51 protein-coding genes and 2 pseudogenes (1 of these 53 cut by a window edge) are annotated in these 57,268 nt (G+C 62.9%); 24 read left to right on the forward strand and 29 right to left on the reverse strand.

Going from position 1 to position 57,268, the window contains the following annotated elements; translation table 11 throughout:
• Positions 1-322: 322 nt before the first annotated feature.
• Entirely contained in the window at positions 323-928 is a 606-nt protein-coding gene (locus tag ASD12_RS16455) for a TetR/AcrR family transcriptional regulator (protein WP_056588068.1), read from the reverse strand.
• A gap of 103 nt (positions 929-1,031) precedes the next feature.
• Between ASD12_RS16455 and ASD12_RS16460 the strand changes: the two genes are divergently transcribed.
• Entirely contained in the window at positions 1,032-1,943 is a 912-nt protein-coding gene (locus ASD12_RS16460; RefSeq protein WP_056588071.1) for an alpha/beta hydrolase, read from the forward strand.
• A 143-nt stretch (positions 1,944-2,086) separates the two neighbouring features.
• Here the strand turns inward: ASD12_RS16460 and ASD12_RS16465 are convergent, their stop codons facing one another.
• The 5 genes from ASD12_RS16465 to ASD12_RS16485 form a co-directional block, all read right to left on the reverse strand.
• Positions 2,087-2,917, reverse strand: coding sequence for a dipeptide ABC transporter ATP-binding protein (locus ASD12_RS16465; RefSeq protein ID WP_056588074.1), 831 nt, complete (start codon positions 2,915-2,917; stop codon positions 2,087-2,089).
• A complete protein-coding gene (locus ASD12_RS16470; protein ID WP_056588077.1) occupies positions 2,914-3,771 on the reverse strand; it encodes an ABC transporter ATP-binding protein in 858 nt (285 codons plus the stop codon). The genes ASD12_RS16465 and ASD12_RS16470 overlap by 4 nt, the downstream gene beginning before the upstream one ends.
• Before the next feature lie 2 nt (positions 3,772-3,773).
• On the reverse strand, positions 3,774-4,628 hold the full coding sequence (locus ASD12_RS16475; RefSeq protein WP_244482870.1) for an ABC transporter permease subunit: 855 nt from the start codon (positions 4,626-4,628) through the stop codon (positions 3,774-3,776).
• Positions 4,629-4,698: 70 nt separating this feature from the next.
• The gene (locus ASD12_RS16480) at positions 4,699-5,706 is read right to left on the reverse strand and encodes an ABC transporter permease subunit (protein WP_056588083.1); all 1,008 of its coding nucleotides are present in this window, start codon (positions 5,704-5,706) and stop codon (positions 4,699-4,701) included.
• A gap of 50 nt (positions 5,707-5,756) precedes the next feature.
• Positions 5,757-7,349, reverse strand: coding sequence for an ABC transporter substrate-binding protein (locus tag ASD12_RS16485; protein ID WP_056588086.1), 1,593 nt, complete (start codon positions 7,347-7,349; stop codon positions 5,757-5,759).
• 456 nt (positions 7,350-7,805) lie between these two features.
• Here ASD12_RS16485 and ASD12_RS16490 point away from each other — a divergent pair, with 456 nt between their 5' ends.
• Together ASD12_RS16490 and ASD12_RS16495 are read left to right on the forward strand one after the other, a co-directional pair.
• The gene (locus ASD12_RS16490; protein WP_056588089.1) at positions 7,806-9,806 is read left to right on the forward strand and encodes a long-chain fatty acid--CoA ligase; all 2,001 of its coding nucleotides are present in this window, start codon (positions 7,806-7,808) and stop codon (positions 9,804-9,806) included.
• Positions 9,803-10,516 (forward strand): methyltransferase, encoded by a 714-nt coding sequence (locus tag ASD12_RS16495; RefSeq protein ID WP_056588092.1) that lies wholly within the window; start codon positions 9,803-9,805, stop codon positions 10,514-10,516. Before ASD12_RS16490 ends, ASD12_RS16495 begins: the two co-directional genes overlap by 4 nt.
• 26 nt (positions 10,517-10,542) lie before the next feature.
• On the opposite strand, the gene ASD12_RS16500 is transcribed toward ASD12_RS16495, so the two are convergent.
• Positions 10,543-11,265: an HAD family hydrolase gene (locus tag ASD12_RS16500; RefSeq protein ID WP_056588096.1), complete on the reverse strand. Its 723-nt coding sequence runs from the start codon at positions 11,263-11,265 to the stop codon at positions 10,543-10,545.
• Between the two features lie 5 nt (positions 11,266-11,270).
• Positions 11,271-12,914: a glucose-6-phosphate isomerase gene (pgi, locus tag ASD12_RS16505; protein ID WP_056588098.1), complete on the reverse strand. Its 1,644-nt coding sequence runs from the start codon at positions 12,912-12,914 to the stop codon at positions 11,271-11,273.
• Positions 12,915-13,191: 277 nt separating this feature from the next.
• Between pgi and ASD12_RS16510 the strand changes: the two genes are divergently transcribed.
• Both ASD12_RS16510 and ASD12_RS16515 read left to right on the forward strand, forming a co-directional pair.
• On the forward strand, positions 13,192-14,685 hold the full coding sequence (locus tag ASD12_RS16510; protein ID WP_056588101.1) for a PLP-dependent aminotransferase family protein: 1,494 nt from the start codon (positions 13,192-13,194) through the stop codon (positions 14,683-14,685).
• Positions 14,686-14,875: 190 nt separating this feature from the next.
• Positions 14,876-16,462 carry a trimethylamine methyltransferase family protein gene (locus ASD12_RS16515; RefSeq protein ID WP_056588104.1) on the forward strand — a complete coding sequence of 529 codons (1,587 nt, stop codon included), beginning with the start codon at positions 14,876-14,878 and terminating at the stop codon, positions 16,460-16,462.
• A 19-nt stretch (positions 16,463-16,481) separates the two neighbouring features.
• Here the strand turns inward: ASD12_RS16515 and ASD12_RS16520 are convergent, their stop codons facing one another.
• The 5 genes from ASD12_RS16520 to ASD12_RS16540 form a co-directional block, all read right to left on the reverse strand.
• Positions 16,482-16,880: a hypothetical protein gene (locus ASD12_RS16520; protein WP_082525479.1), complete on the reverse strand. Its 399-nt coding sequence runs from the start codon at positions 16,878-16,880 to the stop codon at positions 16,482-16,484.
• A gap of 81 nt (positions 16,881-16,961) precedes the next feature.
• On the reverse strand, positions 16,962-17,345 hold the full coding sequence (locus tag ASD12_RS16525) for a VOC family protein (protein ID WP_056588109.1): 384 nt from the start codon (positions 17,343-17,345) through the stop codon (positions 16,962-16,964).
• Positions 17,346-17,372: 27 nt separating this feature from the next.
• The gene (chrA, locus tag ASD12_RS16530) at positions 17,373-18,764 is read right to left on the reverse strand and encodes a chromate transporter (protein ID WP_056588113.1); all 1,392 of its coding nucleotides are present in this window, start codon (positions 18,762-18,764) and stop codon (positions 17,373-17,375) included.
• Complete coding sequence (locus tag ASD12_RS16535; protein WP_056588116.1) at positions 18,761-19,579, reverse strand: chromate resistance protein ChrB domain-containing protein; 819 nt, start codon at positions 19,577-19,579, stop codon at positions 18,761-18,763. Before ASD12_RS16535 ends, chrA begins: the two co-directional genes overlap by 4 nt.
• Before the next feature lie 214 nt (positions 19,580-19,793).
• Positions 19,794-21,599, reverse strand: a complete 1,806-nt coding sequence (locus ASD12_RS16540) for an IlvD/Edd family dehydratase (RefSeq protein WP_056588119.1) — start codon at positions 21,597-21,599, stop codon at positions 19,794-19,796.
• 146 nt (positions 21,600-21,745) lie between these two features.
• Between ASD12_RS16540 and ASD12_RS16545 the strand changes: the two genes are divergently transcribed.
• Positions 21,746-22,195, forward strand: a complete 450-nt coding sequence (locus ASD12_RS16545; RefSeq protein WP_056588123.1) for a carbon monoxide dehydrogenase subunit G — start codon at positions 21,746-21,748, stop codon at positions 22,193-22,195.
• A 31-nt stretch (positions 22,196-22,226) separates the two neighbouring features.
• Here the strand turns inward: ASD12_RS16545 and ASD12_RS16550 are convergent, their stop codons facing one another.
• A complete protein-coding gene (locus tag ASD12_RS16550) occupies positions 22,227-23,396 on the reverse strand; it encodes an Mrp/NBP35 family ATP-binding protein (protein ID WP_056588126.1) in 1,170 nt (389 codons plus the stop codon).
• A gap of 250 nt (positions 23,397-23,646) precedes the next feature.
• On the opposite strand from ASD12_RS16550, the pseudogene ASD12_RS16555 reads away from it, so the two are divergent.
• Positions 23,647-24,023 (forward strand): annotated as a pseudogene (locus ASD12_RS16555) (VOC family protein).
• Positions 24,024-24,034: 11 nt separating this feature from the next.
• Here the strand turns inward: ASD12_RS16555 and ASD12_RS16560 are convergent.
• Together ASD12_RS16560 and ASD12_RS16565 are read right to left on the reverse strand one after the other, a co-directional pair.
• A complete protein-coding gene (locus ASD12_RS16560; protein ID WP_056588127.1) occupies positions 24,035-25,039 on the reverse strand; it encodes an inorganic phosphate transporter in 1,005 nt (334 codons plus the stop codon).
• Positions 25,040-25,042: 3 nt separating this feature from the next.
• Positions 25,043-25,684 carry a DUF47 domain-containing protein gene (locus ASD12_RS16565; protein WP_056588132.1) on the reverse strand — a complete coding sequence of 214 codons (642 nt, stop codon included), beginning with the start codon at positions 25,682-25,684 and terminating at the stop codon, positions 25,043-25,045.
• Between the two features lie 151 nt (positions 25,685-25,835).
• Between ASD12_RS16565 and ASD12_RS16570 the strand changes: the two genes are divergently transcribed.
• The 8 genes from ASD12_RS16570 (at position 25,836) to ASD12_RS16605 (ending at position 34,005) form a co-directional block, all read left to right on the forward strand.
• Entirely contained in the window at positions 25,836-26,735 is a 900-nt protein-coding gene (locus ASD12_RS16570) for a LysR family transcriptional regulator (RefSeq protein ID WP_056588253.1), read from the forward strand.
• A gap of 192 nt (positions 26,736-26,927) precedes the next feature.
• Entirely contained in the window at positions 26,928-27,407 is a 480-nt protein-coding gene (locus ASD12_RS16575) for a formate dehydrogenase subunit gamma (RefSeq protein ID WP_056588135.1), read from the forward strand.
• A complete protein-coding gene (locus ASD12_RS16580) occupies positions 27,404-28,960 on the forward strand; it encodes an NADH-quinone oxidoreductase subunit NuoF (RefSeq protein ID WP_056588138.1) in 1,557 nt (518 codons plus the stop codon). The genes ASD12_RS16575 and ASD12_RS16580 overlap by 4 nt, the downstream gene beginning before the upstream one ends.
• 10 nt (positions 28,961-28,970) lie before the next feature.
• Positions 28,971-31,883, forward strand: coding sequence for a formate dehydrogenase subunit alpha (gene fdhF / locus ASD12_RS16585; protein WP_056588141.1), 2,913 nt, complete (start codon positions 28,971-28,973; stop codon positions 31,881-31,883).
• A gap of 2 nt (positions 31,884-31,885) precedes the next feature.
• The gene (fdhD, locus tag ASD12_RS16590) at positions 31,886-32,716 is read left to right on the forward strand and encodes a formate dehydrogenase accessory sulfurtransferase FdhD (protein WP_056588145.1); all 831 of its coding nucleotides are present in this window, start codon (positions 31,886-31,888) and stop codon (positions 32,714-32,716) included.
• Positions 32,706-33,017, forward strand: coding sequence for a formate dehydrogenase subunit delta (locus ASD12_RS16595; protein WP_056588148.1), 312 nt, complete (start codon positions 32,706-32,708; stop codon positions 33,015-33,017). The genes fdhD and ASD12_RS16595 overlap by 11 nt, the downstream gene beginning before the upstream one ends.
• Positions 33,018-33,320: 303 nt before the next feature.
• Positions 33,321-33,635, forward strand: a complete 315-nt coding sequence (locus ASD12_RS16600; protein WP_280139564.1) for a nuclear transport factor 2 family protein — start codon at positions 33,321-33,323, stop codon at positions 33,633-33,635.
• A 106-nt stretch (positions 33,636-33,741) separates the two neighbouring features.
• Positions 33,742-34,005, forward strand: coding sequence for a hypothetical protein (locus ASD12_RS16605; protein ID WP_244482868.1), 264 nt, complete (start codon positions 33,742-33,744; stop codon positions 34,003-34,005).
• A 137-nt stretch (positions 34,006-34,142) separates the two neighbouring features.
• Here ASD12_RS16605 and ASD12_RS16610 read toward each other — a convergent pair whose 3' ends face one another.
• The 7 genes from ASD12_RS16610 to ASD12_RS16640 form a co-directional block, all read right to left on the reverse strand.
• Positions 34,143-34,628 carry an ester cyclase gene (locus ASD12_RS16610; RefSeq protein WP_056588151.1) on the reverse strand — a complete coding sequence of 162 codons (486 nt, stop codon included), beginning with the start codon at positions 34,626-34,628 and terminating at the stop codon, positions 34,143-34,145.
• A 40-nt stretch (positions 34,629-34,668) separates the two neighbouring features.
• Entirely contained in the window at positions 34,669-36,096 is a 1,428-nt protein-coding gene (locus tag ASD12_RS16615) for a gamma-aminobutyraldehyde dehydrogenase (RefSeq protein WP_056588154.1), read from the reverse strand.
• Between the two features lie 29 nt (positions 36,097-36,125).
• Entirely contained in the window at positions 36,126-36,941 is an 816-nt protein-coding gene (locus tag ASD12_RS16620; protein ID WP_056588157.1) for an ABC transporter permease, read from the reverse strand.
• Positions 36,931-37,881, reverse strand: coding sequence for an ABC transporter permease (locus ASD12_RS16625; RefSeq protein WP_200951008.1), 951 nt, complete (start codon positions 37,879-37,881; stop codon positions 36,931-36,933). The genes ASD12_RS16620 and ASD12_RS16625 overlap by 11 nt, the downstream gene beginning before the upstream one ends.
• Positions 37,882-37,895: 14 nt before the next feature.
• A complete protein-coding gene (locus ASD12_RS16630; RefSeq protein WP_056588162.1) occupies positions 37,896-38,906 on the reverse strand; it encodes an ABC transporter ATP-binding protein in 1,011 nt (336 codons plus the stop codon).
• Between the two features lie 172 nt (positions 38,907-39,078).
• Entirely contained in the window at positions 39,079-40,233 is a 1,155-nt protein-coding gene (locus ASD12_RS16635) for an ABC transporter substrate-binding protein (RefSeq protein WP_056588165.1), read from the reverse strand.
• A gap of 219 nt (positions 40,234-40,452) precedes the next feature.
• Complete coding sequence (locus tag ASD12_RS16640) at positions 40,453-41,364, reverse strand: LysR substrate-binding domain-containing protein (RefSeq protein ID WP_056588166.1); 912 nt, start codon at positions 41,362-41,364, stop codon at positions 40,453-40,455.
• A gap of 144 nt (positions 41,365-41,508) precedes the next feature.
• On the opposite strand from ASD12_RS16640, the gene ASD12_RS35360 reads away from it, so the two are divergent.
• From ASD12_RS35360 to ASD12_RS16650, 4 genes and pseudogenes are all read left to right on the forward strand, one after another.
• Positions 41,509-41,727, forward strand: a complete 219-nt coding sequence (locus ASD12_RS35360) for a hypothetical protein (protein WP_082583322.1) — start codon at positions 41,509-41,511, stop codon at positions 41,725-41,727.
• Positions 41,728-41,857: 130 nt separating this feature from the next.
• Positions 41,858-41,914: pseudogene (locus ASD12_RS35885) on the forward strand (hypothetical protein); the annotation flags it as partial.
• A 328-nt stretch (positions 41,915-42,242) separates the two neighbouring features.
• A complete protein-coding gene (locus tag ASD12_RS16645; protein WP_056588168.1) occupies positions 42,243-42,692 on the forward strand; it encodes an Rrf2 family transcriptional regulator in 450 nt (149 codons plus the stop codon).
• Positions 42,682-43,581 carry an NAD(P)/FAD-dependent oxidoreductase gene (locus ASD12_RS16650; RefSeq protein ID WP_056588170.1) on the forward strand — a complete coding sequence of 300 codons (900 nt, stop codon included), beginning with the start codon at positions 42,682-42,684 and terminating at the stop codon, positions 43,579-43,581. The genes ASD12_RS16645 and ASD12_RS16650 overlap by 11 nt, the downstream gene beginning before the upstream one ends.
• Here the strand turns inward: ASD12_RS16650 and ASD12_RS16655 are convergent.
• Positions 43,578-44,354, reverse strand: a complete 777-nt coding sequence (locus ASD12_RS16655; RefSeq protein WP_056588173.1) for a DeoR/GlpR family DNA-binding transcription regulator — start codon at positions 44,352-44,354, stop codon at positions 43,578-43,580. The genes ASD12_RS16650 and ASD12_RS16655 overlap by 4 nt on opposite strands.
• A 457-nt stretch (positions 44,355-44,811) precedes the next feature.
• Here ASD12_RS16655 and ASD12_RS16660 point away from each other — a divergent pair, with 457 nt between their 5' ends.
• Both ASD12_RS16660 and ASD12_RS16665 read left to right on the forward strand, forming a co-directional pair.
• A complete protein-coding gene (locus tag ASD12_RS16660) occupies positions 44,812-45,699 on the forward strand; it encodes a phosphotransferase family protein (protein WP_056588175.1) in 888 nt (295 codons plus the stop codon).
• Positions 45,696-48,149 (forward strand): FAD-dependent oxidoreductase, encoded by a 2,454-nt coding sequence (locus ASD12_RS16665; RefSeq protein ID WP_056588178.1) that lies wholly within the window; start codon positions 45,696-45,698, stop codon positions 48,147-48,149. The genes ASD12_RS16660 and ASD12_RS16665 overlap by 4 nt, the downstream gene beginning before the upstream one ends.
• Here the strand turns inward: ASD12_RS16665 and ASD12_RS16670 are convergent.
• Positions 48,146-48,778: a class I SAM-dependent methyltransferase gene (locus tag ASD12_RS16670; RefSeq protein WP_056588181.1), complete on the reverse strand. Its 633-nt coding sequence runs from the start codon at positions 48,776-48,778 to the stop codon at positions 48,146-48,148. The two genes, ASD12_RS16665 and ASD12_RS16670, sit on opposite strands and share 4 nt — an antisense overlap.
• A 103-nt stretch (positions 48,779-48,881) precedes the next feature.
• Here ASD12_RS16670 and ASD12_RS16675 point away from each other — a divergent pair, with 103 nt between their 5' ends.
• Positions 48,882-49,784, forward strand: a complete 903-nt coding sequence (locus ASD12_RS16675; RefSeq protein WP_056588186.1) for a phosphotransferase family protein — start codon at positions 48,882-48,884, stop codon at positions 49,782-49,784.
• A gap of 7 nt (positions 49,785-49,791) precedes the next feature.
• Here the strand turns inward: ASD12_RS16675 and ASD12_RS16680 are convergent, their stop codons facing one another.
• Positions 49,792-50,715: a DMT family transporter gene (locus ASD12_RS16680; protein ID WP_056588189.1), complete on the reverse strand. Its 924-nt coding sequence runs from the start codon at positions 50,713-50,715 to the stop codon at positions 49,792-49,794.
• Positions 50,716-50,872: 157 nt separating this feature from the next.
• The gene (locus tag ASD12_RS16685; RefSeq protein WP_056588193.1) at positions 50,873-52,153 is read right to left on the reverse strand and encodes an amidohydrolase family protein; all 1,281 of its coding nucleotides are present in this window, start codon (positions 52,151-52,153) and stop codon (positions 50,873-50,875) included.
• A 169-nt stretch (positions 52,154-52,322) separates the two neighbouring features.
• Between ASD12_RS16685 and ASD12_RS16690 the strand changes: the two genes are divergently transcribed.
• On the forward strand, positions 52,323-54,077 hold the full coding sequence (locus ASD12_RS16690) for an ABC transporter ATP-binding protein (protein WP_056588196.1): 1,755 nt from the start codon (positions 52,323-52,325) through the stop codon (positions 54,075-54,077).
• Positions 54,078-54,234: 157 nt separating this feature from the next.
• Here ASD12_RS16690 and ilvD read toward each other — a convergent pair whose 3' ends face one another.
• Positions 54,235-56,079, reverse strand: coding sequence for a dihydroxy-acid dehydratase (gene ilvD, locus ASD12_RS16695; protein ID WP_056588200.1), 1,845 nt, complete (start codon positions 56,077-56,079; stop codon positions 54,235-54,237).
• 271 nt (positions 56,080-56,350) lie between these two features.
• On the opposite strand from ilvD, the gene ASD12_RS16700 reads away from it, so the two are divergent.
• Entirely contained in the window at positions 56,351-56,818 is a 468-nt protein-coding gene (locus tag ASD12_RS16700; RefSeq protein WP_056588203.1) for a VOC family protein, read from the forward strand.
• A 52-nt stretch (positions 56,819-56,870) separates the two neighbouring features.
• Here the strand turns inward: ASD12_RS16700 and ASD12_RS16705 are convergent, their stop codons facing one another.
• Positions 56,871-57,268, reverse strand: partial view of a peptide chain release factor 3 gene (locus ASD12_RS16705; protein WP_056588205.1) — the final stretch only. Its footprint extends 1,195 nt past the window's final position; only the last 398 of its 1,593 coding nucleotides appear in the window; its start codon lies beyond the right edge, outside the window — the gene reads right to left on this strand; it ends in the stop codon at positions 56,871-56,873.

A 57,268-nucleotide genomic window follows, 5' to 3' on the forward strand; every position in this document is an offset into this window, starting at 1 on the left:
CGCCGACCGCGAAGAGAAGCGAGTGACCCGCGGGGCGACACGGTCCGAAAAAAACGCAACAGGAGCTTGACCTCAACAACCCCAATCAGAGAAGCCTGCTAGAGCGAGATGCAGTCAAGTTGAACCGGCGTGGGCTCCATCTACTTTTGGCCGCATTTGTGCGCCGCCAAGTTATTCCACCTAGCGGGAAAACGCTCCAGGTCAAAACTCGATCGGCTGGCAGCCGCAAATGGCTGGTCAGAAATGGACGTTAGGACCGCGGCAGAAGATGCCATTCGGATATGCATTTCGGAACGGTGGGAACGGGGCCGACAACGAACTGTCAGCATTTATCGGCAGAATGGCTAATGGCCGGCCAGGCTCTCATCGCGACATCAGCGATGCGGTGGAGTTCGTCTGGCTGGGCTCCGCTCGCGGCCTCGACAGCGATCCCGCGCAGGATTGCAACCAGGTATCCTGAGAGGGCAGCTGTATCGGCGTCCTTGCCAACATCACCGTCCATCTGAGCACGTTCGAGACGTTTAGCTATCTGGTTTCTAAGTTGTCCGCGTCGAAGATTTGTCTCCTTGCGGGCCGACACGCTGTCGTCGCTCCCTATCAGGGCACCATGCACCATAAGGCAACCTGGCGGATTTCCCGTGTCGGAGTGGAACGCGCATGCGCCATATATCAGCCCCTCAGCAAGCGCGCGTGCAGTTGGCGCGTCCAAGGCATTCTGGATGAAATGCGACGTCTCGCGGTCATAGCGGTCGAGCACCTTCAGGAATAACTCTTCCTTGTTGCCGAACGCCGCGTAGAGGCTGGGGCGCGTGATGCCTAGCTCTTCTGTAAGGTCAGTCAGCGACGTGCCCTCGTAGCCCTTGCGCCAGAAAAGCCGCATCGCCTGCACGAGTGCTTTCTCGGTATCGAACTCTCTCGGCCTGCCCATAGTCACTCACTCTCTTTATTATACTGACTGGTATATTATCGCTTGACGCGTGAACCGATCCGCCTTTTATATACCAATCGGTAGACAATGGGGAAGTGAAGCGATGTCGAAGCTGTTGATCTTTTGTACTGCGCTGTTGCTGGCCACGCAGGCCGCCAGCGCCAACGTTAAACCGTTTCCGGCCAGCTTCGAGACGCGCGAGGTCAAGACGGACGGTGTGACGATCCACGTGCGCGTAGGCGGTTCCGGTCCTGCGGTACTAATGCTGCACGGGTACGGTGAGACGGGAGACATGTGGGAACCGCTCGCCGTTGAAATGGCAAAGGATCACATGGTCATCGTGCCGGATCTACGTGGCATGGGTCTGTCGTCCCACCCCGAGACTGGCTACGACAAGAAAACTCAGGCTGCCGACATGGAGGCAGTCCTGCGCAGCCTAAATATCCAAAGCATCGATCTCGTCACGCATGACATTGGCAATATGGTGGGTTTTGCCTTTGCTGCGCAGCATCGGGATCAGGTGTCTAAATTTGTGCTGATCGACGCCCCTGTTCCCGGCGTCGGCCCTTGGGAAGAAATACTCAAGAACCCGCTTCTCTGGCATTTCAGGTTCGGTGGACCGGATATGGAGCGGCTCGTGGCAGGTCGGGAGCGGATCTATCTCGACCGATTTTGGAACGAGTTTTCTGCCGATCCATCACATTTCGACGAAGCGTCCCGCGAGCACTATGCCGCTCTCTACGCTTTGCCGGGCGCGATGCACTCCGGCTTCGCGCAGTTCGCAGCCTTCGACCAGGACGCGCTCGATAACAAGGCGTTCCTGGAAACGTCAGGAAAGCTGAAGATGCCCTTGCTGGCGGTCGGAGGAGAAAAGTCGTTCGGTACCCAAATGGCGACGGTGATGCGCTTCGCCGCAGACAACGTTACCGAGAGCGTCATTCCCGGTTCGGGACATTGGATCATGGAGGAGAATCCGGCCGCCACGGTGAAAGTAGTCACTGATTTCCTCAGATAAACGCGATCGGTTTGCTATCCGCTTTCAGGCATCGCGCAAACAGAGTCTGGTGGCCGGCTTGGGCGCAAAGCTGCCGTCCACTTCGCGGCAGACGTAAGTCGTCTTCGGGTAAACTCAGTCGCTCAGAGTAATTGGGTTTTGACTCAGGCGGCCTTCTTCTTCGCCAGTCTCGCCCTGATCGAGGCGACGTCGGCACGCGGCGTCGCGGCGAACAGCGTCCTGGTGTAGCTGTGCTTGGGGTCGGCAAAGACCTCGTCGCGCGAGCCGTATTCGACCGCTTCGCCGAAATACATCACCATCACATCGTCGGCGATGTAGCGCACGACGGACAGGTCATGGCTGATGAAGACATAGGTCAGCTGGAACTCGTCCTGCAGGTCGGCGAGCAGGTTGAGCACCTGCGCCTGCACCGACAGGTCGAGCGCGGAGACCGGCTCGTCCAGCACCAGCAGGCTTGGGTTGAGCATCAGCGCGCGGGCAATGGCGATGCGCTGGCGCTGGCCGCCCGAGAACATATGCGGATAGCGGTTGTAGTGCTCCTGGCCGAGGCCGACCTTCTTCAGCATCTTCATCGCCAGGTCGCGCCGTTCGGCCGCCGACTTGTCGGTGTTGATCAGCAACGGCTCGCCCAGCACGTCGCCGATCTTCTGGCGCGGATTGAGCGACCCATAGGGATTCTGGAAGACAATCTGCACCTTGCGGCGCATCTCCTTCGTCAACCCATTCCTGGCGATGTCGACCTTGTTGCCGTCGATGAACAGCTCGCCCGCAGTCGCCGGATCGATCAACGTGATGATGCGGGCGAGCGTTGACTTGCCGCAGCCGCTTTCGCCGACGATGGCCAGCGTCTTGCCCTTGTCCACCTTGAAGGATACGCCCTTGACCGCATGCACGGTGCGCGGTCCGGTGAACAGGCCGCCGCCAATGTGATAGTCGCGGACGATGTTCTTGCCTTCGAGAACCGTGGTGCTCATGAGGCGGCTCCCGCGGCAGAGGGGGCCGGCTCGAACATCATGTCGGACACGGTCGGCAGCCGGTCGCCGACGGCGTTTTCCGGCAGCGCCGACAACAGCGCACGCGTGTAGTTGCTCTTCGGCGATTCAAACAGCGACAGCACGTCGGCCTCTTCCATCTTGCGGCCCTTGTACTGGACGATGACGCGGTCGGCGGTCTCGGCCACCACGCCCATATTGTGGGTGATCATGATCAGGCCCATGCCGTATTTGGCCTGCAGCGAAACCAGGAGATCGAGGATCTGCTTCTGGATGGTGACGTCGAGCGCCGTGGTCGGCTCGTCGGCGATGAGCAGTTTCGGATTGCAGGCAATGGCGATGGCGATCATGACGCGCTGGCACTGGCCGCCGGACATCTGGTGCGGAAACGAGCTCAGCCTTTCTTCCGGGTCGGCGATGCCGACCAGCTTCATCAATTCGATGGCCCGCGCACGGCGCTGGGCGCGATCCATGCCCATGTGGAAGCGCAGCACCTCTTCGATCTGGAAGCCGACGGTGAAGCACGGGTTGAGGCTGGCGATCGGCTCCTGGAAGATCATCGAGATGTCCTTGCCGACGATCTTGCGGCGTTCGGACGGGCTGAGCTCCAGGAGATCGACGCCGTCGAAGGCCATGCGGTCTGCCTTGACCGTTGCCGTGTTGGGCAACAGGCCCATCACCGCCAGCATCGCCACCGACTTGCCGGAACCGGACTCGCCGACGATCGCCAGCACTTCGCGCGGCTCGATCGACAGGTCGATGCCTTGCACGGCCATGAACGGTCCGGCCGCGGTGTCGAAGGAAACGGTGAGGTTCTTGATCTCGAGCAGAGGCATGCTCACGACCTCTTCAGCTTGGGGTCGAGCGCGTCGCGCAGGCCGTCGCCGATCAAATTGATGGCGAAGACGGTGATCAGGATGGCGAGGCCGGGGAAGGTCACCACCCACCAGGCGCGCAGGATGAACTCGCGCGCTTCGGCCAGCATGGTGCCCCATTCCGGCGTCGGCGGCTGCGCGCCCATGCCGAGGAAGCCGAGGGCGGCCGCCTCGAGAATGGCGTTGGAGAAGGATAGCGTCGCCTGCACGATCAGCGGCGCGATGCAGTTGGGCAGGATGGTGACCAGCATCAGCCTCAGATGGCTGGCGCCGGCGACCTTGGCGGAGACGACGTATTCGCGGGTCTTCTCGGCCATCACGGCGGCACGGGTGAGCCGGGCGAAATGCGGCTGCAGCACGAAGGCGATGGCGATCATGGCGTTGACGAGGCCGGGGCCGAGCACAGCGACCAGCACCAGCGCCAGCAGCAGCGACGGGAAGGCCAGGATGATGTCCATGATGCGCATGATCAGCGTGTCGACCCAGCCGCGGCAGTAACCGGCGAGCAGACCCAGGATGACGCCGGAGATCAGTGCGGTGGTGACGACGACGAAACCGATGGCAAGCGAGAAGCGCGAGCCATAGATCAGCCGCGACAGCATATCGCGACCGACCGCGTCGGTGCCGAGCAGGAACTGCGCGTTGCCGCCCTCCTGCCAGGCTGGTGGTGTCAGGAAGAAGTCGCGGAACTGATCGTCCGGCGAATGCGGCGCCAGCAGCGGTGCGAAGATGGCGATCAGGATCAGCAGCGCAAAGACGAAGAGCCCGATCACCGCGCCCTTGTTGACGGAGAAGTAGTGCCAGAACTCGCCGAACATCTGCAGCCTCGCGTCCTGCTGCTTGACGACGGTCGCGGCTTCGATGGTGGCTGGGCCTTCGTTGCTCATGTCAGTTGGCCCGGATGCGTGGGTTGATGACGGCGTAGAGCACGTCGACGATCAGGTTCACCGACATGACGATCAATGCGATCAAAAGCAACCCGCCCTGCACGGTGAAATAGTCGCGCTTGGAAATGGCGTCGATCATCCATTTGCCGATGCCGGGCCAGGAGAAGATGCTCTCGGTCAGGATGGCGCCGGTCAAAAGCGTGCCGACCTGCAGGCCGATGGTGGTGACGACCGGGATCAGCGCATTGCGGAAGGCATGCAGGCCAACGACCCGGAACGGGGTCAGGCCCTTGGCGCGCGCGGTGCGCACATAGTCTTCGCCGAGCACCTCGAGCATGGCCGAACGCGTCTGCCTGGCGATGACAGCCAGCGGTATGGTGCCGAGCACGATGGTTGGAAGGATGAGGTGCGACAGCGCCGAACGGAAGGCACCCTTCTGTCCGGAGATCAGGGAATCGATGGTCATGAAGCCGGTCACCGGCTTGAAGAAGTAGAGAAGGTCGATGCGGCCGGAAACCGGCGTCCAGTGCAGCGTGCCGGAGAACACGATGATCAGCAGCAGACCCCACCAGAAAATCGGCATGGAATAGCCTGCCAGCGCCGTGCCCATGGTCAGCTGATCGAACCAGGAGCCACGGCGTATGGCGGCGAAGATACCGGCGGCGACACCCAGGAGGACGGCAAAGATCATGGCGCAGATGGCGAGCTCGACCGTTGCCGGAAAGCGCACCAGGAAGTCCTTGAGCACCGGCGTCTTGGTGGAAAACGAGGTGCCGAAATCGCCGCTGAGGATGTTGGTCAAGTAGGTCAAATATTGTTGCCAGATCGGCAGGTCGAAACCGAACTGGTGCATCAGCGCCGTGTGACGTTCGGGCGACAGGCCGCGTTCGCCCGCAAGCACCAGCACCGGATCACCGGGCAGGATGCGCACGAAGCCAAAGGCGAGGATGGTTATCCCGATGAAGGTCGGGATGATGAGGGCGAGCTTGCCGAGGATATAACGCAGCATGGCGGGCGATTGGGGGCGTCACCCTGCGGTGACGTCCCCGTTTCGCAACCTTATTCGGCGATATCGACGCCGTCGAAGCGATGGATACCGAGCGGATCCATCGCAAAGCCGGTGACGGTCTTCTGCATCGGCATGAACACCTTGGAGTGAGCGAGCGTCGCCCAGGGTGCCTGTTCCTTGAAGATGACCTGTGCCTGTTCATAGAGCTTGGTGCGCTCGGCCTGATCCGAAACGGTCTTGGCCTTGTTGATGAGCGCGTCGAAGTCCTTGTTGCACCATTCCGCGCGGTTGTTCGACCCGACGGAAGCGCAGCTCAGGAGCACGCCGAGAAAGTTGTCCGGATCGCCATTGTCGCCGGTCCAGCCGACGATGACGGCGCCGTCGTGATCGACCGCGGAAGCACGCTTGAGGTATTCACCCCAATCGTAGCTGACGATGTTGACGGTGACGCCGACCTTGGCGAAGTCCGCCTGGATCAGTTCGGCGGTGCGGCGCGCGTTCGGCATGTACGGACGCGATACCGGCATGGCCCAGACGTTCATCTTGAGGTCCTTGACGCCGGCCTCTTCAAGCAGCTTCTTGGACGCATCCGGATCGTACGGATCGTCCTTCACTTCCTTGTTGTAGGACCACATGGTCGGCGGGATCGGATTGATCGCCACCTGGCCGGCACCCTGGAAGACGGCGTCGATGATGGCCTTCTTGTTGATGGCCATGTTGAGCGCCTTGCGGACGCGCACGTCGTCGAACGGCTTCTGCTGCGTGTTGTACATCAGCGCGCCGACATTGAGGCCTTCCTGCTCGTCGACCTTCAGGCTCGCTTCAGCCTGCAGGCCGGCGATGTCGGCCGGTGCCGGGTATGACATGATGTTGCATTCGCCAGCCTTGAGCTTCTGCGCGCGCACCGCCGGATCGGTGGTGATGGCGAAGACCAGATCGTCGATCTTCTGCTTGCCGCCCCAATAGTCCGGGTTGGCCTTGTAGCGGATGGCCGCGTCGGTCTGGTAGTCGACGAAGATGAATGGGCCGGTGCCGATCGGCTTCTGGTTGAACAGTTCAGGTGTCTTGTCCGCCTGCAGCTTGTCGGCATATTCCTTGGAGACGACCGAGGCGAAGTCCATGCCCAGCGTCGGAATGAAGGTGATTGCCGGTTCCTTGAGGGTGAACTTCACCGTCAGGTCATCGACCTTCTCGACCTTGGTGATGTTGTCGCCGAACTGGTCATTGTAATACTGGTAGGCAATGCCTGGGATGTACTGGAACCACGGGCCGTTCTTGTCGACCTGACGTTCGAATGAGAACACCACGTCGTCGGCGTTGAAGTCGCGCGTCGGGGTGAAATAGTCGGTGGCGGCGAACTTGACGCCCTTGCGCAGCTTGAAGACATATTCCTTGCCATCGTCGGAGATCGTCCAGCTTTCAGCCAGGCCCGGCGAGGTCGTTGTTTTGCCGTGATCGAATTCGACAAGGCGGTTGAAGACGGTGCGCGACGACGCGTCGAACGTCTGGCCTGCGGTATACGGCGCCGGGTCGAAACCCTCCGGCGAAGCTTCCGCGCAATAGACCAGAGTTTTCGCGTTGGCCACGCCGCCCAGGACGCTTGCAGCCAGCAACGCGGCTGCAAAAGTCAGTTTCTTCTTCATTGAGCACTCCCTGATGTTCTTCCAAGCCCCTCTATCAGGCTCGCGAAGCGCGCATATAAGCACCGTTTTTCCGGCTTTGGAACACCCCGTTTGCTTACCCCGCGGGAAGCAGGAAAAAAATCCGCGATTTTGCAAAAAGGCAGAAAAAATTAGCAGTTTTTTCCATTCACAAGATTATTAACGACCGCATTTTTTTATTGATCGCCGATCTGTCGATATCGATGCCGCGCGCGCTTTCCGGGCGGCCGAGGGTGCAGCGGGACACCGGTTGGAAGTGTCGGAGGCGGGAAAGATTTTCGACAGCAAATCTTTCGCCGCCTTGCCGCAAGGGCAAGACTTGCACGGTCACCAATGGAGGCAATACATAGAAGACATAGCGGCAGCAGCGGAGGACGTCTCTGTCAACTCAGAGGCGAGCGCAACGCGGACCAACAAGAATTGTCGAGGGAGGAACGGGTGGCAAAAGCATCAAGGACGCCGGTGCCGGTGAAAGCGGGAGCCAAGGCGGCTCCCAAAGCCGCTGCTGCCACGGTCAAGCCGAAAGCGCCAGTTGCCAAAGCCGCTGCGGCCAAGCCGAAGGCGGCCACCGTGCCGGTAAAGGCAAGCGCAAAGCCGGCGGCCAAAGCCCCGGCCAAGGCTGCTGCCGGAAAGACGGCGTCCACGACAAAGCCTGCCGCCGTCAAGCCGGCGGCGAAGGCAGCAGCGACAAAGGCTCCACCGGCAGCGAAGCCTGCCGAGGCTGCCGCCAAACGATTGCCGAAAGCGCTGACGGCGCTGGCGGCGGGCCTGCCGGAAAAGCCGTGGCTCAAGAGCTATCCGAAAAACGTGCCGGCCGAAATCGGTCCCTTGCCCTATAGCTCGATCGGCGATTTCCTGGTTGGCGCCTGCAAGCAATTTTCCGCGCAGCCGGCCTTCACCTGCATGGACAAGTCCATCAGCTACACCGATGTCGAGCGGCTGTCGGCGGCCTTCGGCGCCTACCTGCAATCGAAAGGCCTTCAGAAAGGCGCGCGCGTCGCTCTGATGATGCCGAACGTGCTGCAATATCCGGTAGCGATGATGGCCGTCTTGCGCGCCGGTTATGTCGTGGTGAACATCAATCCGCTCTACACGCCGCGCGAGCTCGAACACCAGCTGAAGGACTCCGGTGCGCAAGCCATCGTCATCCTGGAGAACTTTGCCAACACCTTGGAGGCGGTGATCGCCAGGACGGCGGTCAAGAATGTGGTGGTCGCCGCGATGGGCGACATGCTCGGCGGCCTGAAAGGCACCATCGTCAATTTCGTCGTGCGCCGCGTGAAGAAGATGGTGCCGGCCTGGTCGCTGCCCGGCCATATCAAGTTCAACGCCGCCGTGAAGGCCGGTGCCGGCGCGACCTTCAAGCCGGCCAAGGTGTCAGCCGACGATGTCGCCTTCCTGCAATACACCGGCGGCACCACGGGCGTCTCGAAAGGCGCCACGCTGCTGCACCGCAACGTGCTCGCCAATGTCGTGCAGAACGCGCAGTGGATGGAGGACGCCTATACGTTCAAGCCGAAACCGGCGCACCCCAACTTCATCTGCGCGTTGCCGCTCTATCATATCTTCGCGCTGACGGTGAACGCGTTGATGGGCATGCAGCAGGGCGCTCGCAATGTGCTCATTCCCAACCCGCGCGACATTCCCGGCTTCGTCAAGGAACTGCAGAAATATCCAGTGCACATCTTTCCGGGCCTCAACACGCTGTTCAACGCGCTGCTCAACAATGAGGATTTCCGCAAGCTCGACTTCAAGCCGCTGGTGCTGACGCTGGGCGGCGGCATGGCGGTGCAGAAGGGCGTCGCCGAACGCTGGAAGACGCTGACCGGCTGCCCAGTCACCGAAGGCTACGGCCTCTCGGAAACCTCGCCGGTGGCCACCGCCAACAAATTCACCCCCGGCGATTTCACCGGCACGATCGGCCTGCCGCTGCCCTCGACGGAGATCGCCATCCGCGACGACGACGGCAACAACCTGCCGCTCGGCGAGGTCGGCGAAATCTGCATCCGGGGACCGCAAGTGATGGCGGGCTACTGGAACCGGCCGGATGAAACCGCCAGGGTGATGACCAAGGACGGCTACTTCAAATCCGGCGACATGGGCTTCATGGACGAGCGCGGCTACACCAAGATCGTCGACCGCAAGAAGGATATGATCCTGGTCTCGGGCTTCAACGTCTATCCGAACGAGCTCGAGGAAGTCGTGGCGATGCATCCTGGCGTGCTCGAAGTGGCGGCGATCGGCGTGCCGGACGAGCATTCGGGCGAGGTCCCGAAACTGTTCGTAGTCAAGAAGGATCCGGCGCTGACGGCTGAGACGCTGACCGCCTATTGCCGCGAGAACCTGACCGGCTACAAGCGGCCCAAATACATCGAATTCCGCACCGAGCTGCCGAAGACGCCGGTCGGCAAGATCCTGCGGCGAGCGCTGCGCGAATGACGGCAGCCGACGGCCCGCAGGCCGTACACGCACATTGTCGTCCTGATCCGACAGAATTCATCAGGGCGAACATGCGCCTCGCCCCGGCGCCGTCGCTCCCCGAGATCCGGCTATACACGCCGCATCCGGCCAGCGGCTTGAGGCGGCTTATCGATCCGCGCCAATACGCCGACGATGAGATGGACGATGATGGACCTGAGCCGCAGCCGCCTTACTGGGCCTATGTGTGGGCCGGCGGCGCGGTGCTTGCGCGCCACATCCTGGATCACCCGCAAACGGTGGCCGGTCGCCGCGTGCTCGACCTTGGCGCCGGTTCCGGCCTTGTCGGCATTGCCGCCGCCAAGGCTGGGGCGCGCGAAGTCATCGCCGCCGAGATCGACCGCAACGGCGTTGCCGCTCTCGCTCTCAACGCGGCGGCCAACGGCGTCGCCATCACCGTGATCGGAGACGATATCACCAGGGGTTCACCACTCGCGGTCGACCTCGTGCTTGCCGGCGATGTCTTCTATGGACAGGACGTCGCCGAGCGCGTCATGCCTTTTCTCGAACGCTGCCTGAAAGCCGGCATCGAGGTCCTGGTCGGCGACCCCGGCCGCGCCTATCTGCCACGATCACGGCTGCGCTTGCTCGCCGAATACAAGGTGCCGGATTTCGGCCAGGCGAAAGACAGCGCGCTGGAGCCGAGCGGTGTCTTTCGTTTCGAAGGCTGACGAGGCGCCCGCATCTACCGACGAGATCAGATCGTCTCCTTGACCCGTGCCGAGAGGAAGTCGGGCAGATCGGCGACCGAATCAAGAACAACGTCGGCGATGCCGGCCAGCGATTCGCGGTTGCCGGTGCCGGAGAGCACGCCAACCGCCAGCCCACAGCCGCCGGCCCGCGCCATTTCGAGGTCGTGGCGGTTGTCTCCGACCATGGCAATCTCCGCCGGTCTAAGGCCGGTGAGGTCGCTGAAGGCCAGGATCGTGTCGGGCGCAGGCTTCGGATTGGCCACCGCGTCGTAGCCATAGGCAGCGTCGAACAGCTGGGCCACGCCAAGCGTGACCAGCGTCTTTTCCGCGCCGCTGGTGGAATCGTTGGTGGCGACGCCAAGCCGGTAGGACTTCCTGTGCAACGCTGTCAGCGTGTCGACGATGCCGGGCAGCGCCACCGCCATCGCCGAGCCCTGCATCGAGGTGATCTCGTTGAAGCGGGCAACCGCAAGCATCTGATCCTCTTCGGACAGGCGCGGGAACCACAATTCGACGACGTCGAGATTGGTGCCGGACGCGAAGATGGAATCCGGCTTGAAACGCTTGTTGGCGAAATCGAAGCCGGCAGCCGCCAGCAACCTGTCGGCTTTCCAGCGGTCGCCTTCGGACGCATCCATGGCCATGAAATCGGCAATGCTGAGCCAGGTCGCGTTGAAGTCGACAAGTGTCCCGTCCTTGTCGAACAATATTCCCTTGATGTCTGCCAAGCTTTTCACTCCGAGCCACGCAAATGGTGGATGAATCCCACAAGACCAGCGGTCGATGAATCCCGGTTGGCGGCACTTTCCTTGCCCTCCACGACAGGCAAAAGGCCGGTGGCCAGTTCCTTGCCGAGCTCGACGCCCCATTGGTCGAAGGAGTTGATGTTGAAAAGCGTGCCCTCGACGAAGACGCGGTGCTCGTAGAGCGCGATCAGCCGGCCGAAGGTGCGCGGGTCGAGTTTGCGGTAGAGGATGGTCACCGAGGGCCGGTTGCCGGAGAAGACGCGGTGTGGGGCTATTTTGTCGACCTCGGCCGGCTTCATGCCCTTGGCCAGCATCTGGGCGCGCGCCTCCTCCAGCGTGCGGCCCTTCATCAGCGCTTCCGACTGCGCCAGGCAGTTGGCGAGCAGCAGATCATGCTGGTGCTTGAGATCGGGCTCGTGGCCGACGGCCGCGGCGAGGAACTCGACCGGAATGAAATCGGTGCCCTGGTGCAGCAGCTGGAAGAAGGCATGCTGGCCGTTGGTGCCGGGCTCGCCCCAGACCAGCGGTCCGGTCGGCGTCGCCGCAGCCGTGCCTTCGAGGGTGACGCTCTTGCCGTTCGATTCCATGTCGAGTTGCTGCAGATAGGCAGGCAGCCTGGACAGGCGCTGGTCATAAGGGATGACGGCGCGCGCTGGATACCCGCAGATCACGCGATGCCACCAGCCGACCAGCCCCAGCAGCGCCGGCAGATTCTCCTTTACGGGCGCGGTGCGGAAATGCTCGTCCATCTCGTGCGCACCATCGAGGAAAGCACGAAAATTCCTCGGGCCGATGGCGATCATCACCGGCAAGCCGATCGCGCCCCAGACCGAATAGCGCCCGCCTACCCAGTCCCAGAAACCGAAGACGCGATCCCGCTCAATGCCGAACTTCGCCACCAGGTCGAGCGCGGTCGAGACAGCGGCGAAATGCTTGCCGACCGCTTCCTTGCCGAGCGCCTTCTGCACCCAGTCACGCGCCGTCTGCGCATTGGTCATCGTCTCGACGGTGGTGAAGGTCTTGGAGGCGATGATGAAAAGCGTGGTTTCGGCGGACAGCCCCTTCAGCGTGTCGTGGATATGGGCGCCGTCGATGTTGGAGACGTAATGCGCGCGCGGCCCGTCATGATAGGGCGCCAGCGCCAGTGTCGCCATGGCCGGGCCGAGATCGGAACCGCCGATGCCGATGTTGACGATGTCGGTGATCTTTTTGCCGGTGGCGCCAGCCGCCTTGCCGGAACGCACGGCATCTGCAAAGGCACCCATGGCATCGAGCACGGCAATAACGTCCGCCTTGACGTCCTGGCCATCGACGGTGACGCCCTTGCCGGTCAGGTTGCGCAGTGCCGTGTGCAGCACGGCGCGGTCCTCGGTGACATTGATCTTCTTGCCGGCGAACATGGCGGCGCGGCGGCCTTCGAGATCCGCCGCCTCGGCGAGCTTTTCCAGCAGATCCATGGTGGTCGTGTCGACCGCGCATTTCGACCAGTCGAGCAGAAGGTCACCGTCGGTGGCGGAGAATGTCACGAATCGCTTGGGATCGGCGGCGAAGGCCTGGCGCATGCTGGCGGGCGCCGCGGCGCGATGATCGCGCAACGCGGCGAGCTGATTTTGAAAGGACGATTGATCCACTGCCGAACTCCGAAACCTCGAGCCATCATTACGGACCGGATGTTTCCGGCGCGTGTCGTCGCGACAATCTATTGAGCCGAATTCCACTCGTTTCAATGCGCAGCGATGACGCATGGAGTCACGCAGCTATGCCGCAGCGCAGCATCAAAATGGCGTGAAGGATCACTGGCATAAATCCCAACGATCAGAAAAATTGATTGGCGCAACCCCTTGTGCCACGGTTACGTTCGGCTGGTCCAGCCAAGCGAAAAAGGCTGGCCATCGAGGAACATCTTCCATGCCACAGCGTAACGACACGGCCATATGGTCCGGCCTGTTCCGGATTTCGGCGGAATCGGGCCAGACCCTGCAGGCGCAGATCCGCCAAGCCATCGTGGCCGCCATTCTCGACCGCCAGATCGCCGCTTCGATGCCGCTTCCTTCCTGCCGGATCCTGGCCGAGAAACTCGGCGTTGCGCGCGGAACCGTCGTGCTGGCCTTCCAGCAGCTTGTCGACCAGGGTTTCCTGGTGGCACGCGAGCGGCGTGGCCATTTCGTCAATCCCGATGTGCTGGCGACGCCGGCCAAGCCGCACCAGAAGGCACCCGACCAGGCCAATGAGATCGACTGGAAGGCACGCCGCAAGATCGCCGCCAGCGACATGCCGCCGCCGGCCAAGCACGAGAACTGGATCAAGTCGTCCTACCCCTTCGTCTACGGCCAGTTCGATCCGGCGCTGTTCCCGACCGCCGAGTGGCGCGAGTGCAACCGCATGGCACTTGCCGTGCTCGAGATCCGCAACTGGGCGTCCGACATGGTTGACCGCGACGATCCGTTGCTGATCGAGCAGATCCAGGCGCGGCTGTTGCCGCGGCGCGGGATTTTCGCCAATCCCGACGAGATCATCGTCACGCTGGGTGCCCAGAATGCGCTCTATATGCTGGCGACGCTGCTGATGGCCAAGGGCTCGAAGGTGGCGATGGAGGACCCCGGCTACCCCGACGCCCGCTCGATCTTCCGCCTTGCCGGCGCCGAGATACAGCCGGTGCCGGTCGACCAGTCCGGCATCGTAACCGCTTCTATTCCCAACGATTCCGGTTTCGTCTTCGTCACGCCCAGCCACCATTGCCCGACCATGGTGCCGTTGTCGGCGGAACGGCGGCAGGATCTTCTAGCGCGGGCCAACCGCTACAACCAGATCATCATCGAGGACGGTTATGACAGCCAGCTTCTCGACGAAGCACCGCAGCAGGCGTTGAAGAGCCTCGATCGTTCCGGCCGCGTCGTCTATGTCGGCTCGATGTCGAAGACGCTGGCTCCGGGCCTGCGGCTCGGCTACATCGTCGCTTCCGCTGGCCTAATCTCCGAACTCAGGGCGTTGCGCCGCTTCATGCTGCGTCATCCGCCGGCCAACAACCAGCGCGCCGTCGCGCTGTTCCTGTCGCTCGGCCATCACGAGGCGCTGGTGCGGCGGCTGTCGTCGGCCTTCGACGAGCGGCGCAAGCGGCTGGTCCATGCGATTTCCGCTTTCCTGCCGGAATGGCGCTCGACCGATTCGGCCGGCGGCACGTCGCTGTGGCTCGAAGGGCCGCGCGGCACCGATGCGCGCGGCCTGGCCGAGGCAGCAGCCTCGCGCAGCGTCATCATAGAACCGGGCGACCGTTTCTTCGATCGCACTGAAAAACCTTCGCGTTTCATGCGGCTGGGCATCTCGTCGATCGCGCTGCAGCACATCGAGCCAGGCATCCGCGAACTGGCTACCGCAGCCGGACGCAGGCCCGCGGCTGCCTGATCCATCGCCTTCCCCTTGGACGAGCCGCGCGAGCGTGGCTCCGTCCTTTAGCCCTCTGGCATATGCAACCGGACCGGCTGGCCCCTAGGCTGTGCCAATGCCGGCGGCATAGTCGGGGGCATAAGGGGAAGAAGCAGCCGATGGTGGACCAACCGCCGCGCTCTGCTTCTCAGAAAGGCGGAGTGTCTCCATGTCGGCTCTTGAAAAGCAGGAAGCGGCGGCGGATCAGCGTTCGCGCCGCTCCGGCGGGCGCGAAGCGCGCCGCGCCATGCGGGCAGCCCCATTGGCCGACGACATCAAGCCGGTGCGTGCCGGCCTCGAAGGCGGCAGCTATGGACCGCTGACCCGGAACGACCAGGAACGCATCCACGAAGCGGTGCTGACGCTCCTGGAAACGGTTGGCTTTGCCAATGCCATTCCCTCCTGCATCGAAGCCTTGACCGAGGCCGGCGCCAGCTATGGCGACGATGGCCGCATCTGCTTCCCCCGGGCGCTCGTGCTCGACACGATCAAGAAAGCGGCGCGGCATTTCACCCTGCACGGCCAGGATCCCAAGCACGACATGCTGATCAAGGGCAAGCGCGTGCACTACGGCACGGCGGGTGCCGCCGTGCATCTGGTCGATGTCGAAAAGCGCGAATACCGCGAGTCGCTGCTGCAAGACATCTATGACGCTGCCCGCCTCGTCGAAGGGCTCGACAACATCCATTTCTTCCAGCGGCCGATGGTGCCGCGCGACATTCCCGATCCGCTCGAAATGGACTTCAACACGCTCTATGCCTGCGTGATGGGCACGTCCAAGCATGTCGGCACCTCGTTCACCGTGCGCGAGAACGTGCAGCCGGCGCTCGAAATGCTCTATGCGATCGCCGGCGGCGAGGAGAATTTCCGCGCCCGGCCGTTCGTGTCGAATTCCAACTGCTTCGTCGTGCCGCCGATGAAGTTCGCCGAGGACGCCTGCGGCGTGCTCGAGGCCTGCGTCGAGGGCGGCATCCCGATCCTCCTGCTTTCGGCCGGCCAGGCAGGCGCCACGGCGCCGGCGGCGATTGCCGGTGCCGTGGTGCAGGCAGTGGCCGAAGTGCTGGCCGGTCTGGTCTATGTCAACGCCATCAAGCCGGGCCATCCGGCGATCTTCGGCACCTGGCCTTTCGTTTCGGATCTGCGCACCGGCGCCATGTCTGGCGGTTCGGCCGAGCAGGCAGTGCTGACCGCGGCCTGCGCGCAGATGGCGCAATTCTACGATCTGCCGGGCGGCTCTGCCGCGGGCATGACGGATTCGAAACTGCCCGACATCCAGTCCGGCTACGAAAAGGGCATCACCGATGTGATGGCCGGCCTCGCCGGGCTCAATCTTGTCTATGAGTCGGCCGGCATGCATGCCTCGCTGCTCGGCTTCTGCCTGGAAAGCCTGATCATCGACAACGACATGCTCGGCCACTGCCTGCGCTGCGTGCGCGGCATCGAGGTGACGGACGAGGCGCTGTCGATCGACACCATCGCCGATGTCTGCCTGAAGGGTCCGGGACACTATCTCGGCAATGAACAGACGCTGCGGCTGATGCAGACGGAGTATTTTTATCCCGCCGTCGGCGACCGCTTTTCGCCCAAGGAATGGAACGAAAAGGGCCGACCCGACATCTTGCAGCGGGCAATCATCGAGAAGAAACGCGTGCTTGCCGAGCGCTTTCCGCGCCATGTGCCGAAGCTGATCGACGACAGACTGCGCGCCCGCTTTGGCGAGATGATCAAGCTGACTCGCGGCAGCATGGGCGGATAAGGAACGCTCGCCGGAACAGTTATTCGGCGCTCAGCCCGTAGCGCTCCACGACCTCGGCATTGATCAGTTTGGCGTGCAACGCCATCAGCACGATTTGCGCATCGAAACTGTCGCCGGCCTGCACCGCGGCCTCGATCCGGCGCTCTACGTCCTGACGCTGCTGCAAGCCATGGGAGCTTTCGAAGGTTTCGGGTCCGGCGATGCAATAGCTGAACAGCCGCGCCACCTCTGCATAGGCTGGGGTGGGCGACTCGTCGGACCAGTGATCCTTCATCAGATTGACGATGGTGAGTTTCACCCCCTCCGGCACGAGGGCGGGGTGAAGGTCGGCGCCACGCAATGCAGCGTCGAGCTGTCTCAAGTCGCCCGAGCGGCCGAACATTCCAAGGAAGCCGAGGGAAGAGCGCCGTCCCGCCATGATGTTCCGATCCGTTCGACCCAATTGGTGCGTGTCGCCCAAAAGTGGCACCGGTTTCGAGGCCGCGACATGCAAAAAGTCCTACCTGCGCGCCGACTCGAACAGCTCCACCAGATTACCGGAAGGATCCTGCAACAGGATCTGGCTGCCGCCCATGCCCTTGACGATATCGTTCCTGAAACTTTGACCCGCATGCCTCAGGGCGGCAACGAGAGCTTCCAGGTCCTTGACCTCGATCTGGATGCGGTTCCAGCCGCCGGGCTCAGGCCGACTCCCGTCGGGCATCGGTTGCGATCCGCCGCCCGGTCCCCCCACCGCGTTGAGCAGGAGCCGCAGATTGCCCTTCGCCAGCATGGCAAAGGACGGCGCCGGATGCAGCGCGACGGCGAAGCCGAGATGTCCGCTGTAGAAAGCTATGGCCTCGTCGACGTCATTCACGATGTAGCGGACACTTACAGTTTCCATTGTCTCCTCCCGTACTGTCCCACGCCACTACCAACTTACCGCCAACAGCAAGACACCGGCCAGGGCGGACGCGCCAAGCGTCGGCAGCATGCCGATTTTCAGTTTCAGGATGGCGATCATGGCGACCACGGAAAGCAGCGCTGCGCGCCAGTCGATCGACGAAAGCACCGGCACGTTCATGCCGAGGCCTAGGTTGCGGACCTGATGGAAAATGACGTGCAAGGCAAACCACAGGGCCAGATTCATGATCACCCCGACAACGGCGGCGGTGATCGCGCCCAGCGCGGCCGACAATGCCTTGTTGCCGCGCAGGGCCTCGATATAGGGCGCGCCGAGGAATATCCAGAAGAAGCAGGGCGTGAAGGTCACCCACAGAGTGAGCAACGCCCCCAGCGATCCGGCAAGCAACGGGTCCAGCGACCCGGCGTGGCGGAACGCGGCGATGAAGCCGACGAACTGCAACACCAGGATGAGCGGACCTGGCGTCGTTTCGGCAAGCCCAAGACCATCGACCATTTCACCAGGCGCCAGCCAGCCGAAGGACTGGACGGCTGCCTGTGCGACATAGGCGAGGACAGCATAGGCGCCACCGAAAGTGACGACCGCCATGATACTGAAGAACCGGCCTATCTCGGTCCAGACGCTTGCGGAGCCGGTGAACCACCAGATCGCAAGAACAGGCCCGAGCCAGAGCGGCAGCCAGATGGCGACGGTGCGCGGCGCGTGCCACTTGGTCGGTTTGACGTGGGCGAGCTCGCCACGTTCGAACATCAGGTCGACCGCTCCCTTGAAGTCTGCAACATCGTCCTTGCCACGTGCGGAGCCGGAAAACAGGGCCGGAGCAACGCGGTCTCCCATCCATCCGGTCAGGCCGGCGAGCAGGACGATGAGTGGGAACGGCACATTCAACGCATAGATGGCGATGAAAGCCGCGACCGCGATCGATACCATGACGCGGTTCTTCAGGGCGCGCCGTCCGATCCGGATTACCGCCTCGATGACAATGGCAAGCACCGCCGCCTTCACCCCGAAAAACAGCGCCGCGACGAGCGGCATGTCGCCATAGAGCACGTAGAGGCTGCTCAAGGCGAGCATGACGAGCGCGCCCGGTACGACGAACAGGATGCCTGCGACAAGGCCGCCGATCGTCCTGTGCAGCAGCCAGCCGATATAGATGGCGAGTTGCTGGGCTTCCGGGCCAGGCAGCAGCATGCAGTAGTTTAGCGCATGCAGGAAACGCTGCTCGCCGATCCAGCGCCGATCCTCGACCAGTTCCTTGTGCATCAAGGCGATCTGCCCGGCCGGCCCGCCGAAACTGAGCAGTCCGATCTTCGCCCAGACTTTCGTGGCTTCGGTGAAGGTCGGTGCAGCCGGCGCCTCGACGCTCGTCACCTTATCTGCCGGGACGAGAGCGCTCATATCGGTTTGCTCGCGGCCGGCCAGTTGTGCGTTTCTTCCGTGGCGTCGCGACACCAGCGGAAGAACGCGTCGTAGAGCAGCATGCCCGCTTCCAGTTGTTCCAGATCGTCGCGAAACATACGCGACAGGCCGAGCGAGGCAGCCAGAAAGCCGGCCGCCTGGGGCACCAGGTCGAGGCTTGCGGTGTCGGCCGCGCGCACGATTGCGGCGAGGCGATCGAGCGCCTCGGATTCCAACCCGAACTCCTCGATCATCGTGTCGAAGGTGCAGCGTTCGCCGCGATGGCTCCAGAACACATTGTCGATGTCGAAAGGCACGGCCTGAAAGCGGTCGGCCACGTCAGGCACTTCGGCCGTCTCGACAAACAGGAAGATCGCGTGAGGATCGATGAAACGCCTGATCAGCCAGGGGCAAGCGATGCGGTCGACCTTCGGGCGTGCTCGCGTCACCCAGACGGTGGCGCCCTTTTCATTGCGTGGCGGCACCTTGGCGGTGCGGACCAAAAGTGCCCCGGCATCGCGCCAGGCCTCAAACCCGCCTTCAAGGGATTCGGCGGCAATCCCCTCATGGCGCAGCCATGCGGCTACCCCTTGCGAGAGTTTTCGCCCTTTCTGGCAAACGACCGCCACCGGCTTGCCGGCGAATGCGACGGCCCAGGTCGAAACGGTTTTGAAATCGCGCCGGCACGAGGCCGGCAACAGGCGCGGATCGGCGTCGAAATCGTCATCGATGCGAACATCGATGACCACCGGCGCACCCGGCAGGCCGATCAGACGGGATAGTTGCGATACAGTGATAGCGGTTGTTGACGGCATGGCGTCCACCTCCTGGAAGAGAAGCTTGGACGCGAACGTTGGGCTGACGCCTCACGGGGTCGTCGCGATGCACCCCTTGTGTTGATGGTGGATTTGTTGGGCGCGCTTGTCAAGGATGGTGACCGTTCTCGACCTCCCGGCCGGGGAAGCAACACGCTGAACGGAAAAACGGCCGGCGGCCTGATTGATCAAGCCGCCAGCCGCCGATCCAGAATCAGTGATTGTCCCTGGGGACACCGCTGGTGTGCGCGACATCCTGGTATTTCACCGCCGGCTTCAGAACCATTCCCTCCGAGAACTGCGCGACCATGCCGCGCTGTATCTCCTGCCAGGGCGTCTGGTGCTTGGGATATTGATAGCCGCCATTGTTCTGCAGCTCGGCACGGCGCCGGGTGATCTCGTCGTCGGTGACGAGGATATCGGCCGTGCCCTTGCGCAGGTCGATGCGGACACGGTCGCCGGTCTTGAGCAGTGCTAGTCCACCGCCGATCGCGGCTTCCGGTGAGGCGTTGAGGATCGACGGCGAACCCGACGTGCCCGACTGGCGGCCGTCGCCTATGCAGGCGAGCGCATGGATGCCTTTCTTGATGAGGTAGGCCGGCGGCTGCATGTTGACGACCTCGGCACCGCCGGGATAGCCGATCGGACCGGCGCCGCGCATGAACAGGATGGTGTGTTCGTCGATGCCTTGCGCCGGATCGTCGATGCGGGCGTGGTAATCCTCCGGCCCATCGAAAACCATGGCGTTGCCTTCGAAAGCCTCTGGATCCTTGGGATTGGACAAATAGCGCTCGCGGAATTCCGGCGATATGCCGCTGGTCTTCATGATCGCAGAATCGAACAGATTGCCCCTGAGGTTGATGAAGCCGGCATTGGCCTTCAGCGGCTTGGCGACAGAGCGGATGACGTCGGGGTTTTCGTTGGTGACGCCCTCGCTATTCTCACCGATCGACTTGCCGTTGACGGTGCGTGCGCCGGGATGCGGCAACAGCCCGCCCTTCATCAGTTCGGCAACGACCGCCGGCACGCCGCCGGCACGATGGTAGTCCTCGCCGAGATATTCGCCCGTCGGCTGCAAATTGACCAGCAACGGCACATTGAGGCCGACCGTCTGCCAGTCGTCATTGTCAAGCTTGACTCCAAGGTGGCGGGCGATGGCATTGAGATGGATAGGCGCATTGGTCGAGCCGCCAATGGCCGAATTGACGACGATGGCATTCTCGAAAGCCTCTCTCGTCATGATGTCGGACGGCTTCAAATCCTCATGCACCATCTCGACGATGCGTTTTCCCGTCTCATAGGAAATCTGGCCGCGCTCGCGGTAGGGCGCGGGAATGGCGGCAGAACCCGGCAACTGCATGCCGAGCGCCTCGGCCAGCGAGTTCATCGTGGTGGCGGTGCCCATGGTGTTGCAATAGCCGGTGGACGGCGCCGATGAGGCGACGATGTCCATGAATTCGTCATAGCCGATCTCGCCGGCCGAAAGCCGCTGGCGCGATTCCCAGACGATGGTGCCGGAGCCGGTGCGCTTGCCCTTGTGCCAGCCATTGAGCATCGGGCCGACCGACAGGGCGATCGCCGGGATGTTGACGGTGGCCGCAGCCATCAGCAGGGCCGGCGTGGTCTTGTCGCAACCGATGGTCAGCACGACGCCGTCGAGCGGATAGCCGTAGAGCACCTCGACCAGGCTGAGATAGGCAAGGTTGCGGTCGAGTGCTGCGGTCGGGCGCTTGCCGGTCTCCTGGATCGGATGGCAGGGGAACTCGAAAGGGATGCCGCCCATCGAGACGATGCCTTCGCGGACGCGCTTGGCCAGTTCGATATGATGGCGGTTGCAAGGCGACAGATCGGAGCCGGTCTGGGCGATGCCAATCAGCGGCTTGCCGGACATCAGTTCGGCGCGCGTCAGGCCGTAATTGAGGTAGCGCTCGAGATAGAGCGCCGTCATGCCCGGATTGTCGGGATTGTCGAACCACTCTTGCGAGCGAAATTTTTTCTTAGTGGTGGGGGCGCCGGCCATGGTGGTCTCCGTATTTGTATGACAAATCGATATGACAACGCGCGAGTGCAAGCAAGAGGGCGCGCGGTCGCATCCGGACTTTGGTGCGATAGACATGCACCCAGCCGTGCGTTAGGGCTTCAGGTAGTCTTGTCCGGGAGGTTTTCATGGCTTTGGTGATCGAAGGCGAGGAACGCATTGCCGCACCGCTGCAAAAAGTGTGGGAAGCGCTGAACGATCCCGAGGTCTTGAAGGCGACCATTCCCGGCTGCCAGAGCCTGGAGATGAAGTCGCCGACCGAAATGGCGGCGACCGTGGTGGTGAAGATCGGGCCGATCAAGGCGACGTTCAACGGCGAGGTGACGCTGAAGAACCTGAAGCCGCCGCATTCCTACACCATCCAGGGTGAAGGCAAGGGGGGCATTGCCGGCTTCGCCAAGGGCGGCGCCGACGTGACGCTGACCGAAGATGGACCGGATACCACGGTGTTGAAATATGCCGCCAAGGCCGACGTCGGCGGCAAGATAGCCCAGCTTGGCAGCCGGCTGATCGAATCGACCTCGAAGAAACTGGCCGGACAGTTTTTTTCCAATTTCGGTGAGAAGGTCGGCGGTTAAGCCCTCCCCCTTGAGGGGAGGGATATCCGCGCTACTCGAAGACGATACTCGGCACCGCGGCGGCAGCCGCACCACGCTCTTCATTGACCCGGTCCCAGACCTTCGAAGCGATGTCGCGGTAGATTTTTGCTTCGGGGCCGTCGGGCTTCGAGACGACAACCGGCGTGCCGGCGTCCGAACTTTCGCGAATGCCCATCTCGAGCGGCACCTCACCGAGGAAGGTGACGCCGAGACGCTCGGCCTCGCGGCGGGCGCCGCCATGGCCAAAGATGTCGTAGCGCTTGCCGGTGTCCGGAGCGATGAAATAACTCATGTTCTCGACGATGCCGAGCAACGGCACGTCGACCTTCTTGAACATGTTGAGGCCTTTTCGCGCGTCGATCAGGGCCAGATCCTGCGGCGTCGAGACGATGACGGCACCCGCCAGCGGCACCTGCTGGGCCATGGTCAGCTGCGCGTCGCCGGTGCCGGGCGGCATGTCGACGACGAGCACGTCGAGCCGGCCCCACTCGACCTCGCGCAGCATCTGCGTCAGCGCCGACATCACCATCGGGCCGCGCCAGATCATCGGCGTTTCCTCATCGACGAGGAAGCCCATCGACATTACCTTCAGGCCGAAATTCTCCATCGGCTTCAAGATCTTGCCGTCGACGGTCTGCGGCCTGCCATGAATGTTGAGCAGCCGTGGCATCGATGGGCCGTAGATGTCGGCATCGAGCACGCCGACGCGCAGGCCGTTGGCGGCGAGGCCAAGCGCAATGTTGACGGCGGTGGTCGACTTGCCGACGCCGCCCTTGCCGGAGGCGACCGCGATGATCGCCTCGATGCCGGGTACGCCACGCTTGCCCGAACTGTGTGAAGCGGGAGCATGGGGAGCGGCACGTGGCGCGGCCGCGGGCGGAGCGGGCCTGGGAGCGGGACGCGCCGGAACCGGCGCTTCCATGCCGCCGCCCTTCTTTTCGGCCGTCAGCGCGACGACGGCGCCGGCGACGCCGGGGATCGCCTTGACGACGCGTTCGGCGGCGGCACGCAGCGGTTCCATTTCCTGGGCACGGGCGGCTGGAACGGTAATCGAGAAGAAGACCTTCCCGTCGGCGATGAAAATCTCCGAAACCATGCCGAGGTCGACAATGTTGCCGGTGAAATCCGGCCCGTTGACCGTCTTCAGACGCTCGGTGACGATTTCCTTGGTGACGGACATGGCAGTTTTTCCTTGCGCAGCTTGCGCCTGAGATAATGCAGTTTCCGGACAGAACCAAGCCGTGGAGCAATAGCTGCCTTGGCGTGCCCGGGAAAACGATGGGGCCTGTCGGATTTCATCGGCATCAAACGTCTTCCAGACGATCGAGTGCCGGTGCGGCCAGCAATCAGGCCAGCCGACACTCGTCAAACGATCGAGGAGACCTATTCAACGACCAGCACGGGACCGGCAATCAGAGAAGGAGGCGACCATGCTCGCAAACAGCAACGCAACGGCCAATCTGGCGGTAAAGGACCTGGCAAGGGCCAAGGCCTTCTATGAGGGAACACTTGGCCTGAAACAGGTGCACGATGAGGGCGGCGAACTGATCGTGTACAAAAGCGGCGATACCACCCTCAACATCTATCGTTCCCAATTTGCCGGAACCAACAAGGCAACGGCGGTGACCTGGATGGTTGGCGACGAGATCGGCACATCGTCAAGGCGCTGAAGTCGAAGGGCGTCGCCTTCGAGCACTATGAGATGCCCGGCCTGACGCTGGAGGGCGACGTCCACGTCGGTTACGACATGAAGGTCGCCTGGTTCAAGGATCCCGACGGCAACATCCTGAACCTTGTGGACAGGTAGATTTCTTCACCTCACCTCGCCAGGCCAATCGCGAGGTAGGTAAGCGCCGAAATCACGGCGGTGGCCGGCAAGGTGACAATCCAGGCAATGACGATGTTGCTCGCAATGCCCCAGCGCACGGCCGAGACGCGGCGGGCGGCGCCGACGCCGATGATTGCGCCGGTGATGGTGTGCGTGGTCGAAACGGGAACGCCGAGCCAGGTGGCTGCAAACAGGGTGATGGCCCCGCCGGTCTCGGCGCAAAAACCCTGCATCGGGTTCAGCCGGGTGATTTTCGAGCCCATGGTGTGGACGATGCGCCAGCCGCCGAACAAGGTGCCGAGCGCCAGCGCCGACTGACAGGTGAGGACGACCCAGAGCGGCACATAGAAAGTTGCGCCGAGCATGCCTTGCGAATAGAGCAGCACGGCGATGATGCCCATCGTCTTCTGGGCGTCATTGCCGCCGTGCCCAAGCGAATAGAGCGAGGCGGAAAAGAACTGCATGACGCGGAAGGTGCTGTCGACCGCAAACGGCGTCTGGCGCACGAAGAGCCAGGAAACGGCAAGGATCAGGACGAGCGCCAGGACAAAACCGGTCGCCGGCGACACGACGATCGCCGCAACCGTCTTGCCGAGCCCTGTCCAGACGATGGCGCCCATGCCTCCCTTGGCCACACCGGCGCCGACCAGGCCGCCGATCAACGCATGCGAGCTGCTCGACGGGATGCCGGCGATCCAGGTCACGATGTTCCAGACGATGGCGCCGACAAGGGCTGCAAAGATCACCGCCGGGGTGACGATGCTGACGTCGACGATGCCCTTGCCCACTGTCTCGGCGACGTGGAGACCGAAGAACATGAAGGCGATGAAATTGAAGAAAGCCGCCCATAGCACCGCATATTGCGGCCTCAGCACGCGAGTGGAGACTATAGTGGCGATGGAGTTGGCTGCGTCGTGCAGGCCGTTGAGAAAATCGAAGAACAGCGCGACGGCGACGAGGCCGACCAGCACGGGAAAGGCAATGGTGGCTTCCATCACCTAAACATTCTCAATGACGATGCCGCTGATCTCGTTGGCGACGTCCTCGAAGCGGTCGACCACTTTTTCCAGTTGGCCGTAGATCTCGCTGCCGATGATGTAGGCCATCGGTTCGCTGCGGCCGTGCTTCCTGAAGAGATCCTTCAGTCCTTGCTCGTGCAGATCGTCGGCCCGGCTTTCGACGCGCATCACCTCTTCGGCGATGGCGTTGAGGCGCACCGTATGGGTGCCGACCTTGGCGAGCAGCGGGATCGCCTCGGCGACCAGCTTGGCGGCGGCGACGATGACGCCGCCCATTTCCTGCATCAGCGGGTCGAATTCCTTCTTTTCGAACAGCTTCACCGTCTTGACGGTCTTATGCATCATGTCGATGGCATCGTCCATCGACTGGATCAAATCCTTGATGTCGCCGCGATCGAAAGGCGTGATGAAGGAGCGGCGCACCGCCAGCAGGACTTCCGCGGTAATATGGTCGGCCTCGTCTTCGAGATCGATGATTTTCTGGCACCAGCGATCGATGTCCTTGCCCTGGAGAAGCTGCTCCAGTGCCTCGGCGCCACCGACCACGGCGCGGGAATGTCGTTCGAACAACTCGAAGAAGCGATCTTCGCGCGGCAGAAGCTTGCGGAACCAGCCCAGCATGGTCGACCTCCCAGTTTCATCCACATAGCGCCGCATTCAGCCGTGGGGAACAGGTAGCCGGCTTAAAGATGTGGATGCAGGCCAATTGCGCATGGCGCTTGCGGTAAAGCGCGATTTCCCCGACCCTGCGCCGAACGACCGGAAAGATCGCATGATCGACAAGCTGGAATTCTTCATTGCGCTCGCCAGGGAGGAGCATTTCGGCCGGGCAGCGGAAGTGTGCGGTGTCACCCAGCCGACGCTGTCGGCCGGCATCAAGCAGTTGGAGGGTCAGCTTGGCGTCATGCTGGTTCTGCGCGGCTCGCGCTTCCAGGGGCTGACGCCGGAGGGAAAACAGGTGCTGATATGGGCGCGGCGCATCGTTGGTGACACCCGCGCCATGCGCGAAGAGATGCGCGCGGCGCGGCATGGCCTTTCCGGCCGCATCCGCATCGCCGCCATTCCGACGGCGCTGGCCATGCTGCCGCGGCTGACGACGCCGTTCCGCGAAAAACACCCCGGCGTCACCTTCTCGGTGCTGTCGCGGACCTCGATCGAAGTGCTGTCGCTGCTCGGCAATTTCGACATCGATGCCGGCATCACCTATCTCGACAACGAGCCGCTGGGGCGAGTGACCAGCGTGCCGCTCTATGACGAGCGCTATCAACTGATCACAGCGATGGGAAATCCCTATTCCGATCGCGACAAAGTGACATGGGCGGAGCTCTCAAGCCTGCCGCTGTGTCTGTTGACGCCGGACATGCAGAACCGCCGCATCATCGACCAACATCTGGCCGAAGCCGGCGTGCAGGTGCGGCCGACGCTGGAATCCAATTCAATGATCGTGCTGTTTTCCCACATCCGCACTGGCAAATGGTCGTCGATCATGCCGCTCAACCTCGCGGAAACATTTGGTTTTTCCGAACCTATACGAGCCATTCCGATCGTCGAACCGGATGCCAGCCACACGGTCGGCCTGGTGGCGGCGCCGCGCGAACCGCACACGCCGCTGGTCTCGGCGCTGCTGGACGAGGCGATGGCGCTGGCAGACGATTTCCACGCCCATCGTTGAGCTAGAAAAGGATGACTGACGACCAGCGATAGAAGACTTCTATCGTTCAACGAAACCGCTTTATTGATTTCGGAGGTTTCCTCTGATTTCTTAAGCACTTAGCGATAAAGCGGCACAGGTATGTCGTTGCTCCAAAACCACTTAGTGTTTTTGGGCGATACGCATGGACCGCTACGATAGGGAGGGCGCTGCATGCCAATGCAGCCTGCAAGTACCGAGATCACGTCGCGGACGGCCGCGATCATCCAGGAGCTGAAAGGCCTAGAAGGCCCACTGCTGCCGATCCTTCACGGCATCCAGGAAGAATTCGGCCATGTGCCGCACGATGCGCTGCCTGTCATCGCCGAGGCCCTGAACATTTCCAGGGCCGAGGTGCACGGCGTCGTCACCTTTTACCATGATTACCGCAGCCATCCGGCCGGCCGGCATGTGCTGAAGCTCTGCCAGGCGGAATCCTGCCAGTCGATGGGTTCGGACGCGGTCGCCGCCAAACTGAAGCAGTTGCTGGGCATCGACTTCCATGAGACGACCCGCGACGGTTCGGTCACGCTGGAGCCGGTCTATTGTCTCGGCCTGTGCGCCTGCTCGCCCGCCGCAATGCTCGATGGCCAGGTGATCGGGCGGCTCGATGACGAGAAGCTCGACGAGATCGTTGCCGAGGTGCGCTCATGATTCCGCGTATTTACATTCCCGGCGATTCCGGCGCACTGGCGCTTGGAGCCGAAAAGGTCGCCAAGGCGATCGCAAGTGAACTGGCTGAGCGCGGCATCGAGGCCAAGATCGTGCGCAACGGTTCGCGCGGCGCTTATTTCCTCGAGCCGATGGTCGAAGTGGCGACAGCCAACGGCCGTGTCGCCTATGGGCCGGTCAAGCCATCCGATGTCAAAAGCTTGTTCGACGGCGGCTTCCTCACCGGTGGCCACCACAAGCGCTGGCTGGGCGCACCGGACAAAATCCCCTTCCTGGCCAAGCAGACGCGGCTGACCTTCGCGCGCTGCGGCGTCACGGATCCGCTGTCGCTCGAATCCTACAAGAAACATGGCGGGTTGAGCGGCCTGACGAACGCGCTTGGACTGCCGCCTGCCGCCATCGTCGCCCAGGTGACCGAATCCGGACTGCGCGGGCGCGGCGGCGCGGGTTTCCCGACCGGCATCAAGTGGAAAACGGTGCTCGATACCGTTGGCGACCGCAAATACATCGTCTGCAACGCCGACGAAGGCGATTCAGGCACCTTCGCCGACCGCATGATCATGGAGGGCGATCCCTTCGTGCTGATCGAAGGCATGACGATCGCCGGCATCGCCACGGGCGCGACCAAGGGCTTTGTCTATGTCCGCTCGGAATATCCTCATGCGGTGGCGGTGATGAACAAAGCCGTCGAGATCGCCCGCAAGGCCGGCGTTCTTGGCGCCAGCGTGCTGGGTTCACCCTATGCTTTCGACATGGAGATCCGGGTCGGCGCAGGCGCCTATGTCTGCGGCGAGGAGACGGCGCTGCTCGACTCGCTCGAAGGCAAGCGCGGCGTGGTCCGGGCAAAGCCGCCGCTGCCGGCGCACAAGGGGCTGTTCGGCAAGCCGACGGTGATCAACAACGTCATCTCGCTGGCCTCGGTGCCTGTCATCATGGACAAGGGTGCGGCCTTCTACAAGGATTTCGGCATGGGCCGCTCGCGCGGCACGATCCCGATCCAGATCGCCGGCAACGTCAAATATGCAGGGCTGTTCGAAGCCGCTTTCGGCATGACGCTGGGCGAGATCGTCGATGAGATCGGCGGCGGCACGGCCACGGGGCGTCCCGTCAAGGCGGTGCAGGTCGGCGGACCGCTCGGCGCCTATTTCCCGCGCGCGCTGTTCGATACGCCATTCGATTATGAAGCTTTCGCGGCCAAGGACGGGCTGATCGGCCATGCCGGTATCGTGGTGTTCGACGACACCGCCGACATGCTGAAGCAGGCCCGCTTCGCCATGGAGTTCTGCGCCATCGAAAGTTGCGGCAAGTGCACGCCCTGCCGCATCGGCTCGACGCGCGGTGTCGAGACCATCGACAAAATAGCCGCGGGCATCGAGCCGGAGAAGAACCTCGCTCTGGTCACCGACCTCTGCAACACGATGAAATTCGGCTCGCTCTGTGCGCTGGGCGGCTTCACACCCTACCCTGTCATGAGCTCGATCACCCATTTCCCCGACGACTTCAAGCCTGCGCCCGTGCGCGTGGCTGCCGAATAGGAGCTGGCAGATGAACATCAAGGCCGACTTCCCGTCCCTCGTCGAAGAAATCGACTACGGAACCCCGCAATCGAAGGCGCAGAAGCAGGTCACGCTGAACGTCGACGGGCGCAGCATCACCGTACCGGAAGGCACCTCGATCATGCGTGCCGCGATGGAAGGCGGGGTCGAGATTCCGAAGCTTTGCGCCACCGACATGCTTGACTCCTTCGGGTCGTGCCGTGTCTGCCTTGTCGAGATCGAAGGGCGCGGCGGCACGCCGGCGTCCTGCACGACACCTGTCGGGGAAGGCATGGTGGTGCGTACGCAGTCGGAGCGGCTCGACGCCATTCGCCGTGGCGTCATGGAACTCTACGTCTCCGACCATCCGACCGGCTGGAACGAAAAGGCTGGAACCGGCGCCAGCGAGTTCGATACGGTGGCGAAGTCGATCGGCCTGACCGAGAACCGCTACGGCATCGAGGGCCGCAACCACGTCAAGCCGGAAAACGGCGTGGCGCCCGGCCATGGCTCGCTGGCGGTGGATTACATCGCCCGCGACGAATCCAACCCCTATTTCACCTATGATGCCTCGCAATGCATTGTCTGCTCGCGCTGCGTGCGGGCCTGCGAAGAGGTGCAGGGCACGTTTGCGCTGACCATCGAGGGACGTGGTTTCGAATCCCGGGTTTCGGCGGGAATGCACGAAGCGTTCATCGATTCGGAATGCGTGTCCTGCGGCGCCTGCGTGCAGGCTTGTCCGACCGATGCGCTGCGTGAGAAAACGGTCCTTGCCAAGGGCCTGCCGGAGCGCTCGGTGGTCACCACCTGCGCTTATTGCGGCGTCGGCTGCTCGTTCAAGGCCGAAGTGAAGGACGACGAGGTCATTCGCATGATGCCCTACAAGGAGGGCAAGGCGAACCATGGCCATTCCTGCGTGAAGGGCCGTTTCGCCTATGGCTACGCCACCCACAAGGACCGCATCCTGTCGCCTATGGTCCGGGAAAAGATCACCGATCCCTGGCGCGAGGTGAGCTGGGAAGAGGCGCTCGCCCACACGGCCAAGGAATTCCGCCGTATCCAGTACCAATATGGACGCACCGCGATCGGCGGCATCACCTCATCACGCTGCACCAACGAGGAAACCTACCTCGTCCAGAAGATGGTGCGGCAGGGCTTCCGCAACAACAATGTCGACACCTGCGCGCGCGTTTGCCACTCACCGACGGGCTATGGACTGGGCCAGACCTATGGCACCTCTGCCGGCACGCAGGATTTCGACTCCGTCGACTATACCGACGTCGCCGTCATCATCGGTGCCAATCCCGCCTCGGCCCACCCGGTGTTCGCCTCGCGGCTGAAGAAGCGGCTGCGCCAAGGCGCCAGGCTGATCGTGATCGATCCGCGTCGCACCGAGATGGTCAAGTCGGCCCACATTGAAGCGGATTATCACCTGCCGCTGAAGCCCGGCACCAATGTGGCTGTGCTGACGGCGCTGGCGCATGTGATCGTCACCGAGGGGCTTTTCAACGAAGCCTTCATCCGCGAACGCTGCGACTGGACGGAGTTCCAGGATTGGGCATCGTTCGTCGCCTTGCCGGAAAACAGCCCCGAAACCGTCGGCAAATTGTCCGGCGTCGACCCCGAGGTGATCCGGGGTGCTGCGAGGCTTTACGCCACCGGCGGCAACGGCGCGATCTATTACGGCCTGGGCGTGACGGAACACAGCCAGGGTTCAACCACGGTGATGGCGATCGCCAATCTGGCCATGGCCACCGGCAATATCGGCCGGCCCGGCGTCGGCGTGAACCCGCTGCGCGGCCAGAACAATGTGCAGGGCTCGTGCGATATGGGTTCCTTCCCGCACGAACTGCCCGGCTATCGCCACATCTCCGGTGAAGCCGTGCGCGACATCTATGAGAGCCTTTGGGGCGTGAAGCTGGACGACGAACCCGGATTGCGCATCCCCAACATGCTGGATGCCGCCGTCGACGGCACTTTCAAGGGCATCTACATCCAGGGCGAGGACATCCTGCAGTCCGATCCCGACACCAAGCATGTCGCCGCCGGTCTTGCCGCGATGGAATGCGTCGTCGTGCACGACCTCTTTCTCAACGAGACGGCAAACTACGCGCATGTCTTCCTGCCAGGCTCGACGTTCCTGGAGAAAGACGGCACCTTCACCAACGCAGAGCGCCGCATCAACATGGTGCGCAAGGTTCTGGAGCCGAAGGCGCGCTACGCCGACTGGGAGGCAACGCAGGAGATTGCGCGCGCGATCGGGCTGGACTGGAACTATCAGCATCCCTCGGAAATCATGGACGAGATCGCGATGACGACGCCGAGCTTTGCCGGCGTCTCCTTCGAACTGCTCGACCGTGTCGGATCCGTGCAATGGCCCTGCAACGAGAAGGCGCCGCTCGGCACCCCGATCATGCATATCGATGGATTCGTGCGCGGCAAGGGCAAGTTCATCCGCACCGAATATGTGGCGACGGACGAGAGGACCGGGCCGCGCTTTCCGCTGCTGCTCACCACCGGCCGCATCCTCAGCCAGTACAATGTCGGCGCGCAGACCAGGCGCACCGAAAACATCATGTGGCACTCGGAGGACCGGCTGGAGATTCACCCGCACGACGCCGAGAACCGGGGCTTGCGCGACGGCGACTGGGTGCGGCTGACCAGCCGCTCGGGCGAGACGACGCTGCGCGCGCTGGTCACCGACAGGGTGTCGCCCGGCGTTGTCTACACAACCTTCCACCACCCGGATACGCAGGCCAACGTGATCACCACAGACTTCGCCGACTGGGCGACCAGTTGCCCGGAATACAAGGTGACGGCGGTGCAGGTCGGCGCCTCGAACGGCCCGTCGGAATGGCAGCGCGAATATGACGAGCAGGCCAAACAAAGCCGACGCATCGCCAAAATGGAAGCGGCCGAGTAGTCTTGAGCGCGCGCCGCAAAGCCACGACGCAGATATCGCGGCTGGCGCGCCGCGCGGGCGGGACGACGACTGCCAACCGCATGGTGCCGGAAGAGACGCCGGTGGCGCTCTCCTTTGGCGGCACCACGCATGCGGTGATGATGGCAAGCCCCGCCGATCTCGAGGATTTCGCGCTCGGCTTCTCGCTGACCGAAGGCATCATCGCCGACCTGCGAGAGATCGAAGCGATCGAGGTGGAGGATCACGGCGCCGGCATCGACATCCAGATCCGGCTGAAGGACAGGGCCAACACGCGCTTCGAGGCGCGGCGGCGGAGGCTCGCCGGCCCGGTTGGCTGTGGGCTCTGCGGCATCGAATCGATCGAGGAGGCGATGCGCTCGGTCGATGCGGTAGGTTCGTCAAAGCTTACGCTGGATGCCGATGACATCGTCCGCTCGGTCAAGCGTTTGTCGAAGCTACAGCCGCTGCACATCGAGACTGGAGCGGTGCACGCGGCCGGCTTCTATGTGCCGGGCAAGGGCATCGTCATGGCGCGCGAGGATGTCGGCCGTCACAATGCGCTGGACAAGCTGGCGGGGGCTTTGGCCAAGACCGGCATCGGCGGCATGTCAGGCGCCGTCGTCGTCACATCGCGCGTTTCGGTCGAAATGGTGCAGAAGACGGCGGCGATCGGCTCGGCCTTCATCATCGCCGTTTCGGCGCCGACCGCACTTGCCGTCCGCACGGCGCAGGAGGCTGGCATGACGCTGGTGGCGCTGGTTCGCGGCGACGATTTTGATATTTTCACCCACCCCGATCGGGTGGCTTGCGGAGTTGCCAAGCATGTCGCATGACGAAGAACACATCATGAGCACCGGTGAGAAGCTGGTGCGCACGGCAAACCAGATCGCCGATTTTTTCCATTCGAAGCCGCGCGAGGAAGGCATCGCCGGCGTTGCCAACCACATCAACAAGTTCTGGGAGCCGAGGATGCGCCGGCAGCTGTTCGAGATGCTGGATGACGGCACCGGGAACTTCGACGAGTTGGTTGTGGCGGCCTCCGCCAGCATCAAGCGACCGATCACGCCAGCCGAGGCCGACCTCAAACTCGGGCTCAAGGTCTTTCCGGGCGACGTCGCCGTCTTGCAGAAATAGACGTCGGGCCGCGCAGGCCTATATTCGTCGCGGCTAAAGTTTAAGCTGCCGCAATCGGCGCTGTTCTGCTATGGTCGACGATCAGAAATCGTCAGGCCGGGCGGAAAACCTCGTGAGGCCGATCGAGACCCGATACGCCCATTGCGGCGATGTGCGGATCGCCTATCAGGTGGTCGGCCAGGGTTCGTTCGATCTCGTCCTCGTCCCAGGTTTCATTTCCAATCTCGACCTGCACTGGGAAGACGAAGGCTATACCAGGCTCCTGAAGCGGCTCTCGGCATTCTCGCGGCGATCAAGAAGGCCATCGAAGGCCGTGACGGCAAGATGCTGTCGAGCTTCTATGCCGACGACGCGCTGGTCCGAGTGATCGACCGCAACAACCCGCCGAGCAAGCCGCGCGAAATCCGCGAACTCGCGGCGATCACCACATTCTGGGACGACATCTGCAGCCGCGCGATGACCCACAAGGTCGACACCACCATCGCCGACGGCGATAACCTGGCCTTCACCCAGGTCTGCGCCTATTCGGACGGCACCAAGGCGTTCTGCGCGGCGATGCTGGAGCTGAAGAACGGGCGGATCGCACGGCAGACCGTCGTGCAGGCCTGGGACGAGTAGGTCAATAGCCGGTGGATCAACCGCGGCTTGGGCCGCAAACTTGGAGGAGAAGACGACGTTCAGCGCCAGATGGCAGATCGACGCGAAGTTCGGGCACTAGCAGACCGTGCTCGACCTGTTGAAGAAATGGGAACGCGAGATCGGCTCGCAGGTCGGCATCGACGAGCTGGAATTCCAGATCATGACCGGTTCGATCGGCGCGCGGGAGGCGACGGTCGAGTTGCATCACCAGGTCGAAAGCCTGGCCCAGTCGGAGGCGTTCTTCGCCAAGATCGGCAAGATCGACGCACATGCCAAATGGGGCAAGGAGATGGAGCCCTATGTCGTGTCGGGCACCAGCCTGTGGAACATCTATCGCATCGTCGAGTAGCGTTCTCTTCTACGGGGAAGAAAGTGCGGGCAGACATATCGGGGCAGAGGCCAACGTCGAAAGGTTGGCCCTGCCTTATATCCGGTCCTTCGGTTCTTCCTGCTCCCATGAACGGAGAGCAGGTAAGCAGGGTGCGACTACATCAAGCCAAGCTGCTTGTAGAAGCCGAGCGCGTCATAGTAGTCGCTCTGGGTCGCGATCTTGCCGTCCTTGATCGAAAACATCGAGGCGCCGGTGAAGGAAAATTTCTTGCCGGTGGCGGCCGTGCCATCGGCCCAGGCGCCTGTGTTGGTGCCGGAAAACTCCCATTCGAACGAGACGCGGTCGCCCTCCACCACAGGCGCGCCCTTCATCGTCCAGACGGCATCGGGAACGGCCTTGAGGAAGTTGTCGATGACGCCGGTCTTGGCGGCTTCCTTGCCCTTGACCGGTTTGCCGACCGAGGCGTCGTAGTAGGTGACGTCGTCGGCGAAATAGCCCGCAGCCTTGGTCGAATCATGGGCATTCCAGGCGGCGAGATAGGCTTCGACCACCGATTGCGAAGTATCGGCGGCAAAGGACGGCGCCGTGGCTAAAAGCGTAGCGGCGACGGCTGCGGTTGTCAGAAACTGGCGGCGATGCATGGTTCTTTCCTCCCTGGTTTGAAATGCTTAGGTGCTTACGCTAGCCGTGTGCCACCATCACATGCCGCACGGCGGTATAGTCCTCCAGCGCATAGAGCGACATGTCCTTGCCGTAGCCGGACTGCTTCAACCCGCCATGCGGCATTTCGTTGGTCAGCATGAAATGCGTGTTGATCCAGGTGCAGCCATATTGCAGCCGTGCGGCCGTCGCCATGGCGCGCGAAACGTCCTTGGTCCACACGGATGACGCCAGGCCGTAGTCGCTGTCGTTGGCCCAGTTGACCGCCTCGTCGACCTCGGAGAAGCGGGTGACCGAGACGACCGGCCCGAACACTTCGCGGCGCACGATCTCGTCTTCCTGCAGCGCGCCGGCAACGACTGTCGGCTGGTAGTAGAAGCCGGAACCCTCGCCCGGCTTGCCGCCGGTCGTGATCTCGATGTGTTTCAGTTCCGAGGCGCGCTCGACGAAGCTAGACACGCGGTCGCGTTGGCGGCGCGAAATCAGCGGCCCGATCTCGTTTTCGGTGTCGTCGGGACGGTTGTACTTGATGGTCGAGACGGCCGAGGACAGATCGGCGACGAGCTTGTCGTAGATCTTCTTGCCAGCATAGATGCGGCAGGCGGCGGTGCAGTCCTGGCCGGCATTGTAATAGCCGAAGGCGCGCAGGCCGTTGACCACGGCGGCGAGGTCGGCGTCGTCGAAGACGATGACCGGTGCCTTGCCGCCGAGCTCGAGATGCGTGCGCTTGACCGACTTGGCGGCCGCTTGCAGCACCTTCTTGCCGGTGGCGACATCGCCGGTGATCGAGATCATGTTGACCTTGGGATGGTTGATCAGCGTGTTGCCGACGCTGTCGCCGCGGCCGAGCACGACATTGACCACGCCCTCGGGCAGGATTTCCGCCAGGATCTTGGCAAGTTTCAGCGCCGTCAGTGGCGTCTGCTCGGACGGCTTGAAGACGACGCTGTTGCCGCCGGCAATGGCCGGCGCCAGCTTCCAGGCCATCATCATCAACGGATAGTTCCACGGCGCGATGGAAGCGACGATGCCGATCGGATCGCGGCGAACCATCGAGGTGTGGCCGGGAATGTATTCGCCGGCGACGACGCCCGGCATCGAACGGACTGCGCCGGCGAAGAAGCGATAGCAGTCGACGATCGCCGGGATTTCGTCATTGAGCACGGCATTGATCGGCTTGCCGCAGTTGAGCGCCTCGAGCATGGCGAACTCTTGTGCCGCGGCCTCGATGCGGTCGGCGATCTTCAGCAAATAGCCCGAGCGCTGCGCCGGGGTGGTGCGCGACCACGTGACGAACGCTTGTTCGGCGGCAGTGACCGCCGCCTCGATCTGTGCCTGGCTGGCCTCGGGCAGGTTGAGGATGGTCGCCCCGGTCTTTGGATTGAGGATCGGCTCCTCGGTCTCGGTGCCCCTCTCGAATTTCGAGCCGATCAGCATCTGGGTGTCCATGGACATCTCTCCCTTGTGAATTTTTTGATCTATTTGCCCGAACCGGCGATCTGGTCACCGTCGCGGGTGAGGTAATAGGCGGCCAGGATGGGGAGCAACGTCACCAGCATGACGACCATGGCGACGACATTGGTGACCGGGCGCTGACGCGGGCGGATCAGCTCTTCCAGCATCCAGATCGGCAGCGTCTGCTGCTGGCCGGCAGTGAAGGTGGTGACGATCACCTCGTCGAAGGACAGCGCGAAGGCCAGCATGCCGCCGGCAAGCAGCGCCGTGGCGATGTTGGGCAGCACGACATGGCGGAAGGTCTGAAAACCGTCGGCGCCGAGATCCATCGATGCCTCGATCATCGAACCTGACGTGCGGCGGAAACGGGCGACGGCGTTGTTGTAGACGACCACCACGCAGAAGGTGGCGTGGCCAAGCACGATCGTCCAGAACGAGAACGGGATGTCCGCAAGCGAAAAGGCCGAGCGCAGCGCGATGCCGGTGATGATGCCGGGCAACGCGATCGGCAGGATGACCAGCAGCGAGATGGTTTCGCGGCCGAAGAATTTTGTCCGTGACACCGCCGCCGAACAGAGCGTACCGAGGACCAGCGCGATCGCCGTCGAGATCGCCGCAACCCTGACCGACAGCGACAGCGCCTGCCAGACATCCGGCCGGTTCCAGGTGACGGCGAACCACTGTGTCGTCAGGCCGGGCGGCGGCCAGACGAAGCTCTTTTCCTCGGTGGTGAAGGCATAGACGAAGATCAGCAGGATCGGCAGGTGCAGGAACAACAGGCCACAGGTGGCGGCGATCTTCAGGCCGAGCGGAGCCGACTGGGAACCATCAGAGCGCATCGAAGGCCCCCATGCGCTTGGCGCCCCAGAGGTAGAAGCCCATGATAACGATCGGCACGACGGTGAAGGCTGCGGCGAGAGGGATGTTGCCCGCGGTGCCTTGCTGAGAATAGACTGCTTGGCCGATGAACAGCCGCGACGTGCCGATGATCTGCGGGATGATGTAGTCGCCGAGCGTCAGCGAGAAGGTGAAGATCGAACCGGCGACGATGCCCGGCAGCGCTAGCGGAAACAGCACGTTGCGGAAGGTCTGTCCAGGCGAGGCCCCCAAATCAGACGAGGCTTCGACCAGATTGCCGGGCACGCGCTCGAGGGCCGCCTGCACCGGCAGGATCATGAACGGCAGCCAGACATAGACAAAGACGATGAAGGTGCCGGTGAACGACACCGACAGCGAATTTCCGCCGACGATCGGCAGCGACAGCCATGCGTCGAGCACCCACAACAGATGCAGCTTGGCGAGCAGCCAGGTGAGAATGCCTTCCTTGGCCAGGATCAGCTTCCAGGCGTAGATCTTGACAAGATAGCTCGACCACAGCGGCAGCATGATGCCGAGGTAAAACAGCGCCTTCCAGCGCCCGCGCGCATAGCGCGCCGCGTAATAGGCGATGGGGAAGGCGATGACCGCCGAAGCCAGCGTGACCAGAGCCGCCATCGTCACCGTGCGCAGGATGATGTCGAGATTGGCAGCCTGGAACAGGTCGCCATAGGTCTTGAGCGTGAACTGGCGGTTGATGAGGCCGGAAAACTCGTCGATGGAGAAAAAGCTCTGCGCCAGCAGCGCGAACAGCGAGCCGATATAGACGATGCCGAGCCACAGCACCGGCGGCAGCAGCATGAGCAGCAGCAGGACCTTCGGCTTGCGCCAGAAAAGGTCCGACAGCGCGCCGCGCAAGCCGCCGCTGCCCGGCAGGATGGCGGGCGCCTTTGCACGCGGCATGGCGGCGTCGAGGCTCATGCCGGCTCGTCCATCAGATGCAGGTGCTCGCGGTTGAAGGTGAGCACGACCGCCTCGCCTTCTGCCGGCAAGGCCGTGCCGGCCGGCGCGATGGCGTGCAGCCGCAACCCGTCGGCGTCGAGCGCCAGCTTCGTCGTGGCGCCGAGATAATTGGTCGAGACGAGGCGGGCGGACACGCCCTCGCCACTTGTGACCCCGCTGGCCGCGCGGCCGACGCGAATCGATTCGGGGCGGAGACTCCCCCAGCGATGCTGGCCGGAATAGCGCTGGACGAAATCTGGCGGCAGCACGTTGGAGGAGCCAACGAAATCGGCAACGAAGCGGGTCTTCGGCCGCTGGTAGATATCCTCCGGCGTGCCGATCTGCATGATCTTGCCGTCGTTGAAGACGGCGACGCGGTCGGCCATCGACAGCGCTTCACCCTGGTCGTGAGTGACGAAGACGAAGGTGATGCCGAGCGCCTTCTGCAGCGACTTCAGCTCCTCCTGCATGTTCTCGCGCAATTTGAGGTCGAGCGCGCCGAGCGGCTCGTCGAGCAACAGCACCTTTGGCTGGTTGACCAGCGCACGGGCGAGTGCGACGCGCTGGCGCTGGCCGCCGGAAAGCTGGCCGGGGCGACGAGCGCCGTAGCCGGGCAGCCGCACCAACGACAGCGCCTCTTCCGCCGCCTTGTGCCGTTCAGCTTTGCCAACGCCCTTGACCATCAGCCCGTAGGCGACGTTGTCGAGCACGTTCAGATGCGGGAACAGCGCATAGTCCTGGAACACGGTGTTGACGTTGCGGCGATAGGGCGGAACGCCCTCGGCGCGTTCGCCGAAGATTGAGATCGAGCCCGATGTCGGCTGCTCGAAGCCGGCGATGAGGCGCAGGCACGTCGTCTTGCCTGAACCGGACGGCCCGAGCATGGCGAAGAACTCGCCCGGCGCGATGTCGAGATCGACCGCGTCGACAGCGCGCACGCTGCCGAAATGGCGCGACGCTTTCTGGAAGGAGACGGCGGAGGTCATGGGCTGTCAATCCGTTGCCGGTTTGATGTGTTGATGTCGCGCGACGTCCTACTTCCCCCCTGTGAGGAGGTCGCGGCGAAGCCGCGGGTGGGGCTGCCTCGAAAAATACCGAGCAGACCCCCACCCCGACGCTGTGCGTCGATCCTCCCCACAAGGGGGAGTGTAAGAAAACTCACCGCCCGCCGATGACGCCGATATAGTCCGACACCCAGCGGTAATAGGGTACGCACTGATCGTTCTGGGTGGTGCATTTCGACACCGGCGTCTTCCAGAACTTGATCTTGTCGAAATTCTCGTAGCCGTTGGTCTTGCAGCCCTCGTCGGTCAAAAGCTCATTGCCCTTGCAGGCGGCGGGCACGACGGGCAGCGAACCGAACCAGGCCGAGACATCGCCCTGCACCTTGGGCGACAGCGAATGTTCCATCCACATATAGGCGCAATTGGGATTGGCCGAATCGGCTTCCATCATCGTGGTGTCGGCCCAACCGGTCGCGCCCTCCTCGGGAATGGTGGACGCGATCGGCTTCTTGGCGGCGACCAGCGTGTTGACCTGATACGGCCACGAGCCGGAAGCGACGACGCCTTCGTTCTGGAAATCGTCCACCTGGATGGCGGCGTCGTGCCAGTAGCGGCCGACCAGCGTGCGCTGGACGCGCAGCAATTCGAGCGCCGCCTTGTACTGGTCCTCGTTCAGTTCGTAGGGATCCTTGATGCCGAGTTCTGGTTTGTGGAACATCAGATAGTTGGCGGCATCCGCGATGTGGATCGGCCCGTCATAGGCCTGGACGCGGCCCTTGTTGGACTTGCCGTCCGGCAGTTTCATTTCCTCGAAGACGATATTCCAGCTCTTGGGAGCCTCCTTGAACACGTCGGTGTTGTACATCAGGACGTTGGGACCCCACTGGTAAGGAACGCCGTAATGGGCGCCGCCGACGGTGAACCAGGGCGCGTCCTTGAGGCGCTCGTCGACCGTCTTCCAGCTCGGGATGAGATCGGTGTTGATCGGCTGCACGCGCTTGCCGGCAACGAGGCGCAGCGAGGCATCACCCGAGGCGGTGACGAGGTCGAAACCACCCTCGTTCATCAGCGAGACCATCTCGTCGGAGGTGTTGGCCGTCTTGACGTTGACCTTGCAGCCGGTCTCCTTCTCGAAGGAGGTCACCCAGTCATAGCCCTTGTCGGTTTCGCCGCGCTCGATATAGCCCGGCCAGGCAACGATGTTGACCTGGCCTTCGGCCTTGCCAAGTTCCTTGACCTGGGCGACGGCCTGACCGGAAAAGGTCAGCGCGACCGTCAGTGCAGTGCATGACTTCAGGAATGAATTCATTATCGATCTCCCATTTTGGCGCTTGACCCCGAAAGCCGGCTTCGGTCTTCGCTAGGGGTCATGCGCGGACTGAAAACTATCGGTCGTCCTCTGGGCTTGATGCCGCTCTGATGGCAGCTTTGGTCCCTGAACCGAAAGGTGCTTGGAAAATTCCGGTTTCGCAAATTCATTTATCAGAACGACGATATCGGTTTTTCCGATAGGTCGACAGCCGATCTCTCAGGGACGCTGGCGGACCGTCCGCTGCGATTGCGCAAGACCGATGAAATCGCGCGCCGCCTGCGGCAGGCCGGAGCCACGCCGCCAGACCATGCCGACCTGCACCACCGGCAAGGAGCCCGAAATATCACGCGATTCGATGCGGTCGCCTTCCAGCGACCAGGGCCGGTAGACGAGGTCGGGCAGCAGCGCCACGCCGGCGCCGGTGGCGACGAGACTGCGCACGGCCTCCACGGAACGGGTGCGGAAAGCGACATGCGGCTTGGCGCCGATCGCCGTCAGCAGCTTGCCGGTGTTCTCCTCGATCTCGTCGACGGTCAGCATGATCAGCGTTTCGGAGGCAATGTCGCCAATGCTGATGATGTCGGCGCTGGCAAGCGGATGGCCGAGCGGCAGCCACAGCCGGTAGGCCGAGACTTCGAGGATTTCCGACTGCAACGCGGTGCGGTCGCGCAAATTGGAGGTGACCATGACGGCAATGTCGAGCTTGCCGCCGATCAAGAGATGCTCGAGGTAGTCGCCATTGTCCTCGATGGCCGAGACCTCGACCCCGGGATAGGCGCGGCGGTAGCGGGCGAGCAGATCCGACAGCACATAACCGGCGACCAGCGAGGTGACGCCGAGCTGCAGCCGACCGCCCGCTACCGCCTGCTCGCCGGAGAAAGAGCGGCGCGCGTCGGAGACATCAGCGAGGATCTTGGTCGCGTGACGCAGGAACTGGTGACCCTTGTGGGTGATGTTCAGGCCGCGCGGATGGCGTTCGAACAGTTCGACGCCGAGATCGCTTTCGAGTTCCTTGATCGCTTCGGTGACCGAAGATTGCGAGATGGAGAGGTTCTGGGCGGCGCCAGACACAGTGCCTTGCTCGGCCACGGCGATGAAGAACTGCAACTGGCGGATGGTGAAAGCCATGGCCGGACTAAACACCGGCGGCCGAGCGAAGGAAAGCCTATGGCGGAGCTTATCCCATGACCGAAGATTCGGCGCTGCGTAGTCAGCCGAGCGCCGATTTGATGCGCCGCCGGCATGCGGGACCGTAGCGCAGCGCAAGCATGAATGCCGTCCCACGACGACAACAATGATGCGGCCGCGACGCTGCTCGGCGCGACGCCCTGGAACGCGGGCTTTCTCGTCACCGGCTATCTGCTGCGCGGCAGTGGGCAGGATTCGTTCACGGTGGGTCTGCGTCATTGTCGATCTCGCGCCAATGGCGTTTTCGGCCGGATACGAGGTGTCGTTCGAACCCGAAGGAGAAACAGTTTTCGCCTCCGGTGACCGCACCGCGATCGAACGCGCAGTAACCAATCTCGTCCAGAACCCCATTGAACATGGCGGCCTATCGGGCTAGATCACCATCAGCATTACAGCTCCCGCCGTCATCGAGGTGCGGGACGAAGGCGGCGGCGTGCCACTGAGCGAGCGGGAACGCATCTTCGAACCGTTCTACCGACTTTGCCCGCAGGATCACGGTGCGGGCTCGGCCTCAACCTCGTGCAGGAGATCATGCAATTGCATGGCGGGCGTATCGAGATCCTCGACGGCAAGCCGAATGGCGCCTTCTTCAGGATGAGTTTTCGCGCTTTGCCCGCCTAGAGCTGTTCACTGCTTCATGGAAACGGCGAACCGCTCTAACTCTTCGTTTTGACGCAATTCCCAAGGGAAAGCGCTATCCGTTTTTCCCGGGAAAACCGTTTCACGCTTTTCATGGAATTGCTCTAGGCATTCCCGTAGACGGCCGCGTGAGCGCAGGCGTGTTTGACATCGGCGTAAATTGTAACTAACTAAGTTACATGAAACGCAACAGCAAACTGTCCTCGACCTTGCACATTCTCGTCCACATGGCCGAGAAGCCCGAACAGGCGCTGACCTCCGAGCAGCTTGCCACCTTCATCCACACCAATCCGGTCGTGGTCCGCCGCACCATAGCCGGGCTGCGTGATGCCGGCATCGTCACCTCGTCGCGCGGGCATGGTGGCGGCTGGCTGCTCGGGCGGGCGCCCGAAAAGATATCGCTGGCCGAGATCAGCGTCGCCCTTGGCGAGACGCTGCTGCCGTTCAGCACCGAGCCGGAAAGCCCCGGCTGCCTCGTCGAGCAAGCGGTGATCACCGTGCTCGACGATTTTCGCATCGCCGCCGAAAGGCTGCTGGCGGAGAAGCTGAGCCGCATCACGCTGGCCGACCTGACCGCCGATTTCCGCCGCCGTTTTGATCTCATTGGAGTGTCCAGCCATGCAGTATGACCTTGCTATCGTCGGCGGCAGCTTTGCGGGCCTGTCCGCCGCCATCCAGGTGGCGCGGGCAGGACGCAAGGTGCTGGTGATCGACTCCGGCCAGCCGCGCAACCGCTTTGCCGAGCATTCTCACGGCTTCCTCGGACAGGACGGGCGCGCGCCTGGCGCAATCCTCAACGACGCAAGGCAACAGTTGCTGGCCTATCCGACAGCCAGCGTTGTCGACGGGCGCGCGGACAAGGCTGTTGCTGCCGGCAGCAGCGATTTCGAAATCACCACCGATGGCGGCGAGACATTCGCCGCCGCACGGCTGGTGCTGGCCACCGGGGTGCGCGATATCCTGCCTGAGGTTGCCGGGCTTGCCGAACTCTGGGGCAGAAAAGTGCTGCACTGCCCCTATTGCCACGGCTACGAGGTTTCCGGCGGGCCGCTCGGCGTGCTCGCAACCGGTCCGATGTCCCTGCATCAGGCGCAATTGATCGCCGATTGGGGCGATGTCACGCTGTTCGGCAACGGCCTGTTCGAACCCGACACAGAACAGATGCGCGCCCTCGAGAGCCGAAAGGTGCGATTTGAGCCCGCCACCGTTGCCGAGTTACGGGAAGACGGCGCCGGCGGATTGATCGTCCACCTCTACGATAGCCGAAGGGCCGGGGTCAGGGCGATGTTCACCGCGCCGCGCAACACCATGGCCAGCCCGCTGGCCGAACAGCTCGGCTGCGCCTTCACCGAAGGCCTTCTCGGTCCGGTAATCGCCGTCGATGACAGGCAGCAGACGACCGTGCCCGGCGTCTACGCCGCCGGCGACGCGGCACGCTCGATGCACAACATCGCCTTTGCCGTATCGGCTGGCACCTTCGCGGGCGTATGCGCCCATCAGTCGCTGGTCTTCGGCTAGAACCCGGCTTCCTCGCCGGCGATGCTGAGCCGTGCGCCGGCCTGCGCGAGGGCGGCGGCTATGTCGCGCGGCGGCGAGCGGTCGGTGGCGAGTTCGGAAAAGCTGTCGAAGCCGCAGACCTGGACCAGACCAAGGCGGCCGAACTTCGAGTGATCGGTGATGACGAGCGAACGCTGGCCGCGCGACAGCACCATGCGGGCGAACTCGGCCTCTTCCAGATCATAGTCCATGACGCCCATCACCGCATCGATGGCGCCGGTGGAAATGATGGCGTGGCTGACCGAGAAGCGGCTGACGAAGTCGATCGCCGAGGCGCCGAAGGCGGCGCCGGAATCGCTGCGCAGCTCGCCGCCGGCCATGTAGACCTTGTTGCCGTTGATGGTGGCCAGCGTGCGGGCGATGTCCGACGAGTTGGTGACGACCGTCAGGCGCCGGTGGCCGAGCAGTTCACGGGCAAGGAACGAGGTCGTCGTGCCGGTGTCGAGCATGATCGATTCCCCGTCGCGGATGGTGGCGGCGACCATGCGGGCAATGACGCGCTTGGCGTCGGCATTCTCACGCATGCGTCGCTCGAACGGTGCTTCGCCGATCATCGACGGCAGGCCGATGGCGCCATGCATCTTGAGGACGGAGCCGTCACCGGTGAGCGGCTTGACGTCGCGGCGCACGGTCTCGAGCGACACGCCCAGCCGGTCGGCCAGACTGGCGATTGTGACGGTGCCCTCTTCCTGCAGCAGCCGCAGGATCTCGCCATGTCGTTTCGAATGGGTCATTGGGGTCGTTTCCGGTCGCATCGTCGCTTAAATGACCGTTTCTAAGCCAAATCTGCTGGGTATTACAAGAAAACTCGAAAGAATTCGGTCATAAAGGCAGAAAATGCCACAGAATCCCGTTGACATCAGGCATTGCGCGGCGTGACACTGATCTGGTGACAGGCTCGGACTGCCACGGGAGAACGATGGCAGAGCCGTATCCAAACTTGCGTGCCAAAAGGTCTGGAAACTGTCTGGCGCAAGGGCGAGGGAATTTTTCGAATCCGCGGGGGCGGATGCCGGCCTCGAAGAGCCCGGCACATGGGACTCGTCGGTGCGGCGCCGGATACCGATCCTGGATGCCGCGCCGACGAGGTTTTCTCCAAAACGAGCATTCGTCGAAACGGCACGCTCTCTCTGCCGTGCCGCCCGGTCGATGCCGTGTCCGACAAGAGACCAATCGCCAGGTGTCCAACCCATGACCGCCGAAGACCGCATCCGCGCCCTGCCCTGTTGGACCGGCAGCATCGAGATCGCACCGCTGCCCGGAGGCTTGAGCAACGCCAACTATGTCGTCAAGGACGCTGCCGGCAAACATGTCGTGCGCTTCGGCAAGGACTATCCGTTCCACCATGTCTTTCGCGAGCGCGAGGTGATGACGGCGCGGGCGGCGCATGCCGCCGGTTTCGCGCCAGCCGTCCGCCATGCCGAACCGGGCATCCTGGTGACGGAGTTTCTCGGCGCCAAGACCTATCTCGCCGAGGACGTGCGCGCCAATCTCGGCCGCGTCGCGGCCCTGATGCGCGCCTTCCACCGGGAGATGCCCAATCACGTCTCCGGCGCCGGCTTCATGTTCTGGGCGTTCCATGTCATCCGCGACTATGCGCGCACGCTTGAAGAAGGCGGCAGCCGCAAGCGCAGCGACTTGCCGCGCCTGCTGACGCTGGCCGACGAACTGGAGCGCGCGCAGAAACTGCTGCCGATAGTCTTTGGCCACAATGATCTTTTGCCGGCCAATATTCTCGACGACGGCAACAGGCTGTGGCTGATCGACTTCGAATATGCCGGCTTCAACACGGCGATGTTCGACCTCGCCGGCGTCGCCTCCAACGCCGGCATGAGCGACGAGGAATCCTTCGCCTTCCTGACCGCCTATTTCATGAAGGAACCGGATGAGGCGATCCGCCGTTCGCACGCGGCCATGCAATGCGCCTCGCTGCTGCGCGAGGCGATGTGGAGCATGGTGTCCGAGCTCTATCTCGACGCACCCGGCATCGATTACGTCGCCTACACCGAGGAAAACCTGACGCGGCTCGAAGGCGCGCTGGAAAACTACAGAACGAAGTACGGGATACAAAAATCATGACATTGCCGAGCCAGGCCGCCATCGTCGTCATCGGCGGTGGCATCATCGGCTGTTCGACAGCCTATCATCTGGCGCGCGACCACAAGGCCGACGTGGTGCTGCTTGAGCAGGGCAAGTTGACCTCGGGCTCGACCTGGCATGCCGCCGGCCTTGTCGGGCAATTGCGCTCATCGGCCTCGATCACCCGCGTGCTGAAATACTCCGTCGACCTCTACAAGGGACTTGAGGCCGAGACCGGCCTCGCCACCGGCTGGAAGATGACCGGCTGCCTCAGGCTCGCGACCAATGCCGACCGCTGGACCGAGTACAAAAGGCTGGCGACGACGGCGAAAAGCTTCGGCATGGACATGCATTTGCTGTCGCCGGCGGAAGTCAAGGCAATGTGGCCACTGCTGGAGACCGGCGATCTTGTCGGCGCCTCCTGGCTGCCGACCGACGGCCAGGCGAGCCCCTCCGACATCACGCAGTCATTGGCCAAGGGCGCGCGCATGCATGGCGCCAAACTGTTCGAGGATGTCCGTGTCGCCGGCTTCGAGATGAAGGATGGCCGCATCACGGTGGTGAAGACCAGCAAGGGCGACATCGCTTGCGACAAGGTGGTCAACTGCGCCGGCCAATGGGCGCGGCAGGTCGGGGCTATGGCCGGCATCAACGTGCCGCTGCAGCCGGTGAAGCACCAGTACATCATCACCGAGAAGATCGACGGACTGGCGACCGACGCGCCGACCATCCGCGACCCGGACCGGCGCACCTATTTCAAGGAAGAGGTCGGCGGGCTGGTGATGGGCGGCTACGAGCCGAACCCGCAGGCCTGGACGACTGATCTCCCCGGGGGCGACGTACCCAATGATTGGGAGTTCCGGCTGTTCGACGACGACTACGACCATTTCGAGCAGCACATGATGCAAGCGATCGCGCGTGTGCCGGCGCTGGAAACCGTCGGCGTCAAGCAGATGATCAACGGGCCGGAGAGCTTCACGCCGGACGGCAATTTCATCCTCGGCACGGCGCCTGAATGCGCCAACATGTTCGTCGGCGCCGGTTTCAACGCCTTCGGCATCGCCTCGGGTGGCGGCGCCGGCTGGGTGCTGGCGCAGTGGGTGGTCGATGGCGAGGCGCCGCTCGACCTGTGGGTGGTCGACATCAGGCGCTTCTCCAACCTGCACCGCGACCGGCAGTGGGTCCGCGACCGTACGCTGGAGGCCTATGGCAAGCACTATTCGATCGGCTTCCCGCATGAGGAGTATGCCAGCGGGCGACCGCGCATCGTCTCGCCGCTCTACGACAGGCTGAAACAACAGCGCGCGGTGTTCGGCTCGAAGCTCGGCTGGGAGCGGCCGAACTGGTTCGCGCCGGAAGGCGTCGAGCCGCAGGATATCTATTCGATGGGCCGGCAGAACTGGTTCGCGGCGGTCGGCGACGAACACCGCCATGTGCGCGAAAAGGTCGGCATCTTCGATCAATCCTCCTTCGCCAAATACGAACTGAGCGGGCCCGACGCGCTGAAGGCGCTGGACTGGATCTGCGCCAACGACGTCGGCAAGCCGGTCGGCCGGCTGACCTACACGCAGCTTCTCAACACGCGCGGCGGCATCGAGGCCGATCTGACGGTGGCGCGGCTGGCCGAAGAGACATTCTACATCGTCACCGGCACAGGCTTCCGCACGCATGATTCCTCGTGGATCAGCGACCATATCGGCGAAGGACTCAATGCCAGACTTGTCGATGTCACCGAGGACTTCGGCACGCTGTCGCTGATGGGTCCTCGGGCGCGCGACGTGCTTTCGGCGGTGACCGACGCGGACGTGTCGAACGCGGCATTCCCATTCGGCCACGTGCGTGAGATTGCCATCGCCGGCCACACAATTCGGGCGCTGCGCGTTACCTATGTCGGCGAGCTCGGCTGGGAACTGCATGTGCCGATCGCGGCCACCGGCGAAGTCTTCGACGCGCTGATGGCGGCAGGCAAGGAGCATGATATCCGCCCTGTCGGCTACCGGGCACTGGAATCGCTGCGGATGGAAAAGGGCTATCGCGCCTGGGGGTCCGATATCACGCCCAACGACACGCCGCAGGAAGCCGGGCTCGGCTGGGCGGTCAAGCTGCGCAAGAACACGGATTTCATTGGACGGCGCGCGCTCGAGACGGCCAGCAGCACGGCATTGAAGAAGCGCTTTGCCGGCTTCACGGTCGACGATCCCGAGATCGTGCTGCTCGGCCGCGAAACCATCCTGCGCAATGGCGAGCCTGTCGGTTATCTCACCAGCGGCGGTTATGGCTACACGGTGGGCCGGAACATCGGCTACGGCTATGTGCGCAACGCCGACGGGGTGAGCGACGATTTCCTCGCCTCGGGCGACTATGAACTGGTGGTCGCGATGGAACGAACACCGGCCAAGATCCATCTCGAGCCGATGTACGACCCGGCAGCGGAGAGAGTAAAAGCCTAGTTCACCCGCAGGGCCAGACCGCGGCTAGGGACGGTGTCGGCCTCGCCCGGCATCGAGACGTAAGGACGCGTTTCCTCGACGCGGGTGACGAGGCCTCGCGCTTCTAGCTCAGTGATGCGCGCGGCAAAGCCCTGATCCCACAGCGTATTCTTGACCGTCAGCACGATCACTCCGCCCGGCCGGCAGATGCGGATCAGCTCGTCCAGCCCCTCGACTCCGACATGACCCGAGGTGAAGACGCCAGCCGAGATCACTCCGGCATAAGCATCGTCGGCAAAGGGCAGATGACCGCCCAGCGCCAGGCAATGCAGTGCCGAATAGACGTCCTTGCGTGCGGCCTGGGCCAGCATGCCTTCAGAAATGTCGAGCGCCTCGACCTGGGGATAGCCGGCAATATTCAACCATTCGCCGATCAGCCCGGTGCCGGCCCCGGCATCGAGCAGCGGTGCCGCGCCGCGCGGCAGATGGCGGGCCAGCAGTGCGAGGCAGATTGTTGGGTGGCGATAGCCGGCAGCCGACATGTCGGCGTCATAGGTCTCCGACCAGCGGTCATAGAGTGCGGCGACTTCCTCTGGCCGCTTCGCTGCATAGGCAGCGCCAAGCGCGCCCTGATGTTTGCTGTCCGCCACTTTTGTCCTATCCGCCAATCTGTGAACCCTCAATCGGATGATAGCCAAAGCACGAAAATTGTGGAACCGTCGCTGCGACAAATAACAGCGTGGGGGCGCAGGCATGGTGACGGACGAGGCGCGTGCGGCACTGGACGCCATTCCGATGCTGGCTGGCTACACCGGGCCGCTGGAACGGCTCGGTGGCCTCACCAATCTGGTCTTCAAGGCCGGCGAGTTCTGCCTGCGCATTCCCGGCAAAGGCACCGAAGAATACATCAACCGCGCCAACGAAGCGGTAGCAGCGCGCGAAGCGGCAACGGCCGGGGTCAGCCCCGAGGTGCTGCATGTCGACCCCGGCACCGGGGTCATGGTGACGCGTTTCATCGCCGGCGCCGAGACGATGTCGCCGGAAAAATTCAAGGCCCGATCTGGCAGCCCGGCACGGGCCGGCGAGGCCTTCCGCAAGCTGCACAATTCAGGCGCGGTGTTTCCTTTCCGCTTCGAACTGTTTGCGATGATCGACGACTACCTCAAGGTGCTGTCGACCAAGGATGTCGCCCTGCCCGCCGGCTATCACGACGTCGTGCGCGAGGCGGGAAGCGTGCGGTCGGCGCTGGCCGCCCATCCGCTGCCGCTGGTTGCCTGCCACTGTGATCCGCTGTGCGAAAACTTCCTCGACACCGGCGAGCGGATGTGGATCGTCGACTGGGAATATTCGGGCATGAACGATCCGCTCTGGGACCTTGGCGACCTCTCCGTGGAAGGCAAATTCGACACGACGCAGGATGAAGAGATGATGCGCGCCTATTTCGGCGGCGAGGCCAGGCAGGCGGAGCGCGGCCGCATCGTCATCTACAAGGCGATGTGCGACCTATTGTGGACGCTGTGGGGCCTGATCCAGCTCGCCAACAACAATCCGGTCGACGATTTTCGCGCCTATGCCGTCGGGCGGTTCGTCCGCTGCAAGGCACTGATGGAGACGCCAGAGTTTTCACGGCATCTGGCGGCCATACGTCGGGGCTGAGCCTGGACTAATTCACGCCCTTCGGCACGTTCTCCGGCGGCACGGTGGTCTCGACCACTTTCTGGCGGTGGAAGATGAACAGACCGGCCAGGACGACGATGCCCGAGCCGATCAGGATGCGCGGACCGGGAACGTCGCCGAAGAACACCAGTCCGAACACCACCGCCCACAGCAGCAGCGTGTAGTGCAGCGGCGCCAGCGTCGAGGCTGGCGCCAGCTTGAGTGCCCTGGTGATCATCAGATGCGCGCCGCAGGAGACGATGCCGAGCAGCAGCATGGCGCCAAAGTCGAGCGCCGAGGGCGTCTGCCAGGCGCCGATGGTCAGCACACCGCCGACCATCAGCGTGCCGATGGTCTGCCATGTCACCAGATTGGTGTCGCTGGTGCCGCGCAGCCGGCGGTTGAGGATGATGGCGAAGGCGAAGGAGATGCTGCCCACCAGCGCAAAGCCCGATGACAGCGAGAACGCCGCCGAGGAGGGTTTGAGCATGATCAGCACGCCGCAGAAGCCGAGCAGGATCGCCATCCAGCGGCGCCAGCCGACCTTTTCGCCAAGCAAAAGGTGCGAGAGTGCCGCGACGTAGATCGGCCCGGCCATGTAGAAACTCATCACATCAGCAAGCGGCAGATAGACCACCGCGGCATAGAAGAGCGCGGTGTCGAGCGTGGTCATCACAACGCGCAGCAACTGCAGTTCCAGGCGTTCCATGCGAAACAGCTTGGCCGTGCCCTGATGGGCGATCATCGGGCCAAGCACGAAGAAGGCGCCGATTGACCGGATCAGCACCACCTGGCCGACGGAGAAGCTGGCGACCAGCCACTTGCCCATGGCGTCGTTCAGCGCAAACAGGAAGTCGCCGGCCAGCATCAGCAGAATGCCGGCCAAAAGCACGTTCCTGATCACCGAATTCTGTGCCACGGGCTGCGTCATGCCGGTCCCGATTCCTCTTTGTTTTGACGCAATTCCGGACGGAAAACCGTTTCACACTTTTCCTGGAATTGCTGTAGCCGCGTCGTAGACGGAAGCGGCGGCTTTGACGAGGAGAATTCGGGCAATGGGTAAGACCAGCGCCGGGAATCGGCTGTGTCTAGGCGGATATGTGCCGCCGATTCACCATTCCCGGCCTTCCATCGATCGAAAGCCTGGTCTCCTGCTTCGTCCGCTCTGCCACCACCTTGCCCCTGGCGATGACGCACAGGCGCTCGGCGCGCAGGCGCAAGGCCTCGACCGGATTGCCGGCGTCGAGGACGACAAGGCTGGCGCGCTTGCCGGCCGCGAGGCCGAGATGATCAAGGCCCATGATCGCGGCATTGACGTTGGTGACCATGTCGAAGCAGCGCGCCATATCGGCCGGGCTCGACATTTGCGCTACATGCAGGCCCATGAAGGCGACGTCGAGCATGTCGGCGGTGCCCAGCGAATACCAGGGATCGAGCACGCAATCCTGGCCCCAGCCGACGCGAATGCCGAGCGCCAGCATCTCCTTGACCCGGGTCAGGCCGCGGCGCTTCGGGAAGGTGTCGTGGCGGCCTTGCAGCATGATGTTGATCAGCGGATTGGGAATGACTGAGACTCCCGCCTCGGCGATCAGAGGCAGCAGCTTCGAGACATAGTAATTGTCCATCGAATGCATCGAGGTGAGGTGCGAGCCGGCGACCTTGCCGTACAGCCCGAGGCGCTGCGTCTCATAGGCAAGCTGCTCGATGTGACGCGACAGCGGATCATCGGTCTCGTCGCAATGCAGGTCGACCATCAGGCCGCGCCTGGCCGCGATCTCGCACAGCTCCGTTACCGAGCGCGTGCCGTCGGCCATGGTGCGCTCGAAATGCGGGATGCCGCCGACAATATCGACGCCCATGTCCAGCGCGCGGATGGTGTTCTCCCGTGCCGTCGGCGAGCGGTAGAACCCGTCCTGCGGGAAGGCGACCAGTTGCAGATCGATGTAGGGGGCGACCATTTTCTTGACCTCGAGCAGCGCCTCGACCGCCAGCAGGCGGTCATCGCAGACATCGACATGGGTGCGGATGGCGAGCAGGCCCATCGACACCGCCCAGTCGCAATAGGCAAGCGCGCGGTCGCGCACCGCCTCATGCGTCAAAAGCGGCTTCAGTTCGCCCCACAGTGAAATGCCTTCGAGCAGCGTGCCCGACGCGTTGATGCGCGGAATGCCGTAGGAGAGCGTCGCGTCCATGTGGAAATGCGGATCGACGAAGGGCGGCGAGACAAGATTGCCTCGGGCGTCAACCTCGGTCAGCGCGGAACCCTGCAGAATGGGCTCGATCACCGCGATCGTCTCACCGCTGATGCCGATGTCGGCAACCCTGCCATCAGGCAGTGTGCCGCCGCGAACGATAAGGTCGAAATCCATCTGTCGTCATCCCGTCAAAAGAATCATATGATGTGGCCGAAGCTGAAAATCGCATCCTGTCGATGCCGCTTGCAACAGCGGTTTGTCCGCAGCGGCCGCGGATGGTTCCATCCGGCCGCAACTCCCTCTATAAGCCGGCTTCGTTGTCCCGGCTTCAAGGATCCGCCGTTTGTTTCGTTTCTTCCGCTCGACGGAAAACCAGCGCCTCGTTGCGAGGCTGCTCCGGGAATCCTTTTACCAGCACAGGTTTGGCTACGGCGCCGCGATCTTGTCGATGCTTGTGGTGGCCGCCACGACCGGCGCCAGCGCCTGGATCCTCAAAGAGATCACCGACGAGTTCGTGGTCTTCAAGCGGATGGACCGCGTCAATCTGATTGCGGCGGGGGTCGCCACGATCTTCATCCTCAAGGGCCTCGCCAACTTCATCCAGGCCTATTTCATGAGCCGGGTCGGCAACGCCATCGTCGCCGACCGTCAGCGCAAGATCTACGACCGCATCCTGGCGCAAGGCATCGAATTCTACCATTCGACCTCGTCGTCCGACCTGATCACCCGCATGACCAACAATGCGCAGGCGGCGCGCAACGTGCTCGACCTCGTTGTCACGTCCTATGTGCGCGACCTGGTATCGCTGGTTGTCCTGGTAGGGGTCATGGTCTGGCAGCAGCCAGCACTGTCTCTAATCTGCTTCGTGGTCGGCCCCTTGGCTATCTACGGGGTCAACCGCATCCTGAAACGTGTTCGCAAGTTCGCGGCGATGGAGTTTCGCTCGGTCGGCCAGATCGTGCAGGTGATGCAGGAAACGGCAATCGGCGTCCGCGTCGTCAAATCCTTCAACCTCGAAGGCGCAATGCGCAGCCGCATGTACAAGGCCGTGTCGGACGTCGAGAGCCGGGCCAATAACATCGCGACGCTTGAGGCTGCGACAAGCCCGGTGATGGAGACGCTGGCCGGATTGGCGATCGCCGGGGCCATCTTCGTCAGCGGCTTCCTGGTCTTGCAGGGCGGCCAGATGCCGGGAAACATCATGGCCTTCATCGGCGCGCTCCTGTTTGCCTATGAGCCGGCAAAGCGCCTTGCGCGCGTGCGCATCTCACTGGAAAGCGGCATTGTCGGCGTGCGCATGATGTTCGAGCTCGCCGACCAGCCGCTGACTCTGGTCGAGAAGCCGGACGCGAAGCCGCTTCTGGGCGGACCGGGCGAGATCCGGTTCGACGCCGTCGAGTTCGCCTATCAGAATGGGCCGCCGGTGCTGGACAGGTTCGACCTCACCCTTGCGCCCGGCAAGATGACGGCGCTGGTCGGGCCTTCCGGCGGCGGCAAGTCGACGATTCTAAACCTGATCATGCGCATGTACGACCCGAAGAGCGGCAAGGTACTGTTCGATGGTCAGGATATTTCCCATGCGACGCTCGCATCGGTGCGGGAAAAGATTGCCTATGTCAGCCAGGATACGTTCCTGTTTGCCGGCACCATCATGCACAACATCCGGCTTGGGCGCGAGGGCGCGACCGACGAAGAGGTGATCGCCGCTGCCAAGGCGGCCAACGCGCATGACTTCATCAGCGCGCAGGCGAAAGGCTACGAGACGGATGTCGGCGAGAATGGCGGCCTGCTGTCGGGCGGCCAGCGCCAACGGATCTCGATCGCACGCGCCATGCTGCGCAATGCCGAGATCCTGCTGCTGGACGAAGCGACCAGCGCGCTCGACGCCGAATCGGAAGCGCTGTTCCGCGACGCGCTGCAGCAGCTGACGGAAGGCCGCACGACGATCGTCATCGCGCACCGTCTGTCGACCGTGCACCAGGCCGACACGATCGTGGTGCTCGAAGCCGGCAGAGTGGTGGAAAGCGGCCCGCACAGGGCATTGCTCAAGCAGGGCGGGCTTTACCAGAAGCTTTATGAGTATCAGTTGATGCCGTGAGGGTGTTCCGGATGTTGGCGCCATGCGCCCTCATCCGGCCCTTCTGGCAACCTACTCCCCGAGGGGAGAAGAGATCGTCAACGCCGGCGCCTGCCTCTTCTCCCCAGCGGGGAGAAGGCCCGCGTAGCGGCCGGATGAGAAGGCCTGGGCGCGAACCTTACTCCGGGACGAACCTGACCGCGCCCTTGGCCGCGCTGGTGGCCATGGCGGCATAGGCGCGCAAAGCGGTCGTCACCTTGCGCTTGCGCTTTTCCTCGGGCTTCCAGGCCAGGGCGCCCTTTGCCTCCATCGCCGCCCGGCGCGCAGCGAGTTCCGCATCATCGACAGCAAGGCGGATGCTGCGGTTCGGGATGTCGATCTCGATAGTGTCGCCCTCCTGCACCAGCCCGATAAGTCCGCCTTCGGCGGCTTCAGGCGACGCATGGCCGATCGACAGGCCTGACGTGCCGCCGGAGAAGCGGCCGTCGGTGACCAGTGCGCAGGCCTTGCCCAGCCCTTTCGACTTCAGATAGCTGGTCGGATAGAGCATTTCCTGCATGCCGGGGCCGCCGCGCGGCCCCTCATAGCGGATGACGACGACATCGCCGGCCTTGATCTCGTTCGACAGGATCGCCTTGACGCTCGAATCCTGGCTTTCGAACACGCGGGCCGGGCCGGTGAATTTCAGGATCGACTCGTCGACGCCAGCTGTCTTCACAATGCAGCCGTCGAGCGCCAGATTGCCTTTCAGCACGGCAAGGCCGCCATCCTTGGAGAAAGGATGCTCGGCCGAACGGATAACGCCTTTCTCGCGGTCGAGATCGAGCTCGTCCCAGCGACGGTCCTGGCTGAAGGCGACCTGCGTCGGCACCCCGCCAGGGGCGGCGAGGAAGAAATCGCGCACGCTCTGGCTGGTCGAGCGCGAAATATCCCAATGGTCGAGCGCTTCGCCGAGCGTTGAGGTATGGACCGTCGGAAGGTCGCGGTTGATCAGGCCGGCATTGTCGAGCTGGCCGAGGATCGCCATGATGCCGCCGGCGCGGTGGACGTCTTCCATGTGCACGTCGGACTTGGCGGGAGCGACCTTGCACAGCACGGGCACCTTGCGCGACAGCGCGTCGATGTCATCCTGGTCGAAATCGATTTCGCCCTCATGGGCGGCGGCCAGGATGTGTAGCACCGTGTTGGTCGAGCCGCCCATGGCGATGTCGAGTGTCATGGCGTTTTCGAAAGCGCCCTTCGAGGCGATGTTGCGCGGCAGAGCGGTTTCGTCGTCCTGCTCGTAGTAGCGCTGGGCGAGATCGACGATCAGATGGCCGGCCTCGACGAACAGCCGCTTGCGATCGGCATGGGTGGCCAGCGTCGAGCCGTTGCCGGGCAGCGAAAGCCCCAGCGCCTCGGTCAGGCAATTCATCGAATTGGCGGTGAACATGCCCGAGCAGGAGCCGCAGGTCGGACAGGCCGAACGCTCGATGACCTTGACGTCCTCGTCGGAGATCATGTCGTCAGCGGCCGCGACCATGGCGTCGACCAAATCGAGCGCCTGCGTCTTGCCGGCAAGCACCACCTTGCCCGCTTCCATCGGACCGCCGGAAACGAAGACGGTCGGGATGTTGAGGCGCAAGCTGGCCATCAGCATGCCGGGGGTGATCTTGTCGCAATTGGAGATGCAGACCATGGCGTCGGCGCAGTGGGCGTTGACCATGTATTCGACCGAGTCGGCGATCAGCTCGCGCGACGGCAGCGAATAGAGCATGCCGTCATGGCCCATGGCGATGCCGTCATCGACGGCGATGGTGTTGAATTCCTTGGCGACGCCGCCGGCCTTCTCGATCTCGCGCGCGACCAACTGGCCGAGATCCTTGAGATGGACGTGGCCCGGCACGAACTGTGTGAAGGAATTGACCACCGCGATGATCGGCTTGCCGAAATCGCTGTCTTTCATGCCGGTGGCGCGCCAGAGGCCGCGAGCGCCGGCCATGTTGCGGCCATGGGTGGTGGTGCGGGAGCGATAGGCAGGCATGTTTTTTCCTTGGTGGCTGGCCGCAGCCCAGGAATGGCGCGGCAGAGCTGAATTCGGACCGCAGGCGTTATAGACGCGCAAGCCCGGTCTGGCCACAATTTTGCAATGCGCCAGATTTGCCGCAAAAAGTTGGATTTTCCGAAAAAATCGCGCGCCACTGTCGGATTGGGTGCCGCACGGCCGTCCTTGGGCAAACGGCATGGAAATGGCACCATTCCCGGAGCCAGCCGTTTCAACGTAACAGCAACCGAAACAGCCCGAGGAGCACGACATGCAAAAGATCACCACCTGCCTGTGGTTCGATGGACAGGCCGAGGAGGCGATGAACCATTACGTATCCATCTTCAAGAACTCGAAGGTACTGAGCGTGATGCGTTGGCCCAAGGGCCACGCCGATGAAGGCAAAGTGCTGCTGACCTCGTTCGAACTCGACGGCGTGCCGTTCCAGGCGCTCAATGGTGGGCCGAACTTCAAGTTCAACGAGGCGATGTCGCAGTCGATCGACTGCAAGACGCAGGAAGAGGTCGATTATTTCTGGGAGAAGCTCACGGAGGGCGGCGAGCCCGGCGTCTGCAGCTGGCTGAAAGACAAGTTCGGCGTCTCCTGGCAGGTCGTGCCGGAGCAATTGCCGAGGTTGCTTCTGGATCCGGACAGGGCCAAGGCCGGCCGGGTCATGTCGGCGATGATGCAGATGGGCAAGATCGACATTGCCAAGATCGAAGAAGCGGCGAAGGGGTGAGAAGCGATCTTCCCTTCTCCCCTTGTTGTGGGAGAAGGGAAGGCAGCGGCGCTCACGCCGCTCTGTCGCGGACCTGATAGTCCTTGATCGTGGCAAACTTGATCGCCTTCCAGCGTTCCGCTTCGTAATTCAGCGAAAAGGCGTGCTGGGCCAGAAACACCGGGTCGTTGTCGAGGTCGCGGGCGATGTCGCCGCGATGCGCCTCGATGAAGCGCAGCACTTCGGCCTTGTCGTCGGCCGAGATCCAGCGGCAAACTGAAAACCGCGACATCTCGAATTCGACCGGCAGCGTGTATTCGAAGTTCAGCCGCTCCTTCAAGACATCGAGCTGCAGCGCGCCTACGACGCCGACGATGGCCGGTGAACCGTCCTCCGGCGAAAACAGCTGCACGACGCCTTCCTCGGCCATCTGATGCAGTGCCTCCTTGAGTTTTTTCGCCTTCATCGCGT

The organism is Mesorhizobium sp. Root102, assembly GCF_001425625.1.
Taxonomy (GTDB): domain Bacteria; phylum Pseudomonadota; class Alphaproteobacteria; order Rhizobiales; family Rhizobiaceae; genus Mesorhizobium.

Bases quoted from the DNA above. Each gene is read 5' to 3' on its own strand.
- ASD12_RS16455 (WP_056588068.1), bottom strand. From the start codon at position 928: ATGGGCAGGCCGAGAGAGTTCGATACCGAGAAAGCACTCGTGCAGGCG.
- ASD12_RS16460 (WP_056588071.1), top strand. From the start codon at position 1,032: ATGTCGAAGCTGTTGATCTTTTGTACTGCGCTGTTGCTGGCCACGCAG.
- ASD12_RS16465 (WP_056588074.1), bottom strand. From the start codon at position 2,917: ATGAGCACCACGGTTCTCGAAGGCAAGAACATCGTCCGCGACTATCAC.
- ASD12_RS16470 (WP_056588077.1), bottom strand. From the start codon at position 3,771: ATGCCTCTGCTCGAGATCAAGAACCTCACCGTTTCCTTCGACACCGCG.
- ASD12_RS16475 (WP_244482870.1), bottom strand. From the start codon at position 4,628: ATGTTCGGCGAGTTCTGGCACTACTTCTCCGTCAACAAGGGCGCGGTG.
- ASD12_RS16480 (WP_056588083.1), bottom strand. From the start codon at position 5,706: ATGCTGCGTTATATCCTCGGCAAGCTCGCCCTCATCATCCCGACCTTC.
- ASD12_RS16485 (WP_056588086.1), bottom strand. From the start codon at position 7,349: ATGAAGAAGAAACTGACTTTTGCAGCCGCGTTGCTGGCTGCAAGCGTC.
- ASD12_RS16495 (WP_056588092.1), top strand. From the start codon at position 9,803: ATGACGGCAGCCGACGGCCCGCAGGCCGTACACGCACATTGTCGTCCT.
- ASD12_RS16510 (WP_056588101.1), top strand. From the start codon at position 13,192: ATGCCACAGCGTAACGACACGGCCATATGGTCCGGCCTGTTCCGGATT.
- ASD12_RS16515 (WP_056588104.1), top strand. From the start codon at position 14,876: ATGTCGGCTCTTGAAAAGCAGGAAGCGGCGGCGGATCAGCGTTCGCGC.
- ASD12_RS16520 (WP_082525479.1), bottom strand. From the start codon at position 16,880: ATGGCGGGACGGCGCTCTTCCCTCGGCTTCCTTGGAATGTTCGGCCGC.
- ASD12_RS16525 (WP_056588109.1), bottom strand. From the start codon at position 17,345: ATGGAAACTGTAAGTGTCCGCTACATCGTGAATGACGTCGACGAGGCC.
- chrA (WP_056588113.1), bottom strand. From the start codon at position 18,764: ATGAGCGCTCTCGTCCCGGCAGATAAGGTGACGAGCGTCGAGGCGCCG.
- ASD12_RS16535 (WP_056588116.1), bottom strand. From the start codon at position 19,579: ATGCCGTCAACAACCGCTATCACTGTATCGCAACTATCCCGTCTGATC.
- ASD12_RS16540 (WP_056588119.1), bottom strand. From the start codon at position 21,599: ATGGCCGGCGCCCCCACCACTAAGAAAAAATTTCGCTCGCAAGAGTGG.
- ASD12_RS16545 (WP_056588123.1), top strand. From the start codon at position 21,746: ATGGCTTTGGTGATCGAAGGCGAGGAACGCATTGCCGCACCGCTGCAA.
- ASD12_RS16550 (WP_056588126.1), bottom strand. From the start codon at position 23,396: ATGTCCGTCACCAAGGAAATCGTCACCGAGCGTCTGAAGACGGTCAAC.
- ASD12_RS16560 (WP_056588127.1), bottom strand. From the start codon at position 25,039: ATGGAAGCCACCATTGCCTTTCCCGTGCTGGTCGGCCTCGTCGCCGTC.
- ASD12_RS16565 (WP_056588132.1), bottom strand. From the start codon at position 25,684: ATGCTGGGCTGGTTCCGCAAGCTTCTGCCGCGCGAAGATCGCTTCTTC.
- ASD12_RS16570 (WP_056588253.1), top strand. From the start codon at position 25,836: ATGATCGACAAGCTGGAATTCTTCATTGCGCTCGCCAGGGAGGAGCAT.
- ASD12_RS16575 (WP_056588135.1), top strand. From the start codon at position 26,928: ATGCCAATGCAGCCTGCAAGTACCGAGATCACGTCGCGGACGGCCGCG.
- ASD12_RS16580 (WP_056588138.1), top strand. From the start codon at position 27,404: ATGATTCCGCGTATTTACATTCCCGGCGATTCCGGCGCACTGGCGCTT.
- fdhF (WP_056588141.1), top strand. From the start codon at position 28,971: ATGAACATCAAGGCCGACTTCCCGTCCCTCGTCGAAGAAATCGACTAC.
- ASD12_RS16595 (WP_056588148.1), top strand. From the start codon at position 32,706: ATGTCGCATGACGAAGAACACATCATGAGCACCGGTGAGAAGCTGGTG.
- ASD12_RS16610 (WP_056588151.1), bottom strand. From the start codon at position 34,628: ATGCATCGCCGCCAGTTTCTGACAACCGCAGCCGTCGCCGCTACGCTT.
- ASD12_RS16615 (WP_056588154.1), bottom strand. From the start codon at position 36,096: ATGGACACCCAGATGCTGATCGGCTCGAAATTCGAGAGGGGCACCGAG.
- ASD12_RS16620 (WP_056588157.1), bottom strand. From the start codon at position 36,941: ATGCGCTCTGATGGTTCCCAGTCGGCTCCGCTCGGCCTGAAGATCGCC.
- ASD12_RS16625 (WP_200951008.1), bottom strand. From the start codon at position 37,881: ATGCCGCGTGCAAAGGCGCCCGCCATCCTGCCGGGCAGCGGCGGCTTG.
- ASD12_RS16630 (WP_056588162.1), bottom strand. From the start codon at position 38,906: ATGACCTCCGCCGTCTCCTTCCAGAAAGCGTCGCGCCATTTCGGCAGC.
- ASD12_RS16635 (WP_056588165.1), bottom strand. From the start codon at position 40,233: ATGAATTCATTCCTGAAGTCATGCACTGCACTGACGGTCGCGCTGACC.
- ASD12_RS16640 (WP_056588166.1), bottom strand. From the start codon at position 41,364: ATGGCTTTCACCATCCGCCAGTTGCAGTTCTTCATCGCCGTGGCCGAG.
- ASD12_RS35360 (WP_082583322.1), top strand. From the start codon at position 41,509: ATGCCGTCCCACGACGACAACAATGATGCGGCCGCGACGCTGCTCGGC.
- ASD12_RS16645 (WP_056588168.1), top strand. From the start codon at position 42,243: ATGAAACGCAACAGCAAACTGTCCTCGACCTTGCACATTCTCGTCCAC.
- ASD12_RS16650 (WP_056588170.1), top strand. From the start codon at position 42,682: ATGCAGTATGACCTTGCTATCGTCGGCGGCAGCTTTGCGGGCCTGTCC.
- ASD12_RS16655 (WP_056588173.1), bottom strand. From the start codon at position 44,354: ATGACCCATTCGAAACGACATGGCGAGATCCTGCGGCTGCTGCAGGAA.
- ASD12_RS16660 (WP_056588175.1), top strand. From the start codon at position 44,812: ATGACCGCCGAAGACCGCATCCGCGCCCTGCCCTGTTGGACCGGCAGC.
- ASD12_RS16665 (WP_056588178.1), top strand. From the start codon at position 45,696: ATGACATTGCCGAGCCAGGCCGCCATCGTCGTCATCGGCGGTGGCATC.
- ASD12_RS16675 (WP_056588186.1), top strand. From the start codon at position 48,882: ATGGTGACGGACGAGGCGCGTGCGGCACTGGACGCCATTCCGATGCTG.
- ASD12_RS16680 (WP_056588189.1), bottom strand. From the start codon at position 50,715: ATGACGCAGCCCGTGGCACAGAATTCGGTGATCAGGAACGTGCTTTTG.
- ASD12_RS16685 (WP_056588193.1), bottom strand. From the start codon at position 52,153: ATGGATTTCGACCTTATCGTTCGCGGCGGCACACTGCCTGATGGCAGG.
- ilvD (WP_056588200.1), bottom strand. From the start codon at position 56,079: ATGCCTGCCTATCGCTCCCGCACCACCACCCATGGCCGCAACATGGCC.
- ASD12_RS16700 (WP_056588203.1), top strand. From the start codon at position 56,351: ATGCAAAAGATCACCACCTGCCTGTGGTTCGATGGACAGGCCGAGGAG.